The organism is Deinococcus arcticus, assembly GCF_003028415.1.
Taxonomy (GTDB): domain Bacteria; phylum Deinococcota; class Deinococci; order Deinococcales; family Deinococcaceae; genus Deinococcus; species Deinococcus arcticus.
Map to the genome: position 1 here is coordinate 164,561 of NZ_PYSV01000004.1, position 57,671 is coordinate 222,231.

Consider the following 57,671-nt stretch of genomic DNA (forward strand, 5'->3'; position numbering starts at 1 on the left):
ACTGGCAGGACGCCCACCGCACCGGGATTCAGCTGCGCTACGGCGACCTGGACGCCATGGGTCACGTGAACAATGCCCGCTACGCCGAGTTTCTGGAGGTCGCCCGCCTCGCGCTGGCCGCCGAACTGGGCATTGAGCTGGCCGGGCGCTCGGTGCTGGCGCGCCTGGAACTGGACTATGTACGCGACATCCGCCCCGGACAGCAGGTGCTGATCGAGACGCTGGTGGAGCGCACCGGGCGCACCAGCTGGACCAGCGTCTCGCGCATTCTGGCCGACGGCGTGCCCTGCGCCTTTTCCCGCTCCGTGGTGGTGCGCGTGGACGGGCAGGGCCGCCCCGAGCCGCTGCCCGAGGCCCTCAAGGCCCAGGTCTCGCCCTGGCTGGTCCGGGTGTGAGCCCTGCGCCGTCCACCTTTGAGGACTGCGTGCTGTATCAGGGCGACCCCTGGGTGCGCCTGGACACCCTGCCCCGGCTGCTGGCAGAAGGCTGGCGGCGCACCCTCTCGGGCGGCGGCGTGGTCAGCGTGGTGCGCACGCCCTTTCAGTGGTCCATGGGTAGCCCGGTGATTGAAATTGAAACCGGTGGGTATATGGGCGACGTGGGCCTGTATGTGCCCGAAGTGCAGCTGCCCGAGGCCCTGGCCTTGCTGGGGCTGGACGACCCGGACCCCACCGACGCCAACCAGGGCTGACCCTATCCAGAGGAGCCCGGCCTGTCCTGAAAGCGCTTCGGATAGAGTTCGGAGAAGTTTTTCTGCCCCTGCCCCCGCCCTGTGCCGCGCCGCGCGGCGTTGTCCCCCTGTCCGGAGCCCACATGAGTCAACCCTTTTCCCCAGAGCCCATCAGCATTGGTATTGATGTCGGCGGCACCAAGATCGCCAGTGGTGTACTGCGCGGCGACGAGCTGCACGACTCCCACGTGGTCCCCACCCCCGAAACCGGCTGGAAGGCCGTACTGGACGCCATTGCTGGTGAAGTCCGCCGTCTGCAGGAGCGCCACCCGGAAGCCCGCCTGATTGGTGTGGGCATTCCCGGGCCCCTGAACGCCGACCGCACCCGTGTCAAATTCGCGCCGAACATCTACGGCTTTACCGACGTGCCGCTGGTGGACGGCCTGCGCGACCGCCTGGGCCAGCGCGCCGTGCTGGAAAACGACGCCAAGGCGGCGGCCCTGGCCGAAGCGCACCTGGGCGCGGCGCGCGGCGCCGAGAGCAGCATCTATGTGACGGTCAGCACGGGCATCGGCTCGGGCATTGTGCTGAACGGGCGCATCTGGCGCGGGCGGCACGGCATTGCCGGCGAGATTGGCCACGTGACCGCGCTGCCCGGCGGCCCGGTCAGCGGCACGGGGCTGGACGGCGCGCTGGAGGCGGTGGCCAGTGGCACCGCCATTGCCCGGGACGCCAGTTACGCCCTGAACCGCGACGTGACCACCGCCGAGGCGTTTGCCCTGGCCCAGCAGGGGCACCCCGGCGCCCGCCGTGTGGTGACCCAGGCGCTGCGCCACATCGGCATGGCCCTGGCCGACCTGCAGAAGATTCTGGACCCCGAGGTGTTCGTGGTGGGCGGCGGCGTGGCCAGTGTGGGCGACTACTTTTTTCATGGCGTGCAGGCCGCCGCCGACGAGTACGCGCAGGGCTTCGCGCCCGTGACCATCCGCCGCGCGCAGCTGGGCGGAAATGCGGGCGTGATCGGCGCGGCGCTGGCGGCGCGGCACGGGTAAGCGCCTACCAGGAGGCCCCGTGAACCCCGACGCCCTGCTCAGCGCGGCTGAAGCCTACGCCCGGCCTTTTTATGCCGAAGCCCACCGCGCTTACCACAACACCGCCCATGTGCAGGCCATGCTGGATGCGCTGGGTTCGCGGGGCGTGCTCTCCCCTGCCCTGGCGCTGGCCGTATGGGGCCACGACCTGATCTACGACCCGCGCGCCGGAGACAACGAGGCCCGCAGCGCCCAGGTGTTCGGGGCGTGGCTGGCCACGCAGGGCGCAGTGCCCGCCCATATGGCCCAGATTCGCGCGCTGATTCTGGCCACCCAGCACACGGCCGCGCCCGCCACGCGCGAGGAGGCCCTGCTGGTGGACGCCGACCTGGGCATTCTGGGCGCCAGCCCCGCCGACTTTGCCGCCTACGACGCGGCCATTCGCCAGGAATACCGTCATGTGCCGGGGCCGCTGTACCGCATCGGCCGCCGCAAGGTGCTGCAGGGGTTCCTGAAGCGCGGGCGCATCTACACCACGCCAGAGTTTGCGGAGCTGGAAGCGCAGGCGCGGGCAAATCTGGCGGTGGCCCTGAGCAAGCTATAATACGGCTTCCGAAAAATTCCGTAACACATTACGGAATTTTTTCGACCGGAGGGACTCGAAGAGCTGCGCAGCAGAGAAGGAACAAATGCGGATTTCCGGGAATTGGAGGAACATCCGGCTCTTTCCTGGATGTTACGGAAATGGACGGAATCCGTATAACGCTCAAAAAACGCCGCCCCACAGAAGGGGCGGCGTCTGGGTACTGGGCTTTTAATCCGCGGCTGAGCCGTGATTGCCCGCTTGAATATTGGCGCGCTGCTGCTCGGCTTTCGCCTCGATCTTCGCCTTGATCTTCTTCTGGGTGTAGCTGGCCTCGCGTTCACGCTGGTCCAGCACACTGCGAATAAAGCGGATGTCATCCTCGATTCCGGGAATGACCACCTGTTCCAGTGCGTTCACGCGGCGGGAAGTCTTTTTGATTTCCTCGCCAATCCGGCGCAGCTTCGTTTCGGTGGCGGCCACCTTCACGATGGCTTCCATCACGCCGCCAAAGTCCGTGGCGGCCTGAATGGTCCGCGCGCCCACGTTGATGGGGCTGAAGTTGGCGCTCTGCGCGCGCTCGGGCACGCTGATGCGCGGCACCTTCACGCCGTACAGGTTCTCAATCTGCATGCTGACGGCGTAATCGCCGCTGCCGGCCAGACTGAGGCTCTCCACGGCTTCCGGGCTGTCCCAGGCTTTGGCCCCGAACAGGCTGGTGTACGCACCCTTGCTGACACCGCTGAGCTGCTCGCGGGCGGCCAGCGCGTCCTTGACCAGCGCAAAGAACTCACCGATCAGGGCGTCGCGCTTGCGCTTGAGCAGGTCCGCGCCGCCAGAGGCTGTTTTCAGGCTGGCCTTGCTGGCCAGCAGCGCGCTGCGGGTGGGGCTGATCTGTCCTGCCATAATTCACCTCCTTCGTCGGTGAATGGTGATGGTTGATGGTCAAAAGTTGACGGAAGTCTTCCATCAACGCTCAACCATCATCCATCAACGTCCTACATCCGGCTGCCCTTCCACATCTCGTCCATCTTGGTGCCGTAGTACTTGTCAATGGCGTCTTTCGAGATACGGGTCAGCTGGCTCTGGGGCAGCTTGGAGAGAATCCCCCAGGCCACGGTCAGGCTGTCTTCGATGCTGCGGTCCTGGTCGCCCTGGCCGATGAAGTAGGTCTCGAAATCATCGGCAAAACGCAGGTACAGCTTGTCAGTCTCGGTCAGCGCGTCCTCACCGGTGATGGCCACCAGCTTGCGCAGGTCCAGGCCGTTGGCGTAGGCGGCGAACAGCTGATCCGAGATGTTCTTGTGGTCGGCGCGGGTCTTGCCCTTGCCGATGCCGTTGCCCTGCAGGCGCGAGAGGCTGGGCAGCGGGTTGATCGGGGGGAATACACCCTTGGAGTTCAGGGTGCGGTCCACCACGATCTGGCCTTCGGTGATGTAACCGGTCAGGTCAGGGATGGGGTGGGTGATGTCGTCGTCGGGCATCGAGAGGATCGGCACCTGGGTGACCGAGCCGGGCTTGCCGTCCACCACACCGGCGCGCTCGTACAGCGACGCCAGGTCGGTGTACATGTAGCCGGGGAAGCCGCGGCGACCGGGGATCTCTTCACGCGCGCCGCCGATTTCACGCAGCGCCTCGCAGTAGTTCGTCAGGTCGGTCAGGATCACCAGCACGTGGTAGCCGTGCTCGAAGGCCAGGTACTCGGCGGTGGTCAGGGCCATGCGGGGGGTCAGCAGACGCTCCACGGCGGGATCGTCGGCCTTGTTCAGGAACAGCACGCTGCGGGCCAGGGCGCCCGTGCGCTCGAATTCCTGCGTAAAGAAGCTGACCTCGCGCTGGGTCAGACCCATCGCCGCGAACACCACGGCGAAGTCGCCTTCGTGGCCGGGCACCTTGGCCTGACGGGCAATCTGGGCGGCCAGCTCGTTGTGCGGCAGACCTGAGCCCGAGAAGATCGGCAGCTTCTGGCCGCGGATCAGGCTGGTCTGCACGTCAATCGTGCTGATGCCGGTCTGAATGAACTCCTCGGGCTTGGCGCGCGCGGCGGGGTTCATGGCCTGACCGTTGATCGAGAGGCGCTGTTCGGCCACCACGGCGGGCAGGCCGTCAATGGGGCGGCCCAGACCGTCGAAGCGGCGGCCGATCATTTCCTTGCTCACGCCCAGGCGGGCCACGTCTTCCACAAGGCTCACGGAGGCGGTGGCGAGGTCCAGACCACGGGTTTCTTCGAACACCTGAATCACGGCGTTCTGGTCGGTCACGCTGATGACCTGACCGCCGCGCGAGCGCCCGGTGGCGTCTTTGATGTTCACGATGGCGCCGTACGCGAGGTCCGAGGCCGCGTTCACGAACAGCAGCGGACCGGAGATGTACGCGACGTCGTTGTATTCCTTCTGGAGAAGGGTCACGCTTTCACTCCCTTGAAGGTGGTGTGCAGCTCGTCCATCACGCCCTCACCGTAGGCGATGAACTCGCTTTCCGGGGTGTAGCGGGCGCGGGCCAGCTTCTCGATAACCGGGTTCTGGATGATCTCGTCGATGGTCGCGCCACTCTTCAGGGCGGCGTCGGCCTCGTCGTAGAACTTCAGGAACATCTTCATCAGGCCGTAGTTCTTGGGCATGGAGGCGCTGGCGTCAACGGGGTCGAAGCCGTTCTGCTGCAGGAAGTCCTGCCTCAGCATGCGGCCCGTCTCGATGATCAGGCGCTCGTTGTCCTGCAGGGCGTCGGGACCGACGAGCTGCACCACTTCCTGAAGGCTGGCTTCCTGCTGGAGCAGGTTGCCGATGCGCTGGCGCAGTTCGGGGAAGTCGGGGCCCACGTTCTCGCGGTACCACTTGTCCAGGATCGGCGTGAACAGGCTGTAGGAGCCGTTCCAGTTGATCGCCGGGAAGTGGCGGCGGCGCGCCAGGCCGGCGTCCAGACGCCAGAAGGCGCCGGTGATTCGCAGGGTGGCCTGGGTCACGGGCTCGGACATGTCGCCGCCGGCCGGGCTCACAGCGCCGATCACGGACACCGCGCCGCCCTCGCCCGCCAGGGTCGTTACGGCCCCGGCGCGCTCGTAGAAGGCCGCCAGCTTGGCGCCCAGGTAGGGCGGGTAGCCTTCTTCGGCGGGCATTTCTTCCAGGCGGGAAGAAATCTCGCGCAGCGCCTCGGCCCAGCGGCTGGTGGAGTCGGCCATCAGCGACACAGAGTAGCCCTGGTCACGGAAGTACTCGGCCAGCGTGATGCCGGTGTACACCGAGGCTTCACGGGCGGCCACCGGCATATTCGAGGTGTTGGCGATCAGGATGGTGCGGTGCATGAGGGGCCCGCCGGTCTTGGGGTCCACCAGTTCGGGGAATTCCACGAGCACGTCGGTCATCTCGTTGCCGCGCTCGCCGCAGCCCACGTACACCACGATGTCGGCGTTGCCGTACTTGGCGACCGACTGCTGGGTCACGGTCTTGCCCGAGCCGAAGGGCCCGGGAATCGCGGCGGCGCCGCCCATCACCAGGGGAAACAGCACGTCCAGAATGCGCATCCCGGTGAGGAACGGCAGGCTGGGGTCCAGCTTCTTGGTCACGGGACGAGGCGCGCGCACGGGCCAGTAGTGCGCGAGGCGCAGCTTGGTGCCGTCTTCCAGTTCTGCGATGGTGTCGTCAATGGTGTATTCACCGGCGTCCGCCACCCAGCGCAGCGCGCCCGCCTTGTCGGGGGGCGTCAGGATCTTGTGGGTGAAAGAGAACTCCGGCACGGTGCCCAGGATGGTGCCGCCCTGCACGCGGTCGCCGGCCTGCACGCTGGGCGTGAAGGCCCACTTCTGGGTGCGGTTCAGGCTGCTCACTTCAATGCCGCGGGCAATAAAGTCGCCCGAGGCTTCGCGAATCTTGTCCAGCGGACGCTGAATGCCGTCATAGATGCCGTTGAGCATCCCTGGCCCCAGTTCCACGCTCAGGGGCAGCCCCGTGGTTTCCACCGGCTCACCCACGGTCAGGCCCGAGGTGTCTTCATACACCTGCACGAAGGCGGTGTTGCCGTCGAGGCGAATGATCTCGCCCACGAGGCGCTCCTTGCCCACGCGCACGATGTCGTACATCTTGGCACCGTACATGCCGTCCGCGATCACGGCCGGCCCGGCGATGCTCTGCACGACGCCCTTTTGCTGTTGCGTCATTTGAATCTCCTTCGGAGAGGGTCTAAGGGTCGAGGGTCCAAGAGTCTAGGGCGGGGGGCGCACACCGTTTGTGGGTTGGCCCTTCGACTTCCAGACCCTTAGACCCTTTGACCTCTTTTACAGTTTGATATCGAACCCAATCGTGTCGCGCACCAGTTTGCCCATGTAGGCCTTGGCGTCCACCGTGTTTGGGTTAAAAGCGTCTTTGAGGCTGGGAATGGGCAGCAGGATCGGCAGGTCACGGCCGCGCATCACGCGGGCTGTGGCGGTCTGCGGATCGGGAATGAGTCCCGTGTCCACGGCCACCAGACCGTACTGGCCTTCCACGATCAGCCGCTCCAGGGCCGCCACGGCGGTCTCAGGGGTGGCCTCCACGACCTCGGCGCCCGCAAGGCGGTAGCCGGTGGCCGTTTCGGCGTCGCTGAGCACTGCCACACGCTGCGTGGTGCCGGTCATGCCTGCACCTCCTTGCGAATCTGCTCGGGGCTCAGGTCATAGAACTTGCCGCGCCCGATCAGGCGGAGCTTGGCAATTTCAATTTCCTTGCGCCGCAGGAAGTCCAGAATCAGGCCCACGCCCTCGGGGTCGCCGGCCGCAATGTTGCGGGTGGCGCTGTCCAGGGCGCGGCGGGCCGCCACCTCGGCGTCTTCCAGGCTGGGGGCGTCCAGAACGGCCGCCACGTCACCCAGTCCACTCGCGTCGCCGCCCGCCAGACGGGCGTACCCGGCGGCGTCCAGCTTGCCGCCCTGCACGAACAGCGCGGGGTTCATGGGCTGGCCCGCCCCCGCGCGCGCAATCAGGGCGTTGGTGATGTCAATCTCGCGGCTGAGGTAGCGGCGCAGGCTGGTGTTGCGCGCCACGCTCAGGGCGTGGCGGTAGTAGCCCTGATCCAGCGCCACTTCCAGGTCCAGCAGGCGGCCACTGGCCTGGTAGGCGTTGGCGCCGGCGCGCAGCGCGCCCGCCAGCGGGTGGCCGCTCAGGGCAATCGCGGCGGCCGCGCTTTGCAGGTCGGTGCTGGCGGCGGCGGTCTGCAGCGCGCTGGGTTTCAGGGTGCCGCCGGGAATCAGGTTGCTCAGCACCGCGTCGGCGCCGCGTCCGGACACCACGCCGCGCGCCACGGTCTTGAGGTTCACCAGATCCCACTTCATCAGCAGGGCCTGAATCTCGCGCTTGGCGTCGCCGTCGGCAAAGCCCAGCACCTTGCGGGTGGTGTCGAACAGGTTGCGGCTCAGGGCCTGGTCCAGTTCGGCCAGTCCGGCGCTCTCGCCGGTGGTTTCGCGCAGGTTCGCCGCGAGGTTCGTTTCGGTCAGAACCCGCAGGAACTCCTGGTAACTGCCCGCCGCGAGCGCCGAGTCAAGCGAGCGTCCGTCGAGCAGTTTGGTCCGCATGACGCGGACGCGCGTGTTGATGTAAGCGTAGTCGTCGGGCATGGGGAACCTTATTCCGCGAGCAGGCGGCTGATCTGGGGCGCCAGCTCACCGCGCACGCGCTCCAGGCGGCCCAGCAGCGTGTTCTGCACACTGGACTTGCCGTCTGCACCCACGAGGCGCACACCGGTCCGGATCTGCTCGTTGGCGCGCACTTCCAGGCTGCGGCCCAGCTGCGAGAGGGCCTGGTGTACGGCGCCGTGTTCAGCCGTCGCGGCTTCCACCACGCGGGCGCCGGGCAGCACAGTCAGGGCCTCTTCCAGCAAGCGCACCAGGATCATCGGGTACTCGGGCGACTGCGCGGCGCCCTGCAGGTACCCTTCAGAGGTCGCAAACGCCTGGGCCTGCAGCGAGTCCGACGCCGAGAGGCGCTGGGCATTGCTGTCCAGGTCGGCGGCGCTGCGGGCGCGCACCAGTTCGGCCTGCCGGGCACTGTCCAGCTGCCGGGTGCGCGACTCGATCAGCGTGCGGGCCCGTTCCTGGGCCTGGGCGACGATCTCCTCGGCGCGGGCCTGGGCCTGGGCGCGGATCTGCTCGATCTCCTGCTGGGTCTCGTTTTCGAGAAGCTTGTCGAGGGCCATATCAGTTCAGGATGAACAGCGCCAGGAAGCCGAAGATCACCAGGGTTTCGGGCAGCAGGAAGTACAGCAGCAGGCTACCGGCCTTGCTGGGGTCCTCGGCCACGGCGCCGACCAGGCTCGAGCCGATGCGGGCCTGGGCGATGCCGGTGCCGATGGCGCCCAGGCCCAGGGCCAGACCGGCGCCCACGGCGCGCAGACCACGGTACAGTTCGTCGGTGGCGGCGTTGGTGCCTTCCTGGGCGTAGCCGGTGCTGGCGAGGGCGAAGACGAGGGACGCGAGGACGATCTTGTTGTACTTGGTCATGGTGAACACTCCTGTGGTTATTTGACCTGCCCCTGCGCGGGGCTGAGGCGACGAAGGGGGTTATAGCGGGGGCTGGAATCGGCGTTGAAGCCGGTGGGGTTCAGGAACTCGACCATGTGCAGACGCAGCGGCTGCAGCACGTGGCCAATCAGGGTCAGGGCCAGCACCAGGAAGTGCAGCACCAGGCCCAGCACAATGCCAATGATGATGCCCAGGAAGCCGATGTTCTCGGCCAGGCTCCAGCCCAGATCGGTGCAGAGCTTGGCCAGAATGGCCGACACCAGACCCACAGCGAAGATACGGGCGTAGCTCACCACGGCCCCGCCCTGCGACAGCAGTTCGATGGGCAGCAGCGGGAAGTGCTTGATGACGCGCAGCCAGCCAATCACGAAGGCGGCAAAGCCCAGGTACATCAGCAGAATGCGGGGATCAGAGAAGTTGGTAAAGGCGCCGAAGTCCTTGCCGGCGCGGGTGGCGAAGGCCATCATGACCAGGCCAAACACGCCGCCGAACAGGGCGATGCCTTCCCAGGTGTGCAGGGGATCTTTGTGCTTGAGGCCCTGCTGAATCCGGATGCCCCAGCCCCACAGCACCTGCAGGATGCCGAAGAGCAGCGCGAACACCAGCGCCACGTTGCTGAAGTAATCGGTTTCCAGGCGGGGGAAGAGAATCGGGAACACATGGAAGAGGGTCTTGTGGGCCTCGGCTTCTTCGGGGTAGCGAATGCCGGTCCAGCCCCAGAGGTTATTGAGCAGTTCCGGGTTGATGTAGAACACGCCTAAGTGTTCCAGGAACGTGCCGAAGAACTCGCCGGTCAGGAAGCCCCACAGGATGGTCCAGGCAGCCATGACGTTGGTCACGTAGCCCAGGTCGCGCACGGTGGCGGGCGGCACATAGGCGCCGAAGAAGCTGAGGTTCCAGCCCTCGTTTCTCCTGGCCTTGCCCAGCAGCCACATCCCGAAGGCCAGGAACAGCAGCCCGTAGCCGATGTCCGCCATGATGATGCCGAAGAACAGCGGAAAGAACAGCGCCACGACCCAGGTGGGGTCGAAGGTGCCGTACTTGGGCGGGGTCATCAGGCCCATCACGGTCTGGAAGGGTTTGACGTAGCTGTTGTTCTTCAGCTCCACCGGCACGAGGTCGTCGTGGTGGTCGTCTACGGGGTGAACCTCGTAGCTGACCCCGGTGCCAAACGGAGCCAGGGCCCGTTCCAGCGCGCCCAGACGGTCGGCAGGCACGTAGCCCTGCAGCGCGAGGCTGTACTTGCCCCGGGCCGACACGGCGCGCACGTCGTGAACGGCCACGCGGTCTTTCAGGGCGTCGCGCAGGGCGAACAGCACCGGCGCGTGCGCCTGGGCCAGCCGCTCGCGCTCGGCGGTCAGTTCACCCTGACGGCCGGTGCCGGTGCGCGCAATGCGCTCCATCTCGGCCGCCGCGTCGCTCAGCGGCATGCCGTCAAAGCGGCCGGGCAGGCGCAGTTCGCCCAGGCGGGCCCGTGACAGGGCCGCGCGGGCCGCGTCCCGCTCGCTGCGGCGCACGGCCACCAGGCCCACGCCCTTGCGGTCCTCGGCCTCCACGGCCAGGGCGTAGCGGTCACCCAGCTCGGTTTGCAGGGCCGCGTCCAGCTCGGCAAGGTTGTCGGTGGGCTGAAGCATGAAGGGCAGAACGGTCAGGCGGCGGCTGCGGTCCAGGCCACCGGCCAGGCGGGTCAGGATGCGCACGGCGTCGCCGTACACCTGCTCGGCGTCCAGGTCGGCCTGCAGTTCCTGCCGGGCGCGGGCCAGCGTGGCCACCGGCTGCGCCGCCGCCTCAATCAGCTCGGCCCACTGCGCCTGCGCGGGCAGGGGCGCGGGCGCGGGGCGGTAGCTGCCCAGCTCGGCCAGGGTGCTTTCCACTCGTGCCAGCAGGCGCTCGTCTTCACGGCGGCTCTGGGCATCGGCACCCACGAGGTTGCCGGTGCTCAGAGGCCCGCCCGTGATGGGCTTGAGGTGCAGCACTCCCGCGTCTTGCAGCGCCGCAATGACCGCTTCACTGCCGCGCTTGCGGGTGGCGATCACAACCTGCTGCATGGGGATGATCACGGAAGCACCGCCCGCATGATGGTGTCCACGGCCTGCCCCAGCTTGGCCTCGGCGCGCGCGCGAGTGTCCTGCGCCTGCGCCTGGGCAGAGGTGGCGGCCTGCTCGCGGATCTGCTGCACTTCACCGGCCAGCGCCTGCTCGTGCTCGGCCTGCATGGCCTTGACCTGAGCTTCTGCGTCCCGGAGGATGCTCGCCGCCTGCGCCTCGGCAGCGGCCACAGTCTGCTGCGCCTGCACGCGGGCGGCTTCCACCTGCGCGTCCAGCGCGGCCTCGCGGCTCGCCAGCTCACTTAAGACTCGACTTGAGACGTCCAAAACTCACTCCTCCTTTCCCTTCGTGACTCAAGCACCCCGGTCAAGCGCCCCATGAACGTCATGGGGTGTGGCGGGGGTGCGGTGAGTTTTTCGGTGGCCCGACCCTGTTAAGCGTTGTGTCAGACTCGGGGCCCATCGTAACACAGCCCCCGAACTCCCCCGACAGGTCAAGCGTCCCTGAGCGGCCTTCACAGCACAGGGCTGGCCCCCCGGGGATGCGGTCGGGGGGCCAGCGGACGTGGAGGGGCAGAGGGGAGGGAGAAGGAGGCGGGGGAAAAGGCTGGAGCGCCAAGAGCGCCGAGCCGGTGGGGAGTGACGGCGTGGGCGCCTTGAGGGCTGGACCCCTCGCTGTCCTGGCACTCGGCGGGGGAGCGCCCTGGGCGGCTCCCCCGCCCGCCTTCCCTCAGTCGCCGCCCACGAACACGGGGGCGCCCAGGCCGGTTTCGTTGTCGGCGTAGCCCTGCTCGCTGTGGGCGCTGACGTCCATGCCGGCAATTTCCTGGCTGACAGGCACCCGCAGGGGCGTCAAGAGCGACACGAGCTTGAGCAGAACAAAGGAGCCCAGGCCGGTGTAGGCCACGGCCGCCACCACACCGATCAGCTGAATCACCAGTTGCTCGCCGACCGGCTTGCCGCTGCCGGTCGTCCAGGCCAGGGCGCCGGTGAGCAGCGCGCCCACGATGCCGGCCACGCCATGGCAGGCAAAGACGTCCAGGGCGTCGTCGGCTTTCAGGCGGGTCTTGAGCTGCACAGCGCCGAAGCTGGCCGCCGCACCCAGCGCACCCACCACCACCGAGGCTGCGGGGCTGACAAAGGCGCAGGCCGGGGTAATGGCCACCAGGCCCACGACCAGCCCGGTGGCCGCGCCCACGGCGGTGGGTTTACCGGTGCGTACGCTTTCCAGACCCAGCCACGTCAGCATGGCGGCGGCCGGGGCGATCAGGGTGGTGATGAAGGCCAGGGCGGCCGTCTGGTTGGCGGCCAGCGCCGAGCCCGCGTTAAAGCCCATCCAGCCGAACCACAGCAGGCCCGCGCCCAGCAGCACGAAAGGCACGTTGTGCGGCACATGGGCGGTGCGGGGAAAGCCCAGGCGGCTGCCCAGCACGGCGGCGGCCACCAGCCCACTTACCCCGGCCGCAATGTGAATGACGGTGCCGCCCGCAAAGTCCAGGGCGCCCAGCTTGAACAGCCAGCCGTCGGCGCTCCAGACCCAGTGGGCCAGCGGCGCGTAGATCAGCAGGCTCCACAGCGCCCCGAACAGCACGAAGGCGCCAAAGCGCATGCGCTCAATCACGGCCCCGCTGATCAGCGCCACGGCGATGATGGCGAACATGGCCTGAAACGCCGCAAAGACATAGGTGGGGATGGTGCCGGTGAGGCCGCCCGCCAGCCCGTCCAGGCCCAGGTGCACCAGCGAGCCCACCAGGGCGTTGCCGCCCGCCCCAAAGGCCAGCGAGTACCCCACCAGCAGCCACAGCACCGCCACGAGGCCAATCGAGACCACACTCATCATCATGGTGTTCAGCACGCTCTGGGTGCGGCTGAGCCCGCCATAGAAAAAGGCCAGCCCCGGGGTCATGAGCAGCACCAGGGCCGAGGCCACCAGCATCCAGGCGGTGTCGCCGGTGTCCAGCTTGGGGGCCCCGGTCTGGGCCAGGGCCGCGCCGCTCAGCAGCACGGTCAGGGGCAAGAGGGTCTTGAGCATAGGGTTCCTCCGGTGGGGGTCCGCGTCAAACGGGCGTGAGCTTGGTTTCGGTGACCGGCGTCAGGGCGGCGGTGTCGCGCTCGCCGGTGCGGATGCGGTAGACCTGCTCCAGCGGCTGCACGAAGATCTTTCCGTCACCCACCTCGCCGGTGCGCGCGCCCTTGCAGATGGCGTCAATGGCCACCTGCACAAAGGGCTCGCTGAGGGCCATGCGGATTTCCACCTTGTCGCGGAACTCCACCATCACCCGGGTGCCCCGGTAGTGCTCCACGATTTCCTGCTCGCCGCCGTGGCCGCTCACCCGTGAGAGTGTGATGCCGCTGATGCCGGCCTGAAACAGCGCCTCCTTGACCTGCTGCACCCGTTCGGGCCGCACCACTGCCGTGACCAGTTTCATGGCGTCTCCTTTTTTTCTGCCAAAGTGCAGCGTTCGCATCCCTGCATACCGTCAGCTTAGGGATCAATTTGCCAGATGTCAGAATAAGTCTGGACATTTGTCCATAATTTCTATAACAGATTGCAGAGAACAGGCAGAAAAACAGAAGAGCGACTCCTGGCAGGCTCAGGGTGCCGGGCCAATACACGCCAATACATACCGAGGGGAGAAGCCACGCGGACCTCTCCCCTCTTCACCCCTGTGCCCTTCAGATCAGTCGGCGTGTGCGCCAGCGGGTCCAGAAGCGGTAGCCCACCACCGCCAGCGCGGCCAGCAGCAGCGCCGCCAGCAGCGGCACGAACACGGCCAGCGCACTCATGAGCAGGCTGGTGAAGTCCTCGATGCCACTGACCACCGGGTTGCCCAGGCCAGCGGTGGTGGCAGTGGCCACCGGGCGCGCCGCCGTGCGGGTGGCGTGGACCCCGCCCGCCACCAGCACGCCCAGCGCGAGGCTGAGGGCCGGGGGAATGTCGGCCACGCCGGTCTGGGCGGCAAAGAGAATGGCGCCCGCCGCCGTGTTCACCACGCCGCCCAGCAGGTGCAGCGCGTGGTCCACCCCGGGAATCTTGTCACCCACGAAGTCCAGTGCGCCCAGCACCCCGATTCCCAGCAGCACCCAGGGGTTCGAGAGCAGGTCGTAGGGGGAATTCAGATTGAGCACGCCAAAGCGGTCCAGCAGCCCCACCAGCAGCAGCGGAATATAGGCGTTCAGGCCTGCCGCCCCCGACAGGCCCAGCGAGGAGAGCAGCCCTGAGAGCAGTTCCATGCGCCCATTACGCGCGCCGGGCCGGCCCCGTTACCAGAGCCGGCCCGTTGCGGGAACCTTGTGGGTTTTCAGAGCAAGAAACTTATTGCAGGTACGCCAGCAGCAGGCTCAGGCCCGCGCGCAGGTCGTCCACCTGCACAGCCTCCACCACCGTATGGATATACCGCGTGGGCAGGCTGAGGGTCACGCTGGGTACGCCCCCTCTGCTGCGCTGAATAGCCGCGCCGTCGGTGCCGCCCAGGGGCAGCACTTCCAGCTGGGCGGGAATGCCACGCTCCTGCGCCAGATCCCAGAACTCGTCCACCAGGGCGCGGTGGGAAATCATGGTGGAGTCGAAGACCTTGATGCCGATGCCCTCGCCCATGCGGGTCACGGCTTCTTCAGGCGCCACGCCGGGCGTATCCACCGCCAGGGTCACGTCCAGGCCAATGCCCACGGTGGGTTGCACGCCGTAGGCCGCCGTGATAGCCCCGCGCAGGCCCACCTCTTCCTGGGTGCTGAACACGGCGATGACCTCATGGCGGGGCGCCGTGTCCTTCAGCGCGCGCAGGGTTTCGAGCAGCAGGAACACGCTGGCGCGGTCGTCCATGGCCTTGCCGCAGATCAGGTTGCCAACCCGGCGGGCGGTCTGGTCCAGGGTGACCATGTCGCCCACCCGCACCTGCGCCCTCACATCCTCGGCGCCCAGGCCCAGGTCAATGAAGAATTCGCGGACCTCGGGAATCTTCTTGCGCTCCTCTGGGCTGGCGATGTGCACCGGCTTGCCGCCCGGGGTCAGCAGGCCGGGCAGGGTGCCGCTCCGGGTATGCACTGTGACGTTACGGGCGAAGAGGTTGCGGGTGTCAAACCCCCCCAGCGCCTGCACGCGCACAAAGCCCCGGTCGTCAATGAAGCGCACCAGAAAGCCGATCTCGTCCATGTGGGCCGCGATCATCACGCGCTCCACCCGGTCATCCTTCTTCGCCTTTCGGGCGGCGCGGCGGGCAATCACGTTGCCCAGGGCGTCCACCCGCACCTCGTCGGCCAGGCCCTGCAGTTCACGCAGCACGAAGTCACGCACGGCGTCTTCCTGGCCGGGAACACCGGGCAGATCGGACAAGTGCAGCAGCAGGTCCAGCCGCAGCTCCGGGGGGGTGGCCTGGGGTGCGGGCAGGGCGGGAAGCTCAGCCTTCTTCTTGGTTTTCGGCACGGCCCTCAGTATGCGCCGCTGGAGCGGGGGCCAGGGCTGCTGCGGGGGGTGCCGGGGGCCGGGGGCGCAGGTCCGTGCTGTTGAACTGTCCCTGTGCTTCGGACAGCCCGGCCACGGCCCAGACCCCCACGGCGTCCGCGCCCAGGCGCACGAGTTCGGCCACGGTCGCCGCTTCCTCATCCCGCCACTTGCTCAGCACCCAGTCGCTCACCGCCCAGCCGCCCGGCGGGCGGTTGATGCCGATTTTCAGGCGGGGGAAAGCCTCTTGGCCCAGCAGGCGGATGATGTCGCGCACCCCGTTCTGGCCCCCGTGGCGCCCGCCCATGCGGAATTTCAGCAGGCCAAAGGGGCTGTCGAGGTCGTCCTGCACCACCAGCAGGTCCTCGCCCTCCAGCTTGTAAAACGACAGCAGCGGCACCACCGCCTTGCCCGAGGCGTTCATGAAGGTCTGCGGCTTGAGCAGCAGCACCTTTTCGCCCGGGGCCGCGCCCAGCCGGACCTCGGCCACCTCGGCGTCTTTGCCCTCTTTGCGCCACGTCGCCCCGGCGCGGCGGGCCAGTTCGTCCACCACCAGCCAGCCCACGTTGTGCCGGGTCTGGGCATACCCGGCGCCTGGGTTGCCCAGGCCCACCACCAGCTTCAAGACAGCCCCCTCAAGCCTCGTGGCCGGAGAGCAGTTCGCGCCACTTGCTTTCGGTCTCGCGCACGCGGGCGTCTCCCCGGGCGCGGGCATAGCCGGCCCGGAACTCGGCAAAGCGGGTGTCGGTGTCGGCAAACAGCAGGCCCAGGGCCTGGCGCACGTCCTGCAGGTTGCGCCCGGTGAGGGGGCGGTCCTTGGCGTCCAGCACCTCGTCCAGCGTGGCCATCAGGCCAGACAGGGGCCGCAGCCACTGAAACTGCGGGTGGTTCATGACCAGGGAATACAGCTCGAAGGGGCCCCCCACCGGGCCGTGGATAAATTCATATTCGCCCTTGGCCACGTCCAGCAGGGCCGAGTGAAAGTGCCGCAGCGCCGGAGCCAGGGCCGAAAGTTTCGCGCGAACCGCAGCGTCTGTCATGGGGCCAGGGTAGCAAGGGCGCCAGAGGTTCAGGGGGAGCGCCGCACGTCACGACCGGCCTCCCTACCAGCCCCAGGTGCCCGGGCCGCCCTTGAAGGGCCCCACCACGTCGGGTGTGATCCAGCCGCCGTAGAAGTCGCCCGGCTGGGGCAGGGCGCGCACACCGTCCACGCGGCACTCGTCCATGCGCCCGGCATAGACCGCCACCGCGCCGGCCAGGGCGGCAAAGGCGGGGGTGGGGGTTTCGTAACTCCAGCCGGCGGCGGCCTCCGTGCGGGCCCCGGCGCGCAGGGTCCAGTACGACGCCTCGCCCTTCCACTCGCACACGCTGCGGCCCGGCGCGGGCGAGAGCACTCCGGGCACAAACGCCGCGCGCGGCAGGTAATAGGTGGGCGGGTGGCTGGTTTCCAGCACGCGAAAACCCTGCGTGGTGTCGGCCACCAGCACGCCGCCCAGCCAGATTTGCACTCGGCGCGGCGTGCGTTCCAGCCGGGGCGGGCGCGGGTAGGCCCAGACACTTTCCTGGCCAGGGCCAGCGGGCAGGGGGCGCGGCGGCATGAGGAGAGGGTGGCGCAAAAGAAGCGGGTCTGCCGTCAGAGGGACTACGGTCACTGGGCAAGGGGCCGGGCGGCCCAGCGCCCAGCGCTCAGCCCGCGCGGTCGTTCATGCCCTCCCGTGCCTGCTGCTGGCCCCCGGCGTACAGCGCGCCAGTCAACGGCTCTACCGCCCTGCCCTGCTGCTCCAGCTCAGGGCGGACCTTGACCCACCGCAACAGCAGCCAGACGGGGGCGCCAATCAGAACGACCAGGATGAGGAAGGTGGACATGGGCCAGCGTAACACTGAAACCCCTGGCGGCGTGGCCCCGCCGAAAAAGCCCACGCGCTACGCTGAGCCATGAACCGCGCCGACGCACCCCTGAGCCTGGACACCGCGATCAATCTGGCCGACCTGGAAACGCTGGGCCGTGCGGCGCTGGACCAGAACGCGCTGGAATATTACGCCAGCGGCGCCAACGACGAGCACACCCTGCGCGGGAACCGCGCGGCCTACGCCCGGCTGCGGCTGCGCCCGCGCGTGCTGGTGGATGTGGACACGGTGGACCCCTCAACCCAGGTGCTGGGGCTGGGGCTGCGCAGCCCGATTGGCATTGCGCCCAGCGCCTTTCACGGCCTGGCCCACCCGGACGCCGAAACCGCCACGGCGCGCGCGGCGGCCCACGCGGGCAGCGTGATGACCCTCAGCACCTTTTCCAACACGCCGCTGGAAGAGGTGGGGGCGGCGGCGGGCGGGCGGCTGTGGTTTCAGCTGTATCTGTGCCGCGACCGGGCGCTTAGTCAAAGCATGATCCAGCGGGCCGAGGCCAGCGGCGCGCGGGCGCTGGTGTTTACCGCCGACGCGCCGTATCTGGGCCGCCGCGAGGCCAACGAGCGCCACCGCTTTGCCCTGCCGCCGCACCTGCACGCGCCCAACGTGGGCCCCCGCGAATGGCTGGCCGGGGTGGAAACCGACACCGGCTCGCAGCTGGCGAACTACTTTGCCCATCTGGTGGACAAGACCTTTACCTGGGCCGACCTGGCGTGGCTGCGCGACCAGACCCGGCTGCCCATTGTGCTCAAAGGCATTCTGACCGCCGAGGACGCCGCCCTGGCCGCTGAACACGGCGCGCACGTGTGGGTCAGCAACCACGGCGGGCGCCAGCTGGACACCGCCGTGAGCAGCCTGGAGGTTCTGCCCGAAATCGTGGACGCGGTGGCCGGGCGCACCGAGATCTATCTGGACGGCGGCGTGACCCGGGGCACCGATGTCCTGAAGGCGGTGGCCCTGGGGGCCCGTGCGGTCTTTCTGGGCCGCGCGGCGCTGTGGGGACTGGCTGCCGGGGGCGAGGCGGGGGTGAGGCGCACCCTGGACCTGCTGCACGAGGAATTCCGGCTGGCGCTGGCCCTGTGCGGCAAACCCAGTGTGGCGGCCCTGGGCCCAGAGGTGGTGCGCGGATTGCCGGCCGCTTGACCAAAGTCATGGCCGGGCGCGCCTCTGCCCGGCAGGCTGTGGGCCATGAGCTACGTGATCACTTCACTCTGTGCAGGCGTTCGGGACGGGGCGTGCCTGCAGGTGTGCCCCTGCGACTGCATTCATGATGCCGGCGAGCAGTTCGTGATTGACCCGGACGAATGCATTGACTGCGGGGCCTGCGCCGCGGCGTGCCCGGCTGGCGCCATCTTCCATGAGCTGGACCTGCCCGAAGCCCACCGGGACGCGGCTGGGCTGAACCGGGCGTTTTTCCGCTGATACGGGTTCCGTCTCTTCCGCCGACAAATCGGAACAGAGCCGATGTGCCGACTCCACGCCCGGAACCTGTTTTGCTCCTGCTCGCTCTGCTCGGATTGAATCGCTTTTGTCAGCGATTCAATCCGAGTTCGTATGACCCCCCGCTGTGCCAGCATGGAGTGGTGTCCGACGCCCTGAGCCTGCTGCGCCGCACCCCACCGTTTTCGGAGGCGGCCCCGGGCACCCTGGCCGCCCTGGCGGGACAGGCCACCCCGTTGACCCTGGCGCGGGGCCAGCACCTGTTTCGCGTGGGCGATCCTGTGGACACCGTGTTTATCGTGGCCCAGGGCAGTGTGCGGGTGTATGTGGTGGGTGGGGGCGGGCGCGAACTGACGCTGCGGCTGGACGGCGCGCACCAGCCGGTGGAGCTGGCAGCGGCGCTGGGGGGCCAGGAACAGACCACACATGCACAGGCGCTGGCACCCACGACCCTGTTGACCCTGCCCGTATGGGCCCTGACGCGTGAGGTGCAGCGTGACCCTGTGCTGGCGGCCTCGGCCCTTCGCCATCTCGCCCGGCGCGCGGCCGATAGCCAGCGCCGCCTGGAAGCCCTGGTGCTGAGCGGGGTGGGCGAGCGGCTCTGCGCCTACCTGCTGGCGTGCGCCCTGCCCCACCCGCTGCCCACGAACAGCGAACTGGCCGCGCTGCTGGGCACCGTGCCGGAACTTGTCAGCCGCAAGCTGGGCGAGCTGTACCGCCTGGGCCTGATTGAGTGGCATGGCCGCACCGTGACCGGCCTGGACCGGGCGGGGCTGACAGAGCGCACCTGAGTTCCGCCTCCGGTGCGCCCAAGGCGAGAGGTCAGCAGCCTCGGGGAGCCGCGCCGGAGAGCGAACACGAGAACAGACGGGCCTCCGGTGATGAAAAAGCGCTCATGCGCCGCTCCACGGATGAGCCGGACCCCAGGGAGCCGGCCGCCTATCATGCGGCCCATGCGCCTGCCTTTTCTCCTTCCTGCGCTGCTGGGGCTGACCCTCTGGGCCCCGGTGCCTGCCCGCGCCCAAAGCGTGCCCGTGCCCCGCATGGGCTGGCATGACCATTATCAGCGCGTGGTGTATGACCTGCCCGGCCGCGTGGGCTGGACCATCCACCGCCAGCCGGGGGAGGTCCGGGTTCAGCTGAGCGGGGCCACGCTGCCCGCCTCCTCCTTCGCCTTTGAGGTCCCCGGAGACACGGTGCAGGCTGTGGTGGGCGCCCAGAGCGCGACCTTTACCAGTGCCCAGGGCAAGCCGCTGCGCCTGAATGTGACCCTGCTGCCCCCCGCGCCGGGCAGCAGCGGGCGGCGGCTGGTGCTGGACCTGTACCCGGCCGACACCTGGACCGACTACGAGCCGCCTCTGGCGGGCCCCTGCGCGCTGGGCCAGGGCGGGCAGGCCGTGCCCTACGTGCCCCCGGCCTTTGCCACCGGGCAGGTGGGCTTTTACATGGCGCAGCTGGACCCGAAAACGCTGGCGCCGCTGAAGGTGGTGACGCACCAGCCAGACCGTCTGTTTCCGCTGGCCAGCACCTTCAAGCAGCTGACCCTGTGGGCCGCGCTGCGCGACGTGGACGCCGGGCGCCTGAACCTGAACACCCGCTTTGCGGTCACGAGCAGCAACCGCTCGATCGAGTTCTACCGCCCCGGAAACCGCACCCTGCTGGACCTGGCCCGGCAGATGGTGGTGAGCAGTGAGAACACGGCCTCGGACATCGTGCAGCTGGCGGTGGGCCCCGAGCGGCTGCAGGCGGCGGCGCGCGGTTTTGGCACCTGCGCCACCCGCGTGCAGACCACCACCAAGGCCATGTGGGCCGCCCAGGCGGGCCTGATCCCCGAGGTGTACGGCCCGGACACGCTGTCCTGGGCCCAGACCCTGCTGAGCCTGCCCGAGACCGTGCAGGCCCAAACGGCGGCCGGGGCGGTGCAGGCCAGCCTGCGCCTGAGCCCGGAACGGGTGCTGACCGACCTGGAAGCCTATTTCCGCAGCCCGGCCTACAGCCCGCAGCTGGACGTGGCCCTGCAAAACCGCAGCACGCCGCGCGAATGGGCCTCGCTGGTCGCGCAGCTGCACCTGCGCGGCGGCCTGACGCCCCAGAGCGCCAACACCTTTCGCCGTTTCCTGGCCGAGGGCTGCTGCGCGCCCAAAGGGGTGACGTCCAGGTACTGGGGCAGCAAGGCGGGCAGCGGCTGGCGGCTGGTCACCCTCAGCGGCCTGCTGCAGCTTCAGGGCGGCGAAACCTTTGCCTACGCCTATTTCAACCACGGCTCGGATGTGCTGGACAGTCCAGAGATTGAGCGGCAACTGCCGCAGATCGCCCGCTATGTCTGGGACACGGCGCAGCGGCTGCGGCGCTGAGGGGCTGGCCCGGGGCTGGAGGCTGCGCGGGGGCAGAGGACCTCCGCGGCCCTAACGCTCCTCGCTCATCACCGCCTGGATCTGCCGCTGGGAAATGCGCGCCAGTTCGGGGTTGGTGTGCCGGTAGTACGGCCACGCCAGCAGGCCCACACTCAGGGCCCAGCCGCGCCCCCGGGCCCAGGTGGCGTCATCGGGGGCCAGGGCGGCGCGGAAGGTGGCGCGCGTGGCCGGGTCCAGCAGGTTCCAGGCGGGCAGCAGATCCGCTGCCGGGTCACCCAGGGTCAGGGCGCTCCAGTCAATCACGGCGCTCAGGCGACCACCCTGAGCCAGCAGATTGCCCGGTTTCAGGTCGCCGTGCAGCCAGGTGGGCGGGCCGGCCCAGACTGGGGCAGCCAGCGCGCCCTCCCAGGCGGCGGTGACCGGGTCCGGGTCCAGCAGGCCCAGCGCGGCGCACCCGGCGATGGCGTGCCGGGTGGCGTCGTCTCTGGTGCGCAGGGGCACCCCGCGCGAACCCAGCGGCGCCTCGCCATGGGGCGCCGGGAGGCGGCGCAGGGCCAGAATGAAACGGGCGAGGTCACGGGCAAACTCGTGGCCGTCGCGCACGGTCTCCAGCGTGGCCTCTGGACCCGGCAGCCAGCGGTACACCGCCCAGGGAAAGGGGTAGCCCTCGCCCGGCCCGCCAGCAAACAGCGGCGGCGGCACCGCCACAGGCAGGTGGGGCGCAAGGCGGGGCAGCCACGTCTGTTCCTTGGCCACATCCTCGGCGGCCCAGTCCACGCGCGGCAGGCGCACCAACAGCGCCTCGCCCAGGCGGTACACGGCATTGTCGGTGCCGGCCGAGGCCACGCGCCGCAGCGGCAGCCCGGCCCACTGGGGGCACTGGGTGGCCACCAGACGCGCCACCAGCGCGGCAGACACCTCGATTTCGTGGTCGTGCATGCGCGGCGGCCCGCTCATGGGCAGGCCCGGGTCAGAACCACATTCCACCGCATCATACGGATTCCGAAAAATTCCGTAACGTGTTCCGGAATTTTTCGACCGGAGGGACTCGAAGAGCTGCGGAGCAGAGAGGGAACAAATGCGGATTTCCGGGCATTGGGGTGGAACAGCGACGAAGGCGGGGAACATCCCCCTTCTTCCCGGATGGTACGGAAATGGACGGCAGTCCGTCTCACGCCCGGAATCCGCTTTGTTCCTGCTTCCCCGGCAGCGCAGCGGTCCCGGTCCAGCGCCGGGCCAGCTACGGCCGCTTTGCACCCGTCTTTGGCCACGCCCCAGTGGACCACAGCGCCCACAGCACCAGCAGCGGCTGAAAGAACAGGCGGGTCAGCCGCGCCTGATCCGTGTTCAGCCCAAACGCGTCGGTGCGGGTCAGGTACTGCGAGATGTTGCCGGGCAAAACGGCCACGAAGAAAGCCGCGACCACCCAGCCCACGGTGACGCGCTGGCGGGGCAGCGCCAGCAGGGCGGCGCCCAGCCCGATTTCCACCACGCCGGAAGCCAGCACCACCACGTCCTTGTCCAGCGGCACCCAGCCCGGCACCTGGGCCTGAAAATCCTGGCGCAGCGTGGTGAGGTGGCTGACGCCCGCACCGATCAGCGCCAGCCCCAGCAGCGTGCGGGCGAGGTGGCGGGGCAGGGACAGGCGATTCACGCCGCCTCTTCTGTCTTGCGGCGCCCTCGCCGCACCCGCAGCATCTTTTCGCTTTCCAGGAGCCGCTTCAGGGCCGCTTCACTGCGGGTCAGGCCCTCCAGTTCGGGTTCGCCCCGGGCCGCACGCGGTTCGTAGTCGTCCAGCACCTTGCCGTCCAGATAGCGGTCAAAGATAACCGGGCAGATGTAGCTGCTTCTCGTCACGGCGGGGGTGTTGCCCAGGTCGCCCGCCACGTACTTCACGCACTCCACCAGGGTTCTGCGGGCCTGGCGCTCCGTGTCGGCCACCCCGGCCTCGGCCAGGAATTCGGCGGCCAGCAGGGTGCCGCCCCAGGTGCGGAAATCCTTGGCGGTGAAGGGGCCAATCACTTCACGCAGGTAGGCGTTCAGTTCCCCGGAGCGGACGCGGCGCCGCGCGCCCTCGGCGTCCACCGTCTGAAACAGCCACGGGCCGGGCAAGTCCAGCAGCCGCGAGATGTTGGCCGCCAGCGTGCGGTCGGTGGTGGCCTTGTGCTGGGTAATGCCGTGCTTGCCCTTGAAGTGAAAGGTGACGGTATTGCCCTGCACCTGCACGTGGCGCTGGCGCAGGGTGCTCAGGCCATAGGTTTTGTGCTTGCGCGCGTAGTCGTCGCTGCCCACCCGGAAGCGGGCCACGTGCAGCAGACGGGTCATCAGGGCCGCCACCTTGCGCGGGGGCAGGCCCTGGGCGCGCAGGTCGGCGCCCGTCACGGCCTTCAGGGTCCCCAGGGCGCCGGCAAAGCGGGTGAGGCGCTGCCACTTTTTCAGCGCGCCCGCCTGCACGAAGTCCGGGTGGTACCGGTATTGCAGCCGCCCGGCGGCGTCGCGGCCAAACGCCTGCAACTCGGCGCCGGGGTCGGGCGAGACGAACACGCCCTCGTAGGCGGGCGGCACGGCCAGTTTGGCGATGCGGGCAAGGCCACCCTCGTCCTCGTAGGGGGTGCCGTCGGGCCAGAAGTAGCGAAACGCCCTGGGGTCGGTGCCCTCGCGGCGCAGGTATTCCTCCTGCAACAGGTCGGTGCGGCTCATCGGCGCTCCGGGGTCATTCTTCGGCCTTCATGGGCAGCTGCCAATCAATGGGGCCGCGCCCGGCCTGCTCCAGGGCCGCGTTCACCTGCGAAAAGGGCCGCGAGCCGAAGAACTTGGCCTCGCTGAGGGGACTGGGGTGCGCAGACTCGATCACCACGTGCTGCGGCCCCGTGATCAGCTTCTTCTTCTTGCGGGCGTAGGCGCCCCACAGCACGAACACCACCCGCTCCTCCTTGGCGTTCACGGCCCGGATGACCGCGTCGGTAAAGTGCTCCCAGCCCTTGTTGGCGTGGCTGTTGGCCTGCCCCTCGCGCACCGTCAGCACGGCGTTCAGCAGCAAGATGCCCTGGTCGGCCCAGTGCTTCAGGTGGCCGTGGCGGGGCGGGGTAAAGCTGGGAATGTCTTCTTTGAGTTCCTTGTAGATGTTGCGCAGGGAAGGCGGAATGGTCACGCCGGGGCGCACCGAGAAACTCAGGCCGTGCGCCTGCCCAGGGCGGTGATAGGGGTCCTGGCCCAGAATCAGCACCTTCACGTTCTCCAGCGGGGTCAGGCGCAGGGCATTCAGAACATCGGGCGCAGGGGGAAAGATGGTGTGCTCGCGGCGCTCCTGCACCAGAAAGTCTTTGAGCTCGTGAAAGTAAGGCGCGGCAAATTCGGCGCCCAGCGCCTGCTGCCACGATTCGGGCAGGCCGGCGGGCATGATGGCTCTGGGGGCTTCGGGGGCAGGCTGCAGGCCAAACAGGTCAGGTTGATCGGACATGGGGCGGCTCCTTTGCTGGGCAGTCTGGCGCGTTTTGCGCGGGGATTTTTCGGGCAGACCCTGCGCTTTTCTTTCGGCTCGCACGTCCGCCTTCTTGCGGCTGCCGTGCCGGTCATAGATGCGCCGGGCTTCCACTTCAAAGGCGGGCGAGGTGCGCGCGGCGTAAATCCGCGCCCGGGCGCGGCGGCCGGCTGCGTGTTCATCCACGGTGGGCGGCGGGTAGGCCAGCCGCGTGGCCCCGGTCCACTCCCAGGGCGCGTGCAGAAAATCGCCGGGCACGTCCGCCAGTTCCGGCACCCAGCGGCGAATGAACTGCCCCTGCGGGTCCTGCTCGCGCGCCTGCCGGGTGGGCGAATAGATGCGCACGCGGTTGATCCCCACCGTGCTGCCCTGCATCTGCATCTGGGACCAGTGAATGCCGGGTTCGTTGTCCATCCACTGCCGCGCCAGGAACAGCCCCGGGCGGCGCCAGTGCAGCCACAGGTGCTGGGTGGCGAACGACACCAGCAGGGCGCGCATGCGGAAGTTCAGCCAGCCGGTGGCGCGCAGCATGCGCATGCAGGCGTCCACCAGCGGAAAGCCGGTCTGGCCCGCGCACCAGCGCTCAAAGTGTTCCTCGTTCCAGTCGTTCTCGCGCAGGCCGTCCAGCGCGCGGTTAAGGTTGCGAAACTCCATCTCCGGCTCGGATTCCAGGCGCTGCATGAAGTGGCAGTGCCAGTGCAGCCGCGACTCGTAGGACCGCAGCGAGCGCACCCAGCGTGGGTCGGCACCCGGGTCGCCCTTCACGTCCGCCAGCCGCTGCCGGGTGGCCTGCAGCACCTCGCGCAGCGAAACCGTGCCTAAGGCCAGCGGCGCACTCAGGCGTGAACAGCTCGTCTCGGCCGTGAGGGGGCTGCTCATCTCGCGCATGTAGTTCACGCCGCGCACGGTCAGAAACGACTGCAGCGTCTCGTGGGCGTACGCCTGCCCGGCGGGGGGAATGGCCTTGGGGCTCTCCGGCACCCCCAGGTCAGCGTGGCCGCGCAGACTGCCGGGGTCGGCATCCGTGCCGCGCAGCCCGGCCGGCACCGGCACCTGCGGCGCCGCCATGCGCTCTTCCCAGGTGGCGGCCCAGCCGTCGCGGTTGTTCAGGCGCCGGACCACCCCGTTCTGCGGCAGCTCGTGCAGGGGCAGCCCCCGGGCCCGCGCCCAGGCGCGCACGCGGCGGTCCCGGGCAAAGCTCACGCCGTTGCCGGTTTCCTCGTGGGCCCAAACGGCCCCCACCCCGTGCGCCTCGCGCAGTTCGTCCAGCACTGCCACCGCCTCACCCACGCGCACCACCAGCGGCGTGCCCAGGGCGCGCAGGCGCAGGTCCAGCTCCTCCAGGCAGCCGTTCAGGTAGCTCAGGTGGTGGCCGTCAAATTCCTCGTGGCCCACCTGCTCGGGCTCGTAGATGTACACCGGCAGCACCGGGCCGCGCGCCGCCGCCTGAGAGAGTGGCGCGTGGTCGCGCACCCGCAGATCTTTCTTGAACCACACCAGTTGCACCGGCCCGAACACAGCCGCCAGTGTGGCCCAGCCGCGCCGGGCAGACGGTGGGGCTTCGCCCGGACTTCAGAACAGATAAATCCGGGCCGCCCAGGGTGCAGGCGGCCCGGATCTGTGAGGGGCTGGAGTTACTGAATGGTGGCCCGGAAGCAGAAGGTGACGGTCTGGGTGGGGGCCAGCACGAAGCTGCCACCGTTCACGCTCACCTTGCCGCCGCTGAGCAGGCCGGGGTCACCGTCGGCGGCGGCCGTGTAGAACGCAGTGCCGGCGGGGCTGCTCACCCGGATGTCCTGCCCGGCGCCGTAGGCCCCCACCCGGAAGGCGGTGTTGGCCGGCACGCTGTCGGAAAACACGATGTTCGTGGCGTTCAGGTTGCCGTCGTTGCGGGTGGCGATGCAGTATTCCAGCACGTCACCGGGGTTGCCGCTGGAGCTGGTGCCCACCGGGCCGCCCCGGGTGATGTTCTGCACGGTCTTGGTCACGCTCAGGCGCACCTGATACACGGGCGTGACCACCTCGTTGGAGGGCACGCCGCCCTGCGGCCCCTCTGCGTAGCGCACCAGTGCGATGTTCCGCACCTCGGCCGGGTTCAGGGGAAAGGGCCGGTTCACGGTCACGCGGAAGGTCACGACCGCCTCGTTGTCCAGGGTATTCGGGGTGGCGTCAATCTTCAGCACCTGGGTGGTGCAGGCGCTGCCACTCTGGCTGCAGATGCCCACGGGCTGCGCGAAGGGGTAGGCCGCCCCGCCCAGATTGGTGGGCGCGCCGCCGGTCACGGTGGTGGCAAAGCCGTTCACCCGGGCGCTGCCGGCCACGTAGGTCGTGCCCGCGGGCAGGGCGTCACTGAAGGTCACGCCACCGGCCGGGAGGTTGCCGCTGTTGCGCACCGTCACCGTGTATTCCAGGGTGTCGCCGGGCTGCACCTTGTCACCGCTGCTGCCCGAGACCTTGCGCACGCTCTTGAGCACGTCCAGTTTGGGCGCAAAGGCGGGGAAGAAGCAGCTGGCGAGGTCGGTGGAGCCGGGCGTGCTGGTGCCCACGCTGGTGTAGGTCACGTTCACGAGGTCAATCTTCACCAGCCGGCCCAGGTTGTCGCGGGCGTAGATGCCGCTGGGACTGGCGGCAATGCCGTTGAACTGCGAGCCTTCCGAAGGGTTGCTCAGGCGGCCCAGGTACTCGGCGCTCACCGGGGCGCCCGGGGTAATCAGCCACAGGTCAATAGAGCCCGAGCCGGTGGCCGCACTCACCATGTACAGCTTGCCGGTGTTGTCGGCAAAGAAGTCGCCGTTGTCCAGGAAGCTGGGCGCGCCGCTGCTGCTGGAGGTGACCTGACCCAGCGGGGTGACCGCGTAGGCGCCGCTGGTCTCGAAGCGCCAGAAGTTGGCGCCCGAATCCATGGCGTAGCCGATGCCGGTGCTGGTCACGGCCATGCGCACCAGACGCCCGGAAATGCCGCTGAACACGCCGCCGCTGAACCACGTTCTGGTCACGGTGTCGTACACGCGCAGGCGTCCGTCATCGGTGGCGGTAAAGAAGCGCTTGGCATCCGCCGAGATCGCCAGCGTGGCCGAGGTGCCGCCGCTGGGCAGGGTAGCAATCAGGGTGCCCACCGTGTTGGTGGTCACGTCCAGCAGCCGGATTTCGGTGCCGTCGGTGCTGCTGCCGGGGGCAGCCAGGGCGTAGACCTGCTGGCAAGTGGGCTGCGCCGTGGGCGGGGTGACCGTGGTGGTGGAGACCGCGCACTGGCCGCCGGTGGCCGTGCACGTGCCCGGGTCAGGGGTGGGGTCGGGGTCGCCGCCGCCGCCCACGCTGGCTTTATTGGTAATAGAGCCGGACAGGGTGCCGGCCAGGGTCACCGGGAAGGGCAGGCTGACGCTGGCGCCCGCCGCCAGGACAGCGGTGCTCGTGCAGGTCACGTTCTGACCACTGGTCGTGCAGGTCCAGCCGCTGGCCGGAGTAAAGGAGGCAGGCGTGCTCACGCCCGTGGGCAGCAGGTCCCGCACGGTCACGGCGCCACTGGTGGGGGCATTGCCGGTGTTCTGCACGGTCAGGGTGTAGCTCGCGCCGCTCTGGCCCGCCACCCAGGGGCCGTTGTTGCTCTTGGTGATCGTCAGGGCCGGGCGGGCGGGCACCGGGCAGGTCAGCTTCAGATCGTCCAGCTTCAGCACGTTGGTGTCCGCACTCGTGCCGTCTTTCAGGGTGTAGATCTGCAGGGTGACCTGGGTGCCGGGGCTGGTGAAGGTGGGCACCGTCTGCAGGGTGTAGCCGGTGGTCACCAGGGCGCCGCCAGTCTGCTGCAGCACCGCGCCGCTGCTGTCCCGGAACACGTAGCGCAGCTGGGTGGCGGTGTTGGAGTGGCTGCGCACCCAGTTTTCGTAGCTGAGGCTGGCGCCCGCCGGCACATTGATGCGCTGCTCGTACAGCAGGCCCGGGGTGCTCAGGGTGCCGCCGTTCTTGCCCTCAAAGTTGGCAATGTTCATGTACAGCGCAAAGCCCGTGCCTGAGCGGTTGATGTCGTCCCAGAGGGTATAGGTACCGTCGGTGTTGGTCACGGTGCCGGCGTCGTCGCTGTCGTCGGTGTCGCCGTCATTGATATAGCGGTGGTTTTTCACCTCGGCCAGCGCGGCGCGGGTGTTAAAACTCTGCACGAAGGGCGCGCTGGCGGTGCAGGTGCCGGGGGCAGGGGTGGTGGTCGTGGTCGCTGTGACCTGGGCCAGGGCGGCGCTGCTGCCCAGCAGGCCCAGGGCCAGAACGCCCCGCAGGGCGCGAGTCCAGGTGTGCAGGGGCATCAGCGGCCCTCCTCGGTGGTGGGCGCGGCCTCGGCCGGGGGGGCGAGATTCACGCCACTTTGCTGGTTGTCGTCCAGCATCAGATCCAGGCGCAGGTACAGGCCCTGGCGGGTGTAGATATTCGTGCCGATGCCGCTGAAGCCCACCGGGTTGTAGCCCAGCGTGACCCAGGTGCCCGGCAGGGCGCGGTAACTGGCTTCCAGGCCCACGCTGGTCAGGGTGGAATTCGTGGCCGGCTGGAACAAGGCGCGCCCCGCCAGCCCCAGACCCAGGCGGTCGGTGACGTAGTAGGTACCGCTCAGCGACGCCTGGTAGGTGGCGCTGCCGGTCTGGGCCAGCAGGCTGCGCCCGGCCAGGCCGCCGCGCAGGGCGAACTGCGGGGTGTGGTACTCGGCGTTCACCTCACCAATGACCTCGGGGGTGCCGCCCGAGAGCGCACCGTCCTTGTAGCGCAGGTACGCCAGCCCCTGCCAGGGCCCTGCGCGCAGCGCCGCCGAGGCCGCGTAGTGGCTGCCGGCGCCTGCCCCAAAAATCTGGTGGGCGTCGGCGGCCAGGGTCAGCTGGTCGTTCACGCTGTAGCTGGCCCCGGCCTTCAGGCCCACGCTGAAGTTGCCGGCGGTATTGGCGGCGTCGGCAGCCAGGGCAGCGCTCAGGCGCTCGGTCTTGTAGCGCAGGGCCACGCCCGCGTTCCAGCCACCCTCGTTCTGGGCGTCGCCGTCCAGATCCAGGATGTAGCTGCCGCTGACGCCCACAGACGTGGTGTCGTTCAGGGGCAGCTGGGTGTCCACGCCAAAGCGGGCGCGGTTGCCCCAGCCGTCGGCGCCGGGCAGGTCGTAGTTCACGGCCACGTTGGTCAGGCCCATCTTGGCCTGCAGGCCCAGGCTAGCGCGGTGGCCATCTTCCCAGTTGATCTCGTCGCGCGCCGTCAGGGTAAGGTTCTCGCCCAGGGGTACGCTGGCCTTGAGGGTGGTGGTGGGGTCCACATTTCCACTGAACGGCTGCACGTGCTCGGCGGTCACATTCAGGGCGCCCTGGGTATAGCCCGCACTCAGAATGCCGGCCACGCCCTGCTCGGCGCCCAGGCCCACGCGCACGCCCGCGCCCACGGTGAAGGGCGAGAACGAGTACAGCCCGCGCAGATCGGCGTGACCGGTGGCCGTCTCGGGCGCGCTGCCGGTGCCCGGGGTGCGGGTGTAGGCCGCGCGGGCGTTCACAGCAAAGCGGTCGGTGAGTTCATAGGTGGCGTCCGCACTCACGCCCAGGCCGGGCGCGACCGCGTTGGGGCCCCGGTAACTGCTGTCCTGGTAGTGCGCCGAGGCGCTCACGCTGAAGCGCTCGCCACTCAGGCTGGCGCTGCCGTTCACCAGCACGCCCCCGCCCGAGTAGGCCGCCAGCAGATCTGCGCGGGCGCTGTCGGTGGCGTAGCGCGCCCGCACGCCGACGCTGGTGACGCCGTCCACGCTCACGGCGGCGGCGCCAATGCGGGCGTTCTCGCCCACGCGGGCGCCCACCTGCACGCCCCAGGCCAGCTTGCGCGCGCCCAGGGGATCGTTCAGGCGGTAGCTCAGGCGCACGCGCAGTTCGCGGCCCTCTGCGTCCACCAGGTCCAGCGGGCGCTGGAAGTACAGCACGCCCGCCGCCGCGTCCAGGGTGTAGTCCTGCAGGCGCACCAGGGGCCGCACGAGTTCCTCGGCCCCGGTGAGCGGGTTGATGCTGACGAGTTCCACGCTCTCGCTGTCGCGCTGCAAGTTGCTCTGGCCCAGCGGCAGGGTGCGCAGGCCGTTGGGGGCCAGGGTCCGGCGCACCAGGTCGCCCGGCAGCGCCGCCACAAAGCCCGAGACCTGCGGGTTGCTGCGGGTAAAGCCGCTGAGGGTGGTGGCGTTGATGCCCAGGTTAAACACGTCCACCGGTACCGGGGCCTGGCGGTAACTCACGCTGAAGGCGGGGTGCTCGTAGCGGGCGGCCACCGGGTCAATACCCTGCAGCGGCATGGTTTCGGTGCTGCTGTCGCCGTAGTTGGGGTAGCGCTCCAGGGTGCTGGTGGTGGGCAGGGCGTGGGCTGGGTCCTGGCGCACGGTGGTTTGCCCGGCCGCGGTGCGGTCGGCCACCACGGCGCCGTTGGCGGCCACATACAGCTTGCCCTCGCCAATCGGGGTTTCCAGGTACGCGGCGCCGCGCGCCTCGCCGGCCGCCACACCGCCGCCCCCCAACAGCACGCCGGCGCTCACCATGCCGATGCCCACGCGGGTGGTGCTGGGCAGGGCTTCAAAGGCCTTGGTGATCACCCGGTCGCCCAGGCGCACGCTCACGTCAAAGCGGCCGGGCACGCTCTGGGGTTCGAGTTCCAGCACGCCCTCGCCGTCCACCAGTTTCACCTGATAGCTGGCGGTGCGGGGCTGCGCGTCCCCCTGGGCGGGCTCCAGGCTGGTCTGCACCGTCACATTGCTGCTGGCGGTGGTCAGGCCCGAAGCGTCCAGCAGGCGAATGCCAATGCGCAGCGGGGTCACGCCGTCGGCCACCAGCTGCTCGGCCTTCAGTTCGGCGTTCACCGGGGTGCCGGCCAGGAACACGCGCACCGTCTGGTCCCCGAAGGTGATGGTGTTTTCGCCGGTGCGCAGCCCTATGCCGTAGAACTCCTGGCGCTGGGTGCCGCGCTCGGCGTCCACGCTCTTGCGGCCCAGGGTAGCGGGGTCCACCGGCACGCCGTTCACCAGCGGCAGGGCCGTGCTGTCGGCGGGGCTTTCCAGCGCCACGGTGATGCGGTCGCGCTCGCGGAACACCGTGCCGTCCAGCGGCAGTTTCAGGGCGCCGTCGTTCTCGGTGGCGGCGGCCTGGGTGTCCACGGCGGGGCGCAGGCCCCCCAGATCGTCGAGGTTGCCGTCGCCCACCAGCACGGTCAGACGGTCGCCCGCGGCCTTGCCCACCAGGGTGGGGCTCTCCAGCGCGGGCAGGGCGCCCTCGTGGGTGACGGTGTAGGTCAGCACGCCGCGCGGCGCGCCGGGGGTGGTCCAGTAGAACTTGCCGCTGGGGCCCACCTGCGGGTCGGCCAGGGGGCGGCCACTGAGCTGGCTGCTGCCGGGGACATAGCTGCTGCCCGCCGGCGGCTGGTGCGCCACGATCACCTGGGTGGCGCCGCGCGTGCTGGGCACGTCGAAGGGAATGCGCACCGTGCTCTGGCGGGTCTGGGTGACCACCGGGGTGGGGGCCGGGGCAGGCGGGGTCTGCACCCGCAGCACGCCGCCCACCACCTGCTGGCTCTCGCAGCTGCTGCTCAGGGTGGCTTTCAGCTGGCCTTCGCTGCCGCCGTCCCCCTTCACGCGGGCGCGGTAGGTCAGGACCTTTTCCTCACCGGGGGCCAGTTCGCCGCTGAAGGTGGTGGGGTCCAGGGCCTCCAGAGCAGCGCCGGGGTCGTCGTTCAGGGTGTAGGGGGCAGGCACCGAAGAGGTGTTTTTCAGGCTCAGCGTGACTGTCACCGTTTCACCGGCCAGGGTGGGGCTCAGCTCGGCGCGGCGCAGCTCAATCTGGGTGGCGGTGGGCAGCACGCGCACGCCCAGGGTCTGCGTCTGGTTCCAGGGCGCCAGGGTGGCGCGGGCCTCGCCGCCGCCGGCCGCCTCGGCCTTGGCCTCAAAGGTCAGGACGCCGGGGTTGGCCGCGTCCACCCGCGCAGTGGCGGTGGTCTCGCCGCCAGCGGTAAAGCCGGCCGGCAGAGTCACGCGCAGGTTCGCGGGCAGGGGCTGGCGCTCAAAGGCCGTCTGGGCCCGGGCCGTGAAGGTCACCACGTCGCCCACGCACACTTCGGGCTTGTCGGCGGTGAAGCTCAGGTCCACGCTGGGCCTGACCTGCACGGCCACGCGCGCCGTCTGGCCCTTGACCACCGTGGCGCTGGGGGCGCTCACCGTCACCTCGGCGCCGGTGATCGGCTCGGCGCTGACGGGGTATTCCCTGGCGGGGAGGGTGAAGGGGCCAGCGGCGCCGTTCACGTTGTAGGCCTGCTCGCCCACGGTCACGGTGGCCTGGGTGGGCAGCGTCTCGTCCGGCAGCACCAGTTCGGCCTGAATTTCCAGGCGGCCCGTGGTATCGGCCGTGACGATCTTGATGGGCCCGGTGCTCAGCTCAAAGCCCACCGAGTTCGACCACTGGTAGGTCTTCTGGGGCTGGCGCAGGTACAGGGTGTAGTTGCCGGGCGTTTCAGGCACAGCCACATCGGTCCACTGCAGCTCGCCGCTGATTTTCACCGGGTAGGCGTTGCCCTGGGCGTCACGCAGCTCGCCCTGCAGCTCGCCCTCGCCGTCGCCGTCGTACAGGCGGATGCCCATGGCGCCGCCGGGGTTGTACACGTTCAGGGCCGGCACCCAGTCGTTGCTGCGGATGGTGACATTCAGGTGGTCGGCCTCCACCGCCGCGCTCACCGAGGTGAGGCGGAAGGCGAAGGTGTTCTTGCCGTTGCCCTGGGTGCGCACCTTCAGGGTGTAGGTGCCGGCCGGCAGGTCACTGTTCAGGAAGGTCTGCCAGTCCTGGGCGCCCACGCCGAAGTCCTGCTGCTTGACGACCACGCCGTCGGCGTTCACCAGGGTAAAGGTGGAGCTGACCGGGGCCTTGGGGGCAGCGGTGTCGTAATTCTCGTCGCCGTACTGGTCGGGGGTGCGGTAGTCGGTGGGGTCGAACTGGGCGCCGTAGACGTCCAGCTGCACGCGGGAGCTGACCCCCACGATCAGGCGCAGGTCCTGGTCGCCCACCGTCCACATGAGCTTGTTGCCCACCGAGGTCAGGGGAAGAGAAGTGGCAATTTCCTGCGCTGCGGCCGAGCCGAGGAGGGCCGCCGTCAGGGTGGTGATGGCGCGTTTCACTCAGTACCTCCAGCTCGCCGTCGGGTCGGTCACGGCGCCTTTGGGGTCGCCGGTCCAGCGGAAGCGGTAGGTCACCGCTCGCTCGCCCCCCGGCAGGGTGTCGTAGGTCAGGACGTTCTGGCCGTCAATCAGCTCGGCGCCGGCTGGCAGCGGGTCATCCACGCGCACCGCGCTCAGGTCGGCGCTGCTGCTCAGAATCAGCTGCACGCGGTACTCGCCGGCCACCTCGCCCGCAAACACCTGCTTGCGGATGGTCAGGGTCTGGGGGGTCTGCAGCGGCAGGCCAGCAGCCACGCGCAGGGTGGTGTCGCGGATCACGGCAATCTCGCCGTAGTCCGGGGCCAGCGGGAAATCCACACTGGTGAGGCTGCGCACGTACACCAGGCGGCTGCCAGGGCGGCCCGCATCCTGCGGCACCGAGAGGTTCTGCGCCCACACCGAGTTGGGGTCCAGGCGCAGGGCGTGGGTGCCCTCCACGAGGTTGCGGAAGTGGTAGCGGCCCTGGGCGTCGGTCAGTGCAATCCGCCCGCCGGCCAGGATCACCCGGGCGTTCTGGTAGGGAATGTCGGTGCCCCGGTCGTAGATGCCGTTGCGGTTGGTGTCCAGGAACACGTAGCCCACCACGTCGGCGGTGGTGCGCCCGAAGATCAGGGGGTCAATGGTGTTCACGGCGCTGCTCACCGGCGTCTGGGTCTGGCCGTTGTTGCTGATGGCCGTGGCGATGGCGCTGTTGCGGATCTGGGTGCCGGCCTCCGGCGTCACCTCGGCGTCGAAAGTGATCACGGCGCTGGCACCGGGGGCCAGGCCCGGAATCTCCCAGACATAGGTGCGGCCCGTGACCGTGGGCACAATCGGCGTGCCGTTCAGGCGGCTGCTGCCCTCGATGTACACCAGGCCCGCCGGCAGGGTGTCCTGCACGCGGATGGTCTGCAGGGCGGCTGTTGCGCTGCGGTTGGTCACCGTGAAGGTGTAGGTGATGGTCTGTCCGTAGGCCACGCGGTCGGGGCTGCTGGTCTTGACCATGCTCAGGTTGGCCTGGTTGAACACACCGTTTTGCACGGGGTTGGACTCGGTGGGCTCGGGTACCTCGGCGCTGACCACCGTGAAGGTGTTCACGGCCAGGGCGCCGTCGGGCGTGCTCTGGGGCACGCGGGCACGCAGGGTCAGGGTCACGGCCTCGCCGGGGTTCAGGCGGGTAAAGCGCCACACCACGGTGTCGCCTTCAAGCACCCCGCCCTGGTCCGCGCTGATGAATTCCAGCGCGTCGGTGCGGATGAGGTTGCCGCCCGCATCCAGAATGCGCAGGTTGCGCAGGTTGTCGCGGATCACCACACCCGTCAGCGCAAAGCTCTGGGCGTTGGTAAAGCTCAGGGTGTAGGTGATCTCCTGGCCCGGGGCCACCAGACCGCTGCCCGCGCTGCCGGTCTTGACCGGGCTCAGCAGGTTCTGGGCCACGCTCAGCACCACGTCAACCGTCAGGTTGTCGGGCGCGCCCCGGCTGCTCTGGGCGCGCAGCTCAATGCGCAGTTCTTCCAGCGCAGAGCTGACACTGCCGCTGCGAATCAGGTAACAGGCGTTGAAATCCTTGGTGGCCTGCGGGGCCAGCTCGGGCACCCGGAAGGGCTCAGTGATCGGCGTGCCGTCGCGCTCGGTAAAGCGGATGGTGGCCTGTCCGCGCGCGGCGCGCCCGGTGACCGTGATGGTATCGGGGCGGTCACCCAGGTTCTGCACAGTGTGGGGGAAGCACACCTCCTGGCCAATCAGGGCCACCTGCTTGGTCTGCTTGTCGTCCTCGCTCAGCTCGCCGCCCGGCAGGGCCTGCGGGTTGCTGATGGGGCCCAGAGCAATGGCCGGGGTGTAGCGCAGGACCACGTCGGCCGGGGCGTCCACGGCAATGTCACCGCTGCGCAGCAGGCCCACGTTGCGCCGGGTGCCGGTGGCGTCGGCCGGAGCGCGCAGGCGGAAGCTCAGGGTGAGGGTCGCGCCGGGGGCCAGACTCTCGGTGCGCACGCGAATGGCGGCCACCGGGCTGGTTTCCGTGCCGGTCCAGGCTGTGCCGTCGGCGCTGTATTCCAGCACCCCGCTGCCCTGCACACGCGCGCTGCCGCTGATGAACACGAAGTCGCGCATATCGGGCGTGTTCAGGAAGTCCGTGATCGTGACCGGGCGCGAGGCGCCGGCGCCGGTGTTGCGCGCGGTCAGAATCACGTCGGTTTCCTGGCCAGGGCGCAGTTCGGGCAGGGTCCCCACGGCCTGGGGCTTCAGGCTCTGGGTGAAAATGGGGTTCACCGGGCTGAAGGTCTTGGTCAGCGTCAGCTCGGGCGGCTCGCCCACGCGGATACGGCCCACGTTGTCGTCATCGGTCTCGCCGGGGCGCCCGGAGGCGTTCGTGGCGCAACTGGCGATCAGGTTCACAAAGGCGTCGCCCCGGTTGCTGGCCGCCGTGGTGGCGGGCACAAACAGCGTGGCGCTGGCGTCAGCGGCCAGGGTCACGCTCTGCACCGCCGCGTCGCTGTCGTCCAGCACGCCGTTGCCGTTGCTGTCGGCACGGATGGCCAGGCCGCCGGGCGTGAACTGCGAGGCGGCCTCCACGGCGGCGCGCAGGTTCACCGTGTTGGCGGCGTTGCCCGCATTCGTCAGGGTGTAACGCAGGGTCGCGCTCTCGCCGGGTAACAGGCTAAAGCTCTGCCCCGGCTGGGCCACGGTGCCGCTGGGCACCACACTGACCGCGCAGATCGGCTGCACCACGGTGGTGACCGGCGGGGTGGGAATCGAGGTGGGGGGGCCGCCTTCCGGGGTGAATTCCAGGGTGGCCTGGTTTTCAATCACCGTTCCGGCGGGCGTGCCGGCCGCGAACGCCGGGCTGAGCAGGGTCAGCGCCAGCGCCGCGAGCGTCTTGAGCACCGAAGGGTTTTTGCGCACGTTGCCTCCCAGAGCAAAAAGGGGTGGGGAAAGAAAACAATCTCGTGTTGGGGGTCTCAGGGGGAGCGGAAAAAGAAAGCGGTCGGGGCTCCCCCAGGGGGAGGGGGCGCACGCAGGCCTTGCTCCCGCGTGCGCCCGGATTCAGGCTTACTTCACTTCGACAACGAAGGTGCCGGTGATGGTCTGGCCGGGGGCCAGGATGTCGCCGGTGTCAATGGTGCCGTTGCCGTTGGTGTCCACGCCCGCGTACACCGTCACGCCGTCGTTCTGGGGCGCCGTGATGGCGGCGGCGCTCCAGCTCGTGCCGTTGGTGGAGTACAGCACCGTGCCAGCGGCCGTGCTGGTGGCGGTGAAGCTCACGAACTTGGTGTTCGCAGGCAGCGTGTCGCGGATAAATGCCTTGGTCACGTTGGCGTTGGAGGTGTTCTTGCCGATGATCGTGTAGGTCAGGCGCTCGCCGGGCCTGGCTTCGGCCTTGTCCACGCTCTTGGTGGGGGCGCCCACCGGGGTCTTGCCCACCACGACCGTGTCGTTGGTGTCGGGCACCGACACACCGGTGGAGGGCGAGGTGGCGCGCTGGGTCAGGGTGATGACCTGGGCGCTGGCGGCGCAGGGCACGTCCACCACGGCCACCAGCTTCAGTTCGGCGCCGGGGGCCAGCGGACCGGTGTCGGCCACGCCGTTGCCGTTGGTATCGGTCAGGGCGGCGTCACCCGCGTCGAACACCTTGTTGCCGTTGTTGTCGCGGAAGTACGCCACATTCACCGTCACGGTGCTGCCGTCCACCAGACGGATGGGCGCGGTGCCGCTCACGTCGAAGGTGTCGGTGGCGCTGCCCAGGTTGGCAATTTCCATGGCAATGCTGGTGCGGGTGGGCGCCGTGGTGCTGGTGCACACGCTGGGCGGAATCACCGGCGAACCGGGGTTGCCGGGCTGGCCCGTTTCGGGGGTGCCGGGGGTGCCGGGGTTGCCGCCCGGGGTGGGCGTGGGGTTGCCGAAGGACAGGCCCGGCAGGTTCACGATGTCGCGGGTGGTGTCGCTCTTGCTGGGGTCGTTGCTGGAGGTGGTGATCACCGTGACCGTGGGCGCCGTGGTGGGCGCGGTGGGAGCGCCGCCGGCCGGGAAGGTCACGCGCACCAGCAGGTCGGCGGTGGCGCCGGGGGCCACGCTGCCCACGTCGGGGGTGCCGTCGCTGTCGGTGTCGGGCAGCGGGGTGCCGTCGGGCCTCAGCAGCGTCACGGTCGCGCCCGCCGGGAAGCCCGCGAGGCTGGTGGTGATGTCCAGCACGTCGGGGCGGTTGCCGGTGTTCTGCACGGTGTTCGTGAAGGTGATGGCCGTGGTGGTGGCAATCGCCTGCGCGGTCTGTGTGTCGTTGGCGCTGGGCGTAATGGTCAGCCCTTCGGGGCTGGTGTAGGGTGGGGTCACGGGGTTGCCGTTGCCGTCCGGGTCGTTGCGCGGCCCGATGAGCGCCGAGTCGTTGCGGGCCACGGCGGTAACGTTCGAGTTGTTGGCGTCACGCGGCACGCTGGGGTCGTTGTTGAACGCCGGGTTGTCGCGGCGGTTGCCGGTGGGGTCGGCGCCGTAGCGGTCGGTGTTGGCGGCGGCCGTGGGCACCGTGTACACCTGGAAGAACTTCACGCTCTGGTCCATCGCCACGCCCGAGATGGAGGTGATGGCGGTGGCGGCGGCGATTTCGGCGTCGCTCAGCGTGTTGTCGCTGTTGGTGTCGGCGCTGGCAGCGTAGAAGCGGATGTTATCCGGGGTCTTCACCGTGCCGGCGGGGTCGGGGGTGTTGGTCAGGTCGTAGGCTTCGTTCGGCACGTTGCCGGTGTTGGTCAGCGTGTAGGCAAAGCTCACGGTGTCGCCGGGCCGCGCCGTGGCGGTCTGGCCGGGACGGGTGTAGTCCGGCACCGTGCGGTCGGGGCTGCCGTCGTTGGGGGTGATGGTAAAGCTGGGCACCGGCAGCACGGTCGTGGTGACCGGGTTGGAGGGAATGGGGGGGTTGGGCGTCGTGCCGCCTTCAGGCGTGAACACGATCTCGGCCGTGTTGGTGATCACAGTGCCCGCAGGCGTGCCGGCGGCGGAGGCGGTGCCGGCGGCCAGTGCGGCCAGCAGGGTGCAGATGGTCCAGGATCTCTTCATGTGGGTCTCCTCCGGGGGGCAGGGGGCGAAGCTAGTTGACTTTCACGCGGAAGCCCGGCTTCCGCGTTTCGTCCGGGGCGAGGGTCTGCACAGTCCAGTTCACGTTGGTGGTGCTGGTGGGCGAGGCGGCGCTCAAGGTCTTGCCACCCACGCTGGCCTGCACGGGCGCGCGGGTGCTGTCGGTGGTGCCCCTGGGTTCTGGCGCGTTGGCCAGCACGCCCCGCAGGGGGCGGCCCAGAACGTGGCGCAGGGTGACCCGCCCGCTCAGCACGTCACCGGGCTGCACGGTTTTGGGGCTCTGCACCAGGGTGCCAGTGGTCTTGCCGCTGGCCGTCACGCTGCGCCGCACCAGGTTCTGGGTCAGGCTGAACGACACGCCTGTGCCGGCGCTGCGCTGGGCGGCGGCGGCCAGAAGAAGTCTGAGCGGCAGAATGCGGATAACACACCTCCGAAAGCAAAAAGTTGACCGACAGCCTACGGATCACTCCGCGTTCTGTCGGTCGCGCCACTTGCTCCTCACCTGGCATAAGCGCCCGTCTGCGCCAGGTAAATCATCGCTTCAGAAATTAGGTTGTTGGTCGGCGGGCAGGTCCCGGTGGACGGCTGCGCAAGAGAGGCTTCAAATGACTGACAACTTCATCACTGACTCAGGTGTCACTATGAAGTTTCTCACTCCGCAGGTCCACCCGTATCATCCCGGGCTGCCCTGGGGTTGTCAAACCCCAAGTCGGCCAGGAAGCGCTTTGGCAATGGGGGTACCAGTGCCCCCATCAAAGGCGTCAATCTCTTCAATGAAACGGTCAAACAGGTAGCGGCTGTCGTGCGGACCCGGGCTGGCCTCGGGGTGGTACTGCACCGAAAACACCGGGTAGCGCGCGTGCGCCATGCCTTCCAGCGTGCCGTCGTTCAGGTTGATATGGGTGGCCACAAAGGCCCCGTTGGGAATCGAATCCAGGTCCACCGCGTAGCCGTGGTTCTGCGAGGTGATCTCCACATTTCCTGTTAATAGATTCTTCACGGGCTGGTTGCCGCCCCGGTGCCCGAACTTCATCTTGAAGGTCTGACCTCCTGCGGCCAACCCCAGAATCTGGTGGCCCAGGCAGATGCCGAAGGTGGGCAGCAGGCCCATGAGTTCCCAGGCGGTCTTGTGGGCATATTCCAGCGGGGCTGGGTCACCGGGGCCATTGCTCAGAAACAGGCCGTGCGGCTGCAGCGCCATGATCTGCGCCGGTGTGGTGTGGGCCGGCACCACGATGGGCTCAATGCCCACCTCGGCCAGCCGCTCGATGATGGTGTGCTTGATCCCGAAGTCCATCAGGACCACGCGCTTGCCGTGCCGCAGGGTGGGAAAGGCGTAGGGCAGGGCGGTGGTCACTTCACGGGTCATGTCGTGCCCGTCAATGTCCTGGTGGTCGCGGGCGCGCTGCACGTACACCTGTTCCTCGGCGGGCGTGAACTCGCCGTACGCATCTTCCGGGTGGGTGTAGGAGCGGTGGGCAATCACACCCTTGACCACCCCACCCGTGCGCAGCCGCCGCACCAGCGCGCGGGTGTCAATGCCCTGAATGGACACGACCCCGTACTGCTGCATAAAGGCTTCGAGCGACTGCTGGGCGCGGTGGTTGGAGTACTCGCCACTGAATTCGCGCGAGATAAAGCCGCGCACGTAGGGCTTGTTGCTCTCCATGTCGTAGATCGCCACGCCGTAATTGCCCACATGCGGGTAGGTGATGGTCACGATCTGCCCGTTGTACGAGGGATCGGTCATGATCTCCTGGTAGCCGGTCATGGAGGTGTTGAACACCACCTCGCCCACGGTTTCGCCCCGGTGCCCGAAGGCGTAGCCCCGGTATACGGTGCCGTCTTCCAGGGCCAGGATGGCCCGCTCTTTTCTGATCATGTGTGTCCCTCCATTCGCGCCTCGCTGGACGCGTTTCATGGCCGGGCGCCGCGCGGTCCCTCCTGGCCCCTGCCCCGCATGCGGGGTTTACCAGCGGTAGCGCACGCTCGCCTTGCCGATGATGACATTCCCGGTCACGCTGCGCTGTGAGCTCATGCCGTCAAAGCGGTTGATAAGGTCGGCCGCCGCGTTCATGGCCGGGGCCATGAGTTCGGCCAGTTCCTCGTCCTGCATCTCGGCCGGCAGGCTGGCCAGCAGGTCCTGGCCGCTCAGGGCCGGCAGGTCGGGGGTGAAATTGAAGCCGGCGTTGCCGCTGAGGTTGGCCGCCCGGAAGCCTGCACTCTGGGCCAGGGTCGCGCCGCCGCTCCCCTCGGCCAGCGCCGCGCGCAGGGCCTCGTCGCTCCAGGCGGTCACCAGGTAGCCGTCCCGGAAGCCGTAGACCATCTTCATGCCGGCCAGCAGCCGGTCCACCTGTTCCAGGCTCTCGTCGACCGCCATCATGCTGGCCATGCCGGCGGCCCCCAGCTCTGCCATGTCCTCGGGCGACACCATGCCCTTCATGGCGCGGTCCACGCTGCCCTTCAGGGTGGCGCGCACGCCCTGAATCGCCTCGTTCACGCTGCGGGCATATTCAGGCAGATGGGCCTCGGCCGCCGCCTGATCCGTCACCCGCTGGTAACCCACCCCGTAGCGCAGGCTGGCCAGGGGGTCATTCTGGTTCAGGCTGGCCTTGGTGCCGCCCGCCAGGGTCACCTGGGCGCACTCGGTGCCCAGGTACGCGCCCGAACGCTCCAGGTGGCTGGCCAGCTGGCTGTCGGTGAGGAAGCCAAAGGGTTCAAATAGGTCGATGCGGGTGAGCCAGCGGCCCAGGTACGCGCCGGATTCGGGGGCGCAGGCGCTGGCCTGCACGGCCTCCACATTTGCCGGCAGGATGTCCTGCACGCCGAAGTCGGTGGTGGCGGTCAGAATGCGGCGCAGCGGGGCGTCCTTGCCCTCGGGGTTCACCACCTGGGCCGAGGAAGTGGTCAGGCCGCTGGCGGTGGTCGTGAAGCCGCCTGCCAGTTGCCCTAGGGTGTCAATGGCGTCCACCACAGGCGACAGCAGCCGGGGCAGGAACACCTGCGACAGCTGCGAGCGAATGACCTTGGCCGTGGCCGAGAAGTTGGCATACAGCCCGAATTCGTTGGTGCCAGCTGCGCGCGTGGCCGCCGCGTACGGCGCCGAGGCCGCCAGGGTGGGCGCCGCCTTGCCGCTCAGGCGCCCCAGGTACGACATGAGCAGGTTCTTGTCTGTGGAGACGTACAGCAGCCCCCCGCCCTGACCCATGAACACGTCCCCGTCGCGCGAGAAGGTGAAGTTGCCCACCCGGGCGCCGGGCTTCTTGCCGCTGGACAGCATCTCACGCGAGAGTTCGCCCGCGCGGGCCACCGCCAGCAGTTCCGGGGTAAAGGTGCCGCCCGGCTTCTGCACGGCGAACACACCCGCCACACCCTCACGGCCCAGCAGGTCGGCGGCGATGGCCTGCAGGCCACCCGCCATCTCACCCGGGCCGTCCTCGCCCAGTTCAGCGGCTTCCAGCACGCGGCCCATCACCCCGCCCAGGCGCTGCAGGGCCGGGGCGGCGTTCTTTGTTTCCAGGGTCAGCAGGGCGCCGGCGGGCAGCGAGGTGCTCAGCGGCTTCTGGGCCGTCTGGTTCTGGGCGCTGGCGGCGCCGGCCAGTGCCAGGGTCAGGGTGGTCAGGGCCAGGGGGGTCAGGGTTCGGTTCACACTGCTCATGGTAGCTGGCCTGCGGTCAGCGACAGGCCGCAGATGCTGCCTCACGACAGCGCCCTGAACATGGCGATCTCGTTGCAGTTCTCGAAAAAGGCGCAGCGCTGGCACTCGGACCAGACCTTGGGATGCAGGTTCGTCTTGTCAATTCGGACAAAACCGCACTTCTCGAAAAAGCCCTGCTGGTAGGTCCAGGCAAACAGCGCCGGCAGATCCATGGCGCGCGCTTCGGCCTCGCAGGCTTCCACCAGTTGCTTGCCCAGGCCACGGCCCTGCATATGGGGGTGAATGGCCAGGCCACGCACCTCGGCCAGATCGGGGGCCAGCAGGTGCAGGCCGCACACCCCGGCCAGCCCGCCGGGTTTGTCCCCGCAGGGCTCTGCCATGACCAGATGAAAGTCCCGGATGGTCTCGGCCAGCAGGGCGCGCGAGCGCACCAGCATCAGCCCCCGCGCCGCCCAGTACCCGATGAGTTCGTGAATGGCCTCTATGTCCGAGAGCTTCGCCTTGCGCGGATGCAGCGGGGCGTCCGGGTGCAGGTCGGGAACGGCGATGGAATCGAGGGCGAGGGTCATAGGGGCCCCTGCGGGGCCGGAAGTGGGGTGTGGGGTGTGGGCTGTGGAAAAACCCCTACAACCCACACCCTACGTTCCGCAGCCCCTCTTACCCCAGCGTACGCATCCAGGTCGTGCCGCCCGGCCGATCGCCCCGGGCGCGGTAGGCCTGAATCTGGGGTGCGTCGGGGATGTCGCCCATCACGACGGCCAGGGGCACCTGCTGAAAGCCGAAGTGGGTCCAGTCGCCGCCCTTGGAAAACAGGTACAGGGTGCGGTCGCCCCGGCCCTGGGCATATTCCAGGGCGCTCATGATCAGGCGCCGCCCCAGGCCGCCGCCCCGGGCTTCGGGCAACACGGCCGCGCCGCGCAGCAGCGAGGCCCCCTGGCCGTGTTCCAGCCCAATGGCCCCCACGGCCTGCCCACCACGCTCCATCACCCAGTAGGTGGTGCCTTCGGCCAGCGCGGCGTCGGTGTCCAGGCCTGCCTCGCGAAACACGCGGCAGACGGTGTCCTTGTCGGTGGGGCTGGCCAGGCGAATCTGAACACTGGAATCGGTCATGAAAGACTCCTTGGGAAAGAGACGGGGCCGGGGTCACAGAAACCGCCGGATGACACAGGTTGTGCGTGGCGGCAGCATAGCGCAAAGCCCTGTGGAAGCGGTGCCGGGTGTGCGTCACGCGCCCTCCTCTCCTGCGCCGGCCTGGACGTCCAGCCGCCACGCCTGTTCGTCATGAATCCAGCCCCGGGTCAGGCCGCTTTGCACCTGCGGGGCCCCGGGCAGCGCCGCGCTGATTTCATCGGCCGTGACCGGTCTGAAGCCAAAGCGGCGCCAGTAGTCCCCCGCTTCCTCGCTGAACAGGTACACGCGGCGATCACCGCGCAGGGTGGCCTGTGTCAGGGCACTGCGCACCAGCGCGCGGCCCAGTCCCTGCGCGCGGGCCCCAGGCAGCACGGCGGTGGACCGGATCAGCGACACCCCCTCGCCGTGTTCCAGGCCAATGCAGCCGCCGGGTTCGCCGTTCAGGTCGGCAATCCAGTAGGTGCTGCCCTGCGGGGTCACGCTGGAGGTGTGCAGGCCGCAGCGGCCCAGCAGATCGAGAATGGTGGGAAAATCTTCAGGCTGCGCCTGGCGCAGTTTGACGTGCATATCGGTCAGGGTCATGACAGGGCTCCGGGGGCAGACGGGGGGCGGGTGGGAACGGGCGGCAGGCACCGTCATCGTCGTCGCGCCTGATCGGCCTTCGCTGCGGCTTTCAGGAAGTAGCGCACCCCGGCCCCCGCGGCGGCGTCGGTGGCCCAGCGCGGAATGACGTGCAGGTGAACGTGGGGGATGTGCTGCCCACCCGCCGGGTAGACGTTCCAGCCCACGGTGTAGCCGTCGGGCTTCACGGTGGCGTCCAGATGCGCCCGGACCTCGGCCAGCAGGGCGTGCACGGCGCTGGCTTCTTCGGGGGTGAGGTCAAAGACGGTCTCGCAGGGGCGCCTCGTCACGATGATGCCGGAGTAAGGCAAGCCCTCGGCATATTCGGGTTTCAGCTGACTGTAGACACAGAGCTCGTTCTGCAGGGTGAAGCCGTTGCCGTTCAGTTGCCCAGCCTCGTTGGGCAGCAGCGGATTCTCGTGCGGCGCGGCCAGATGCTCGGCCCACTCTTTCTGCCGGGCCGCCAGCAGCGTGCCGTTCAGGGCGATGGTGACGTCCACCGCGTTACCTCCTCTCCCCTTCCAGGGCCCGGCGCGCGTTCTCGATTGCCTCGCGCACCCGCTCTGGGGCGGTGCCGCCGTAACTGGCACGGCCTTTCACACTCTGCTCGACCGTCAGCGCCTGGGCCACTTCCGCGCCCAGCAGCGGGTGGGCGGCGCGCAGTTCCTCTTCGGTCAGCTCCCACAGCTGGCGGCCCGAACGGCTGGCCAGCCCCACCAGCCCACCCACGACCTCGTGCGCCTCGCGGAAGGGCACATCCTGCCGGGCCAGAAAGTCGGCCACATCGGTGGCGGTGGAATACCCGCGCGCCGCCGCCGCCCTGGTCACGTCGGCGTGCCACACCGTTTTGGGCAGCATGTCGGCGTACAGGCGCAGCACGATGCTGAGAGTGTCGTAGGAGTCGAACACGCCCTCCTTGTCCTCCTGCAAATCCTTGTTGTAGGCCAGCGGCGTACCCTTGACCACGGTCAGCAGGCCCATCAGGTTGCCAAAAAGGCGCCCTGCCTTGCCCCGCGCCAGTTCGGAGACATCCGGGTTTTTCTTCTGCGGCATGATGCTGGAGCCGGTGGTGTGGCTGTCCGGCAGCGTGAGAAAGCCGAATTCAAAGGTGGAGTACAGAATCAGTTCTTCACTGAGGCGCGAGAGGTGCGCGCCCAGAATCGCGCCGGCGCTCAGGAATTCCAGCGCAAAGTCGCGGCTGCCCACGCCGTCCAGACTGTTGGCGGTGGGCCGGGCAAACCCCAGTGCGGCGGCCGTGGCGTGGCGGTCAATGGGCCAGGGCGTGCCCGCCAGCGCCGAGGACCCCAGCGGCGACTCGTCCATGCGCGCGGCGGCGTCACGAAAACGCCCTTCATCGCGTTCCAGCATCGCCACATAGGCCATGAACCAGTGCGACAGCAAGATGGGCTGCGCCACTTGCAGGTGGGTGTAGCCGGGCAGAATCACCTCGCCGGGCAGGTGTTTTTCGGCTTCCGAGAGCATCACGGCCCGCAGGGCGCGGATTTTCTCAGCCAGATCGAGGGCGGCCTGCTTGGTAAACAGGCGGAAATCCACCGCCACCTGATCGTTGCGGCTGCGCGCGGTGTGCAGCTTGCCCGCCACCGGCCCAATGCGGTCGCGCAGGGCGGCTTCCACGTTCATGTGCACGTCTTCGCGGTCCAGGCGCCACTCGAAGGTGCCGGCGCGGATGTCGGTCAGGACAGCGTGAAGCCCATCCGTAATCTGCTCCACTTCCCCGGCACTCAGAATGCCCACCTGCCCCAGCATCGCCACATGCGCCAGCGAGCCCTGAATGTCCTGCTCGGCAAGGCGCTGGTCGAAGCCGACAGAAGCGTTGAACAGTTCCACCAGCCCGTCGGTGGCCTCGGCAAAACGGCCGCCCCAGAGTTTTTTATCGTGTTGGGTCACGCTCTTCCCCTTAAATCTTTGAGTATTTGCTCTATAGCGTGCTCGTAATACGAAGAGAATTCAGCTATGGCACCTTGAAACATAGTGGGTACGATGCCGCAATCAGCTGCTGGAAGGTTTTCCCAGAGTTGATTGCGTCCTGATCCCGAAACAATGAGCTGGCGGTAGTAGCCGCATCCCATGTCTTCTATCGTCAAAGAACCGCAAAGATGAGCATCATCGAAATACCAATCCATCCATTGAGCCACGTTCTCTCGTTCCGGCTCTCCTGGGCGCAGTTGATCTGAGACACTTTCAACATCAGGGGTCCATACAGCAGTGTGAGGGAAGTCAGTTCTCATATCCCAGCAGATAGAACGAGTAGCCTCTTGTAAAGACAGCACGCCACTTATGAAGTATCCAGAAGAGGAAAATCCGTTGCCAAATTCAGTGAGAAACTGCGCGTAACTGTCCGGGAGTTCCACTCCGATTTCCTCTTGCATCTGACTCAATGCTTGCTCAGACAGGCGTGGTTCGACCTGTAAGAAGCTGCCCGCTCCTTTTAATCTTTGATGGGGCTCGCAACCACGTAAAGCGGCAACCGCTTCCAGCTCTGTTCGAAGGAGGCGCCACACATCTTTCCTACGACTCATGGTGTCTGCTCCCCGCGCACCTCTTTCACCAGCACCACGGGCGGCGGGCTGGCGGGGTGGGCGTGGGCATACGGCTCATCGCAGCGCACGTAGCCCAGTCGCCTGTAAAACGGCAGCACGTCCAGGTTGTACTGGCTGACGGCCAGCAAAATTCGTTCATACCCACCCATCCGCGCCACATGCTCCACCTCGCGCACGAGCAAGCGGCCCACACCCTGCCCCCGGGCCCCCGGGCGGGTAGCCAGCTTGTTCAGGGTCAGGGTCGCCTCGCCGTCCGGGCGGTAGCCCACGCAGCCCAGGGCCTCTCCCCCAGCCCCCACGGCCAGAAATCCGCCCGCACCGGGCAAGAACAGTGACCGTTCCAGGTCGGCCGGGGTCGTGCGGCTCCAGCTGCTGCGGGGGTCCATGCCGGCAGCCATCATCAGGCCGTGAAAGGTGCCGATGTCCTCGGGGTTGACGGGGCGTACGGTCACGCCCTGGTCTCCGTGGCAGGGTTTCCCAGAATCAGGCGCAGTTCGGGGTGGGGGGCCTCGGTAAAGCCCAGCCGTTCATAGATAGAGCGGCCCTGGGCCGAGGCGTGCAGCGTGACTGTCCGCAGCCCCCGCGTCTCCACCTCGGTCAGCACGGCGCGCATCAGCGCCTCTGCCAGGCCCTGGCGGCGGCCTTCGGGAGCCACATAGACGTTCAGCACGTAGGCCCGCAGGGTGGCCGGGTCCTCGGTGGTGGGCGGCTTGGGGTGAAACATCAGCCCCGCACTGCCCAGCGGCTGCCCCGACTGCTCGGCCACGAAGCCCACGTACTCGCCCTTTTCAATTGCCCCAGCCAACCAGTCTGCCCACAGGCCCAGCTGCGCCTGAGCGGCTTCTCGCGTCAGGTCCCCCATATCGGTGAACATCTGGGCGCGGTGGGCGGCAATCCCGGGGGCGTCACCGGGAACGGCGCGGCGGATGGGCCAACCCGCCCCAGTCATGGTCCCACCCGCCCTGGAATCTGCGCGAGGTGGTGCAGCTGGTGCGCCACATAGTCCTCGGTCAGACAACGCAGGGTGACGGGTTCACCGCCACCAATCCGGACGGTGTGCGACAGACTGGCCGGTGGCAGCGCCTCGATCAGGTGCGCCAGCTGTTCCTGATACGCCGCCCACAGCGCCACGAGTTCGGCCCAGGGCCGGGCGGTATACCCGCCGCGCTGCACCCACAGGGTCTGGTCATACCCCGGCAGGCTCAGGCCGTCCTCGGCACTGACCCGCACAAAGCGGGCGTGGTTGTTCACCCCAGAGTCCAGTAGGTGGCCCAGAATCTCCCTGGCACTCCAGACCCCAGGGGCAGGCATGTGGGCAGCCTGCGCCTCGGTCAGGGCCGACAGCAGCGGCAGGTGCTGGGCCACGGCAGCAGACAGGCTGGGCATCCTCAGACCTGCGCGGGCTCTTGGTCGGGCTGTTCTGCCCTGGCAGCCACACGCGCCTGCACCCGCATGCGCAGGGCACTCAGCTTGATAAACGCGCCCGCATCGTGCTGGTTGTAGTCGCCGCCTGCCTCAAACGAGACGAGGTCCTTGTCGTACAGGCTCTGCGGCGCCTTGCGGCCCACTACCACGCAGTTGCCCTTGTACAGCTTCAGGCGCGCGGTGCCCGTCACACTGGCGGCGATGTGGTCAAAGTATACCTGCAGCGCCTCGCGCTCCGGGGCGAACCAGAAGCCGTTGTAGACCAGTTCGGCGTATTTGGGGCTCAGCTGGTCGCGCTGGTGCAGCACCTCGCGGTCCAGGGTCAGGCTTTCCACAGCGCGGCGGGCGTGATACAGCAGCGTGCCGCCGGGCGTTTCGTACACGCCTCTACTCTTCATGCCCACAAAGCGGTTTTCCACGAGATCCAGGCGGCCCACGCCGTGCTTGCCCCCCAGTTCGTTGGCCCTGGCCAGCAGCGCGGCGGGGGACAGCGCTTCACCATTGATGGCGACCGGGTTCCCGGCCTCAAACTCGACTTCCACATATTCCGGCTCGTCGGGGGCCTGCTGGGGGTCGGCGGTCAGCTTGAACATGTGCGCGGGCGGTTCGGCCCAGGGGTCTTCCAGAATGCCGCCCTCATAGGAAATATGCAGGAGGTTGGCGTCGGTGCTCCAGGGGTCTTTTTTTGTGGTGGGAACCGGAATGCCGTGCTCGTGGGCAAAGGCTTCCAGATCGGCGCGGCCCTGAAAGGTCCAGTCGCGCCAGGGCGCCACCGTCACGATGTCGGGCTTGAGGGCGTAGGCGGTCATCTCAAAGCGCACCTGATCGTTGCCCTTGCCGGTGGCCCCGTGGCTGACGGCCACCGCGCCTTCTTTCCCGGCAATTTCGACCATCTTCTTGGCAATCAGCGGGCGGGCAATAGAGGTGCCCAGCAGGTAAAACCCCTCGTACAGCGCGGAGGTACGGAACATGGGAAACACGTAGTCGCGCACGAATTCCTCGCGCAGGTCCAGCGCGTAGGCGGCCACGGCGCCCGTGTTCAGGGCCTTGACGCGCGCTTCCTCCACCTCGTCCCCCTGGCCCAGATCGGCGGTAAAGGCCACCACATCGTAATTCTGTTCGGTCTGCAGCCACTTCAGAATGATGGAGGTGTCCAGGCCGCCGCTGTAGGCCAGCACGATTTTCTGCCGCGTCCCTGCTGAGTGCTCCTTGGTCATGGTTCATTCTCTCCTGTCTGTGTGAAGGCCGCATCGTCAGGCCATACGGGACCCGACCCGGCGTCAGCAACGCGCTGCCCGAACACGCCCAGCGAGGGGGCGGTTCAGGCAGGGTTAACGTCGGGCGGTCAGGGTGGGCATGGTGTTTCTGTATGGATATGCGCTACAGACGCATAGCTATGCAATCAGGGTAGCAAGGGGGGCCAGAGGGGTCAAGCGTGGTGTCCAGCGGCGGACCCTCTGGCGGGGGCCACAAAAAGACCCAGCGCGGCGGCTGGGTCTCGGTGGGGGCTCCGCCCTGGGTTCAGGGCAGGCGGTAGTTCAGGCCAATGCGGGCGTTGCCAGCGGGGGCCACGCCGCCGCCCGCGCCCACCGTCACCTTCACGCCCAGGCTGCCTTCCACGAAGATGCTCAGGGGCGGGGTGACGTTGTAGCGCAGGCCCAGGGTGCCCTGGGGCGTCAGGCTGATGCTGGACCCGGCGCCCAGGCCCACCTCAGCGCCCAGCCCGATGCCGTAGTAGGGGTTCAGGCCGCCCAGCGCCGCGTCGTTGGCATTGAAATCGGCCAGGTAGTCCACGCTGCCGCCCACTGACAGGCGATTAAAATTAAAGTTCGTGGCGTTCAGATTCAGGCTGTAGCGCATGGCCGAGGACGAGGTCAGGTCGTTTTGCAGGTGCAGGCTGACGCCAGAGCCCACCGAGGCCCCCACCGAGGTGGCGGCGGCGGCCGTGGACAGCGCACTCAGGGCAAGCAGGCCAAACAGGGTCTTCTTCATGCTCCGCAGCATAGAGGCGAGGCTCACAGTTTCAGGTGGCCTGACTCTGGGCAATTCTGCCGGGAGGCTTGGCCAATTCTTAAGGAAGTGCCCGTTCCACCGTGAACATTTACACGGCCCCGGGTGAGGGCTCTGTCAGGGCCGCCACGCTAGAGTGCGCCCATGTGCCCCTGCCCCCCTGTGGTGGGTCGGTGGCGGTCTGGTGCGTGCTTCTGCTTCTGCGTTGCCCTGTGCGGGTGCCTTTCCGCCTCGCCCCTGAACGTCCCGTGAAGACCCTGGCCCGGCGCTGGCGGCGCGCCCTGCGTCCCCCGGCCCCCGATACTGCCGAATTCGCCTACCGGCGCGGCGGGCTGCTGGCCCTGCTGGCCTGCGGCGTGTTTGTGAGTGCCTTTACCCTGCTGGCGCAGGTGGGCAATGATTTCAGCGACGCCGACCGGCTGGCCCTGAGCGTGATTATCCTGAAGAATGTGGCCTTCATGGTGTGGCTGTGGCGCTGGCCCCGCCACTTTCTGGCCATCGGGCTGACCGAGCTGCTGCTGGAAATCGGGGCGGCCATCTTCCGGCTGTACGTGACGCTGCACAGCCCGCCCAGCATGAACGGGCTGGGGGGGTACGCCCCCTGGATGATCGTGACGTATCTGGCGGCGTTTCTGGTGCTGCCCACCCGCGCGGCGCTGGGGGTCAGCCTGACCCAGTTTGGGGGCCTGCTGCTGGTGGGCGTGGGGTTCAGCCTCAGCCCGGGCAGTCATCCGGCGCTGCGCGCGGCACTGGGCAACACCCTGCTGCAGACCTACCTGGTTCATGCCACCTTTATCGCCTTTCTGGCCCTGCAGCAGCGCCTGCTGCAGCATTACGTCCACGCGCTGGTCACCGCCCGGCACGAGGCCAGCCTGGCCCACCAGGACGCCCTGACCGGGCTGCCCAACCGCCGCCAGCTGACCACGTGGCTGCAGGGCGCCCTGCCGCAGGTGAGCCACCAGCCACTGAGCGTGGTGCTGTTTGACCTGGACCACTTCAAGCGCGTGAACGACACCTATGGGCACGAGGTGGGCGACCAGACCCTGCAGCGCGTGGCGCAGGTGCTGCGCCGCTGCCTGCGCCAGCGTGACCGCGCCGGGCGCTGGGGCGGCGAGGAATTTCTGATTCTGGTGGACGGCGACGCAGACGCCGCCCTGACCGTGGCCGAGCGGCTGCGCGACGCCCTGAGCCGCGAACGCCACCCGCAGGTGGGCCCCGTGACCATCAGCTGCGGGGTGGCGCCGGCCTCGCTTCACGACTCGCCGGACCTGCTGCTGCGCCGCGCCGACGAGGCCCTGTACCGTGCCAAGCACGCCGGGCGCAACACCGTGACCATCGCGGCCTGAGGGGAACGGGGCCAGAGGCGCCCGCCTATCCTGTGCCCCGTGCCTTCCTTCCTGCGCGGCCTGACCCTGGGCCTGTCCCTGATCGTGGCCATTGGCCCGCAAAACGCCTTTGTGCTGCGCCAGGGCCTGACGCAGCAGTACGCCCTGCTGGCTGCCCTGGCCTGCGCCCTGTGCGACAGCATGCTGATTGCGCTGGGCGTGCTGGGGCTGGGGAGCTGGCTGTCGCGCGTGCCCGTGCTGGTTACGGCCGGCACGCTGTTTGGGACGGCTTTTCTGACGTGGTATGGCCTGCGCGCCCTGCGCTCGGCCTGGGCGGGCGGCGCGGCGGGGCTGGAGGCAGGCGGGCCAGCCTCGGCCACGCCCCGGCAGATCGTGGGCACGGCCCTGGGCTTTAGCCTGCTCAACCCCCATGCCCTGCTGGACACGGTGGTTCTGATTGGCGGGGCCAGCGCGGGCCTGAACAGTGCGGGGCGGCTGGCCTTCTTGGGCGGCACCATTCTGGCGTCGTGGGCGTGGTTTTTCACGCTGGCGCTGGCCGGGCGGACCCTGGCTCCGGCGATGGCCCGGCCGCAGGCGTGGCGGGTACTGGACGCCCTGATTGGGGTGACGCTGCTGGTGACAGCTGCCGGTTTGTTGTGGGGACTCCAGGGGTAGGCGTGGCCGCCGCCCGGAGTGGCCCTCCGCCAGGCCTCACCGCAATTCCCCCTTTCCCGCACGGCTCAGCAGGGCCAGGGTCGGCAGGCGCACCAGCGCGGCCAGGGCCAGCGCCGCCCGCACGCCCCACAGGTTGCCCGCCAGCCCGAACAGCGGCCCGCAGCTCACCTGCCCCAGCGCGTCGGCCTGTGAGGCAAAGGAGTTGATGGTGGCGCGCGAACCGCTGGGCAGGCCCTGGTTCAGCCACGCCGAATACAGCGGGCTGTACAGGCCCCGCAGCACACCGTGAACCAGCAACGCGCCCGCCGCCCACCCAAACCCAGGGGCCAGCGCAAACGCCAGCAGCGCCACCACGCTGAGGCCCAGCACCACGCGCAGGGTACGCGCCACCTGCCGGGGCTGGCTCAGGTCCAGGCGGCGGCGCAGCGGTTCCAGCACCGCCCACCCCAGCACCGAGCCCGTCAGCGCCAGGGCAATAAACCAGCCTTCGGCACTCAGGCCCCCCGGCAGCCCCGTTTCGCGCAGCAACAGAAACTCGTTCAGGCGGTCCAGGGCCTCGGTGCTGGCGCCGTACAGCGCCGCTGCGGCAATCAGCAGGATCAGGACCGGGCGGCCCCGTACCTCGCGCACGCCCTGCCTCAGCGGGGCGGTCAGGCCAGCCCAGGTGGGTCGCTCGCTGGGGGCGGCGCGGGTGAAGCCCTGCTCCGGCATCTTCAGCGCCAGAAAGGCGGCCAGCGCCAGCAGCGTACCCCCGCCCACCACGATGCACAGCGCGGGGCCGCCCAGCGCGGCCAGTGCGGCGGCCCCCAGGATGCCCCCCACCCCGGCCACGCGGGCGTACTGCCCGCCCAGCAGCAGGGCCCCGCCCAAGCGGTCCTCGCCCAGTTCGTCGGCCAGCCACGCTTCATGCGCGCCGCTGAGGCAGGTGTAGCCCACGGCACTGACCACCTGCGCGGCCAGAATGACCCCAAAGACGGGAAACGAGCCCACCAGCAGCATCGCCGCGCCCAGCGCCGCGCACCCCAGCACCACCGACCATTTGCGCGAAAAGGCGTCGGCCAGGACGCCCGTGGGCACCTCCAGCACGAACGCCGAGAGTTCCAGCGCCGCCCCCACCAGCAGCAGCTGAAAGGGCGCCAGGCCCACGGTTTGAACGAAATACAGCCCTTGCAGCGTATACGCCAGGGCAAACGCAGCGGCCATGACGGCCTCGGTGACCAGATAAACCCGCAGCGCGCGGGAAGAATGGAGCATGTCAAAACCTCGGGGAGTGAATGTTCAGCGCGTCAACGTGAAGCGGCGCGTGGCCCGGCAGGGGCCCGCAGTGGCTTCTGAAATGGAGGGGGTCAGTTCAGGGTTGACATGGTGAATCACGCCCATGGGTCCGGGATGGAGGCAGCATAGGGGCTCCGCCAGAGCAGGTGCGATAGGCCAGGTGGCGCAGCCGGGCCTCACCTGTCCCGCATGCCTGCATAAGTTTGCATGCTGCCTCACCCCGCCCCGCCGCAAACCGTGTTACGCTCGTTCTCTGGAATGCCTAAGCGTACTGACCTCCAGACCATCCTGATTCTCGGCAGCGGGCCCATCCAGATTGGGCAGGCGGCCGAGTTCGACTATTCGGGCACGCAGGCCTTGAAGGCGCTGAAGGGCGAGGGCTACCGGGTGGTGCTGGTCAACAGCAACCCGGCGACCATCATGACCGACCCCGACCTGGCCGACGCGACCTACCTGGAACCGCTGACGCCCGAGTTCGTGCGCAAGGTCATTGAAAAGGAGCGCCCCGACGCCCTGCTGCCTACCCTGGGCGGTCAGACGGCGCTGAACCTGGCGATGGACCTGTTTCACAACGGCACCCTGGAAGAATTTGGCGTGGAATTGATCGGCGCCAACGCCGCCGCCATCAAAAAGGGTGAGGACCGCGAGGAATTTCAGGCCGCCATGAAGAAAATCGGCGTGGCCACCGCCAAGGGCCAGATGGTCCATTCGATGGAAGAAGCGGTCGAGTACCAGAAGGAAATCGGCCTGCCCATCGTGATCCGGCCTTCCTTCACCCTGGGCGGGACGGGCGGCGGGATTGCGCACAGCTACGAAGAGTTTCTGGCGATCACGGAAGGCGGCCTGCGCGACAGCCCCGTGACCAGCGTGCTGCTGGAGGAATCCATCCTGGGCTGGAAGGAATACGAGCTGGAAGTGATGCGCGATACCGCCGACACGGTGGTGATCATCACGTCCATCGAGAACTTTGACCCAATGGGTGTGCACACCGGCGACTCCATCACCGTGGCCCCGGCGCAGACCCTCAGCGACGTGGAATACCAGCGCCTGCGCGACCAGTCTCTGGCCATTATCCGCGAGATTGGCGTGGACACGGGCGGCAGCAACATTCAGTTTGCAGTGGACCCCAAAGACGGCCGCGTGATCGTCATCGAGATGAACCCCCGCGTGAGCCGCTCCAGTGCGCTCGCCAGCAAGGCCACCGGCTTTCCTATTGCCAAGATTGCCGCGCTGCTGGCGGTGGGCTACCACCTTGACGAGCTGAAAAATGACATCACGCGGTCCACGCCCGCCTCGTTTGAGCCCAGCATTGACTACGTGGTGACCAAGATTCCGCGCTTTGCCTTCGAGAAGTTTCCGGGCAGCAGCGACGCCCTGGGCACCCAGATGCGCAGCGTGGGCGAGGTCATGGCGATTGGCCGCACCTTCAAGGAATCGCTGCAAAAGGCGCTGCGGAGCGTGGAATCTGACGTGCGCGGCGCATTTGCCGCCATGAGCGACGAGGGCCTGCGCGGCCTGCTGTACGGCAACCCCCGCCGTCTGGAGGCCGTGCTGGAACTGCTGCGCCGGGGCGAGAGCACAGAGGCCCTGTTTGACGCCACCAAGATTGACCCATGGTTCCTGTCGCAGCTGAAGGAAATCACCGACGCGGAGAAGGAACTGAGCGACCTGGGCCCCATTGCCGAGTGGAAGTACGAACTCTGGCGCGAGGTGAAGCGCCTGGGCTTTTCGGACGCGCGTATTGGCGAGATCGTGGGTCTGAGCGAGTTGCAGGTACGCGAGCTGCGCAAGGCCGCCAAGGCCCTGCCGGTGTACAAGACCGTGGACACCTGCGCCGCCGAGTTCGAGGCCTTTACGCCCTACCACTACTCTACCTACGAGTGGGAGGACGAGGTGCGGGCCACCGACAAGCCCAAGGTCGTGATTCTGGGCAGCGGGCCCAACCGCATTGGGCAGGGCGTGGAGTTCGACTACGCCACCGTCCATGCTGTGTGGGCGCTGCAGGAAGCCGGGTTTGAAACCATCATGATCAACTCCAACCCCGAGACGGTCAGCACCGACTACGACACCGCCGACCGCCTGTACTTCGAGCCGCTGACCTTTGAAGATGTGATGAACATCGTGGAACACGAGCAGCCCGTGGGCGTGATCGTGCAGCTGGGCGGGCAGACGCCGCTGAAACTGGCGAAAAAACTGGCCGACGCGGGCGCCCCCATCATTGGCACCAGCCCCGAAACGATTCACGAGGCCGAGGACCGCGCCAGCTTTAACGCCCTGTGCGAACGCCTGGGCCTGCCGCAGCCCAGGGGCAAGGTGGCCGAAACGCCCGAGCAGGCCGCTGCTCTGGCCGCCGAACTGGGCTTCCCGCTGATGGCCCGCCCCTCCTATGTACTGGGGGGCCGCGCCATGCGCACCGTGCGCAGCATGGAAGAACTGACCACCTACCTCAGCGAGGTCTACGCCGCCGTGGAAGGCCAGCCTAGCATCCTGCTGGACCAGTTCTTGGAAGGCGCGCTGGAGCTGGATGTGGATACGTTGTGTGACGGGCAGAAGGCCGTGGTCGCGGGCATCATGGAACATGTAGAGGCCGCCGGGGTGCATTCCGGGGACAGCGCGTGCATCCTGCCGCCCGTGAACCTCTCGCCGGAGCTGCTGGCCCGCGTGAAGGCCGACACCGAGCGCCTAGCACTGGAACTGGGCGTGAAGGGCCTGATGAACGTGCAGTGGGCAGTCAAGGACGGGGTAGCCTACATTCTGGAAGCCAACCCACGCGCCAGCCGCACGGTGCCGTTTGTCTCCAAGGCCGTGAACCACCCGCTGGCCAAGAGTGCCGCGCGGATTGCCGTGGGGCACACGCTGGAGCAGATTGGCCTGACCGAGACGCCCACGCCGGGCATGTACTCGGTGAAGGAAGTGCACCTGCCGTTCCTGAAGTTTGCGGGTGTGGTGCCGGTGCTGGGGCCAGAGATGAAAAGCACGGGCGAGAGCATGGGCATAGACGCCGACCCCTACCGCGCCTTTTACCGCGCGCAGATTGGCGCGAAGAACTACCTGCCCACCCAGGGCACGGCACTGGTGATGGGCGACGGGCTGGATGACGTGGCGAAGGCGCTGGCAGAGGCCGGCCTGAACGTGATTCGGGAACAGAACGGCCAGGAACTGCCTGCCCTGCTGATAGACACCACCGGCAGCCCACTGCTGAGAACTGCTCTGGAACGCGGTGTGCCGATTGTCAGCACGAGAGAAGGCGCGGAGTGGACGGCGAAGGCGATTGGGGCCGTGAAGAGTGAGGTGCTGGGCGTGCAGAGCTTGCAGGAGTGGGTCAACATCTGAGATGCCTCTAGAAGCCTGCCTCCGATGTGAAGTTCAGGGAGGGGAGGAGAGCACCTGGCTGCCCGTGTCCTTTTCCAGCATGCCCGTCGATTCCGTGTGGCTTGAGAAAGCCGTGGAATGGGCTGGCTCCGCTGAACGAGGCCTTCCCGCAGATTTAGGCGCATGCTTGACGCAGGAATACGCAGGTGATCTAGAATACGCTAAGCTTCAACCCGCTAAAAAACTAATTGGGGAAACATGGTTTTTGGACGATGAGTTGGATACTCTTCTTGAAACGCCAGACGAGAGCGAGCAAAATCACTTGTCTGTTCGATGGTGGAAGCGATTTGCGGAAGGACAAACAGGTATTGGACGTAAAGTTCGTTGGGTAGTCTGGTTCTTTGCTGAGGCCAGCTAATAGGGTGGAAATCTAGCTTTTCTGCACTCTTCCTCTAACTCGGCCATTACGCACTTCACAGCCCCTCCCCTACCCTCCGCCCGTGACTGATAAAGGGAACGAAGCCGAGCAGATGTAGGACGCCCACGCCCAGCGTCAGGAACACGAGCGCCAGACGGGGAAAAGCCCGTGCCGCCTGCACTGATGGCGCGGGCAGCATGAGTACACCGGGCAACGGTGAAATTGGCGGAGAAGCATAACTTCCTTGCCTCCGCTTTTTTGCTGCGGCCTGAACAAGCGCGCGTAGCCCTTTCTGGTAGTCCTACAACCCCAGATGTAGCCTCATCTTCCCGTCCAGTTCCGTCATCAAATCGGCGGGCACTTGCCCAAGCCGTTTCCTCACGCGGCTCAGGGCCACGCTCCGAATCTGCTCAACCTGCGCCTTGCTGTCGTGGTCTAAACCTGTTCGCTGATTCGGCAGCAGCAACTGAAAGTGATACACGCGCTCAACATTGGTGGTCAGCGGAATGACAGTCACAACAACGTTCTGCGCGTTGGCGGCGTTGTTCGTGACAATCACGGCTGGTCTCAGGCTATCCGCCTCGTTCTCCCTCGCTGG

The 57,671-nt window shown here is 68.1% G+C and carries 53 protein-coding genes (2 of these 53 running past the window's edge); 12 read left to right on the forward strand and 41 right to left on the reverse strand.

The annotated features are described in order from the left end of the window. From C8263_RS05905 to C8263_RS05920, 4 genes are all read left to right on the forward strand, one after another. A protein-coding gene (locus C8263_RS05905) for an acyl-CoA thioesterase (RefSeq protein WP_107137190.1) crosses the window boundary here: on the forward strand, positions 1-395 show its 3' portion. 52 nt of this gene lie to the left of the window's left edge; 395 of the gene's 447 nt are visible here — the last part of the coding sequence; its start codon lies off the left edge, out of view; the stop codon is at positions 393-395. After that, positions 392-691: a hypothetical protein gene (locus C8263_RS05910; protein ID WP_107137191.1), complete on the forward strand. Its 300-nt coding sequence runs from the start codon at positions 392-394 to the stop codon at positions 689-691. Before C8263_RS05905 ends, C8263_RS05910 begins: the two co-directional genes overlap by 4 nt. A 122-nt stretch (positions 692-813) precedes the next feature. Beyond that, a complete protein-coding gene (locus C8263_RS05915; RefSeq protein WP_107137192.1) occupies positions 814-1,722 on the forward strand; it encodes an ROK family protein in 909 nt (302 codons plus the stop codon). Positions 1,723-1,741: 19 nt separating this feature from the next. Next, on the forward strand, positions 1,742-2,305 hold the full coding sequence (locus C8263_RS05920) for an HD domain-containing protein (RefSeq protein ID WP_199188322.1): 564 nt from the start codon (positions 1,742-1,744) through the stop codon (positions 2,303-2,305). Positions 2,306-2,515: 210 nt separating this feature from the next. Here the strand turns inward: C8263_RS05920 and C8263_RS05925 are convergent, their stop codons facing one another. The 17 genes from C8263_RS05925 to C8263_RS06005 all read right to left on the reverse strand — a co-directional run bounded on the left by C8263_RS05925 (position 2,516) and on the right by C8263_RS06005 (position 17,124). Then, positions 2,516-3,190: a V-type ATP synthase subunit D gene (locus C8263_RS05925; RefSeq protein ID WP_107137193.1), complete on the reverse strand. Its 675-nt coding sequence runs from the start codon at positions 3,188-3,190 to the stop codon at positions 2,516-2,518. A gap of 92 nt (positions 3,191-3,282) precedes the next feature. Beyond that, positions 3,283-4,692, reverse strand: a complete 1,410-nt coding sequence (locus C8263_RS05930) for a V-type ATP synthase subunit B (RefSeq protein WP_107137194.1) — start codon at positions 4,690-4,692, stop codon at positions 3,283-3,285. After that, entirely contained in the window at positions 4,689-6,437 is a 1,749-nt protein-coding gene (locus tag C8263_RS05935) for a V-type ATP synthase subunit A (protein WP_107137195.1), read from the reverse strand. The genes C8263_RS05930 and C8263_RS05935 overlap by 4 nt, the downstream gene beginning before the upstream one ends. Positions 6,438-6,554: 117 nt before the next feature. Then, a complete protein-coding gene (locus C8263_RS05940) occupies positions 6,555-6,893 on the reverse strand; it encodes a V-type ATP synthase subunit F (protein ID WP_107137196.1) in 339 nt (112 codons plus the stop codon). Then, positions 6,890-7,867 (reverse strand): V0D/AC39 family V-type ATPase subunit, encoded by a 978-nt coding sequence (locus C8263_RS05945; RefSeq protein ID WP_107137197.1) that lies wholly within the window; start codon positions 7,865-7,867, stop codon positions 6,890-6,892. Before C8263_RS05945 ends, C8263_RS05940 begins: the two co-directional genes overlap by 4 nt. A gap of 8 nt (positions 7,868-7,875) precedes the next feature. After that, positions 7,876-8,445 (reverse strand): V-type ATP synthase subunit E, encoded by a 570-nt coding sequence (locus C8263_RS05950; protein WP_107137198.1) that lies wholly within the window; start codon positions 8,443-8,445, stop codon positions 7,876-7,878. A 1-nt stretch (position 8,446) separates the two neighbouring features. Beyond that, positions 8,447-8,749 (reverse strand): ATP synthase subunit C-like protein, encoded by a 303-nt coding sequence (locus C8263_RS05955; protein WP_107137199.1) that lies wholly within the window; start codon positions 8,747-8,749, stop codon positions 8,447-8,449. A gap of 17 nt (positions 8,750-8,766) precedes the next feature. Continuing rightward, positions 8,767-10,830 carry a V-type ATP synthase subunit I gene (locus C8263_RS05960; RefSeq protein WP_107137200.1) on the reverse strand — a complete coding sequence of 688 codons (2,064 nt, stop codon included), beginning with the start codon at positions 10,828-10,830 and terminating at the stop codon, positions 8,767-8,769. Further along, a complete protein-coding gene (locus C8263_RS05965) occupies positions 10,827-11,144 on the reverse strand; it encodes a V-type ATPase subunit subunit G family protein (RefSeq protein WP_107137201.1) in 318 nt (105 codons plus the stop codon). Before C8263_RS05965 ends, C8263_RS05960 begins: the two co-directional genes overlap by 4 nt. A 403-nt stretch (positions 11,145-11,547) precedes the next feature. Continuing rightward, positions 11,548-12,849 (reverse strand): ammonium transporter, encoded by a 1,302-nt coding sequence (locus tag C8263_RS05970; RefSeq protein WP_107137202.1) that lies wholly within the window; start codon positions 12,847-12,849, stop codon positions 11,548-11,550. Positions 12,850-12,874: 25 nt separating this feature from the next. Continuing rightward, complete coding sequence (locus tag C8263_RS05975) at positions 12,875-13,246, reverse strand: P-II family nitrogen regulator (protein ID WP_199188323.1); 372 nt, start codon at positions 13,244-13,246, stop codon at positions 12,875-12,877. A 247-nt stretch (positions 13,247-13,493) separates the two neighbouring features. Next, positions 13,494-14,051 carry a DUF4126 domain-containing protein gene (locus C8263_RS05980; protein ID WP_107137203.1) on the reverse strand — a complete coding sequence of 186 codons (558 nt, stop codon included), beginning with the start codon at positions 14,049-14,051 and terminating at the stop codon, positions 13,494-13,496. An 82-nt stretch (positions 14,052-14,133) separates the two neighbouring features. Next, complete coding sequence (locus tag C8263_RS05985) at positions 14,134-15,240, reverse strand: M42 family metallopeptidase (RefSeq protein ID WP_233218669.1); 1,107 nt, start codon at positions 15,238-15,240, stop codon at positions 14,134-14,136. Further along, positions 15,215-15,883 carry an aminoacyl-tRNA hydrolase gene (gene pth, locus C8263_RS05990; protein WP_107137204.1) on the reverse strand — a complete coding sequence of 223 codons (669 nt, stop codon included), beginning with the start codon at positions 15,881-15,883 and terminating at the stop codon, positions 15,215-15,217. The genes C8263_RS05985 and pth overlap by 26 nt, the downstream gene beginning before the upstream one ends. Before the next feature lie 10 nt (positions 15,884-15,893). Then, a complete protein-coding gene (locus tag C8263_RS05995; protein ID WP_107137205.1) occupies positions 15,894-16,298 on the reverse strand; it encodes a hypothetical protein in 405 nt (134 codons plus the stop codon). Between the two features lie 63 nt (positions 16,299-16,361). Further along, the gene (locus C8263_RS06000) at positions 16,362-16,856 is read right to left on the reverse strand and encodes a DUF427 domain-containing protein (RefSeq protein WP_107137206.1); all 495 of its coding nucleotides are present in this window, start codon (positions 16,854-16,856) and stop codon (positions 16,362-16,364) included. Positions 16,857-16,944: 88 nt separating this feature from the next. Continuing rightward, on the reverse strand, positions 16,945-17,124 hold the full coding sequence (locus tag C8263_RS06005; protein ID WP_107137207.1) for a hypothetical protein: 180 nt from the start codon (positions 17,122-17,124) through the stop codon (positions 16,945-16,947). 69 nt (positions 17,125-17,193) lie between these two features. On the opposite strand from C8263_RS06005, the gene C8263_RS06010 reads away from it, so the two are divergent. From C8263_RS06010 to C8263_RS06025, 4 genes are all read left to right on the forward strand, one after another. Next, the gene (locus C8263_RS06010) at positions 17,194-18,306 is read left to right on the forward strand and encodes an alpha-hydroxy acid oxidase (RefSeq protein WP_107137208.1); all 1,113 of its coding nucleotides are present in this window, start codon (positions 17,194-17,196) and stop codon (positions 18,304-18,306) included. Positions 18,307-18,351: 45 nt separating this feature from the next. Continuing rightward, positions 18,352-18,585 carry a 4Fe-4S binding protein gene (locus C8263_RS06015; RefSeq protein WP_107137209.1) on the forward strand — a complete coding sequence of 78 codons (234 nt, stop codon included), beginning with the start codon at positions 18,352-18,354 and terminating at the stop codon, positions 18,583-18,585. A 161-nt stretch (positions 18,586-18,746) separates the two neighbouring features. Further along, positions 18,747-19,394: a Crp/Fnr family transcriptional regulator gene (locus C8263_RS06020; RefSeq protein ID WP_146160605.1), complete on the forward strand. Its 648-nt coding sequence runs from the start codon at positions 18,747-18,749 to the stop codon at positions 19,392-19,394. A gap of 162 nt (positions 19,395-19,556) precedes the next feature. Beyond that, a complete protein-coding gene (locus tag C8263_RS06025) occupies positions 19,557-20,957 on the forward strand; it encodes a serine hydrolase (protein ID WP_158263752.1) in 1,401 nt (466 codons plus the stop codon). Between the two features lie 51 nt (positions 20,958-21,008). On the opposite strand, the gene C8263_RS06030 is transcribed toward C8263_RS06025, so the two are convergent. The 22 genes from C8263_RS06030 to C8263_RS06130 form a co-directional block, all read right to left on the reverse strand. Beyond that, positions 21,009-21,914 carry an aminoglycoside phosphotransferase family protein gene (locus C8263_RS06030; RefSeq protein WP_199188324.1) on the reverse strand — a complete coding sequence of 302 codons (906 nt, stop codon included), beginning with the start codon at positions 21,912-21,914 and terminating at the stop codon, positions 21,009-21,011. Between the two features lie 283 nt (positions 21,915-22,197). Next, a complete protein-coding gene (locus C8263_RS06035) occupies positions 22,198-22,611 on the reverse strand; it encodes a DoxX family protein (RefSeq protein WP_107137212.1) in 414 nt (137 codons plus the stop codon). After that, a complete protein-coding gene (locus tag C8263_RS06040; RefSeq protein ID WP_107137213.1) occupies positions 22,608-23,657 on the reverse strand; it encodes a DNA topoisomerase IB in 1,050 nt (349 codons plus the stop codon). The genes C8263_RS06035 and C8263_RS06040 overlap by 4 nt, the downstream gene beginning before the upstream one ends. Positions 23,658-23,670: 13 nt before the next feature. Continuing rightward, positions 23,671-25,956, reverse strand: coding sequence for a uracil-DNA glycosylase (gene ung / locus C8263_RS06045; protein ID WP_233218670.1), 2,286 nt, complete (start codon positions 25,954-25,956; stop codon positions 23,671-23,673). Between the two features lie 116 nt (positions 25,957-26,072). Next, positions 26,073-28,733 carry a DUF11 domain-containing protein gene (locus C8263_RS06050; RefSeq protein ID WP_107137214.1) on the reverse strand — a complete coding sequence of 887 codons (2,661 nt, stop codon included), beginning with the start codon at positions 28,731-28,733 and terminating at the stop codon, positions 26,073-26,075. Further along, a complete protein-coding gene (locus C8263_RS06055; RefSeq protein WP_107137215.1) occupies positions 28,733-33,580 on the reverse strand; it encodes an autotransporter outer membrane beta-barrel domain-containing protein in 4,848 nt (1,615 codons plus the stop codon). The genes C8263_RS06050 and C8263_RS06055 overlap by 1 nt, the downstream gene beginning before the upstream one ends. Next, positions 33,581-36,502, reverse strand: coding sequence for a DUF7933 domain-containing protein (locus C8263_RS06060; protein WP_199188325.1), 2,922 nt, complete (start codon positions 36,500-36,502; stop codon positions 33,581-33,583). Positions 36,503-36,649: 147 nt separating this feature from the next. Further along, a complete protein-coding gene (locus C8263_RS06065; RefSeq protein WP_107137217.1) occupies positions 36,650-38,644 on the reverse strand; it encodes a DUF11 domain-containing protein in 1,995 nt (664 codons plus the stop codon). Positions 38,645-38,675: 31 nt separating this feature from the next. After that, entirely contained in the window at positions 38,676-39,020 is a 345-nt protein-coding gene (locus C8263_RS06070; protein ID WP_107137218.1) for a hypothetical protein, read from the reverse strand. 339 nt (positions 39,021-39,359) lie between these two features. After that, positions 39,360-40,544, reverse strand: coding sequence for a glutamine-hydrolyzing carbamoyl-phosphate synthase small subunit (gene carA, locus C8263_RS06075; protein WP_107137219.1), 1,185 nt, complete (start codon positions 40,542-40,544; stop codon positions 39,360-39,362). Positions 40,545-40,631: 87 nt separating this feature from the next. Continuing rightward, entirely contained in the window at positions 40,632-42,311 is a 1,680-nt protein-coding gene (locus C8263_RS06080) for a hypothetical protein (RefSeq protein WP_233218671.1), read from the reverse strand. 50 nt (positions 42,312-42,361) lie between these two features. Beyond that, on the reverse strand, positions 42,362-42,889 hold the full coding sequence (locus C8263_RS06085; protein ID WP_107137220.1) for an N-acetyltransferase: 528 nt from the start codon (positions 42,887-42,889) through the stop codon (positions 42,362-42,364). Positions 42,890-42,977: 88 nt separating this feature from the next. Beyond that, positions 42,978-43,430, reverse strand: coding sequence for a GNAT family N-acetyltransferase (locus C8263_RS06090; protein WP_107137221.1), 453 nt, complete (start codon positions 43,428-43,430; stop codon positions 42,978-42,980). 114 nt (positions 43,431-43,544) lie between these two features. After that, on the reverse strand, positions 43,545-44,033 hold the full coding sequence (locus C8263_RS06095; protein WP_107137222.1) for a GNAT family N-acetyltransferase: 489 nt from the start codon (positions 44,031-44,033) through the stop codon (positions 43,545-43,547). Between the two features lie 53 nt (positions 44,034-44,086). After that, positions 44,087-44,572, reverse strand: a complete 486-nt coding sequence (locus C8263_RS06100) for an HIT family protein (protein ID WP_107137223.1) — start codon at positions 44,570-44,572, stop codon at positions 44,087-44,089. A 4-nt stretch (positions 44,573-44,576) separates the two neighbouring features. Further along, positions 44,577-45,980 carry an argininosuccinate lyase gene (gene argH, locus C8263_RS06105; protein ID WP_199188326.1) on the reverse strand — a complete coding sequence of 468 codons (1,404 nt, stop codon included), beginning with the start codon at positions 45,978-45,980 and terminating at the stop codon, positions 44,577-44,579. Next, the gene (locus tag C8263_RS18855; RefSeq protein ID WP_146160606.1) at positions 45,977-46,612 is read right to left on the reverse strand and encodes an SMI1/KNR4 family protein; all 636 of its coding nucleotides are present in this window, start codon (positions 46,610-46,612) and stop codon (positions 45,977-45,979) included. The genes argH and C8263_RS18855 overlap by 4 nt, the downstream gene beginning before the upstream one ends. Then, complete coding sequence (locus C8263_RS06110; RefSeq protein WP_233218672.1) at positions 46,609-47,085, reverse strand: GNAT family N-acetyltransferase; 477 nt, start codon at positions 47,083-47,085, stop codon at positions 46,609-46,611. Before C8263_RS06110 ends, C8263_RS18855 begins: the two co-directional genes overlap by 4 nt. Further along, on the reverse strand, positions 47,082-47,582 hold the full coding sequence (locus C8263_RS06115; protein ID WP_107137225.1) for a GNAT family N-acetyltransferase: 501 nt from the start codon (positions 47,580-47,582) through the stop codon (positions 47,082-47,084). The genes C8263_RS06110 and C8263_RS06115 overlap by 4 nt, the downstream gene beginning before the upstream one ends. After that, a complete protein-coding gene (locus C8263_RS06120) occupies positions 47,579-48,019 on the reverse strand; it encodes a DinB family protein (protein WP_107137226.1) in 441 nt (146 codons plus the stop codon). Before C8263_RS06120 ends, C8263_RS06115 begins: the two co-directional genes overlap by 4 nt. A 2-nt stretch (positions 48,020-48,021) precedes the next feature. Continuing rightward, entirely contained in the window at positions 48,022-49,275 is a 1,254-nt protein-coding gene (locus tag C8263_RS06125) for an argininosuccinate synthase (RefSeq protein WP_107137227.1), read from the reverse strand. Positions 49,276-49,579: 304 nt separating this feature from the next. Continuing rightward, entirely contained in the window at positions 49,580-50,050 is a 471-nt protein-coding gene (locus C8263_RS06130) for a hypothetical protein (RefSeq protein ID WP_107137312.1), read from the reverse strand. Positions 50,051-50,316: 266 nt separating this feature from the next. Between C8263_RS06130 and C8263_RS06135 the strand changes: the two genes are divergently transcribed. Together C8263_RS06135 and C8263_RS06140 are read left to right on the forward strand one after the other, a co-directional pair. After that, entirely contained in the window at positions 50,317-51,414 is a 1,098-nt protein-coding gene (locus C8263_RS06135) for a GGDEF domain-containing protein (protein ID WP_107137228.1), read from the forward strand. Between the two features lie 39 nt (positions 51,415-51,453). After that, complete coding sequence (locus C8263_RS06140; protein WP_107137229.1) at positions 51,454-52,068, forward strand: LysE/ArgO family amino acid transporter; 615 nt, start codon at positions 51,454-51,456, stop codon at positions 52,066-52,068. A 36-nt stretch (positions 52,069-52,104) separates the two neighbouring features. On the opposite strand, the gene C8263_RS06145 is transcribed toward C8263_RS06140, so the two are convergent. Next, positions 52,105-53,322, reverse strand: a complete 1,218-nt coding sequence (locus C8263_RS06145; protein ID WP_107137230.1) for an MFS transporter — start codon at positions 53,320-53,322, stop codon at positions 52,105-52,107. Positions 53,323-53,601: 279 nt separating this feature from the next. On the opposite strand from C8263_RS06145, the gene carB reads away from it, so the two are divergent. Then, positions 53,602-56,676, forward strand: coding sequence for a carbamoyl-phosphate synthase large subunit (carB, locus tag C8263_RS06150; RefSeq protein ID WP_107137231.1), 3,075 nt, complete (start codon positions 53,602-53,604; stop codon positions 56,674-56,676). A gap of 79 nt (positions 56,677-56,755) precedes the next feature. Further along, positions 56,756-57,073: a hypothetical protein gene (locus C8263_RS18860; RefSeq protein WP_146160607.1), complete on the forward strand. Its 318-nt coding sequence runs from the start codon at positions 56,756-56,758 to the stop codon at positions 57,071-57,073. A 301-nt stretch (positions 57,074-57,374) separates the two neighbouring features. Here the strand turns inward: C8263_RS18860 and C8263_RS06155 are convergent, their stop codons facing one another. Beyond that, on the reverse strand, positions 57,375-57,671 hold the 3' portion of the coding sequence (locus tag C8263_RS06155) for a type II toxin-antitoxin system PemK/MazF family toxin (RefSeq protein WP_107137232.1). It continues 51 nt past the right edge of the window; 297 of the gene's 348 nt are visible here — the last part of the coding sequence; its start codon lies off the right edge, out of view — the gene reads right to left on this strand; its stop codon occupies positions 57,375-57,377.

Bases quoted from the DNA above. Each gene is read 5' to 3' on its own strand.
- C8263_RS05915 (WP_107137192.1), top strand. From the start codon at position 814: ATGAGTCAACCCTTTTCCCCAGAGCCCATCAGCATTGGTATTGATGTC.
- C8263_RS05925 (WP_107137193.1), bottom strand. From the start codon at position 3,190: ATGGCAGGACAGATCAGCCCCACCCGCAGCGCGCTGCTGGCCAGCAAG.
- C8263_RS05935 (WP_107137195.1), bottom strand. From the start codon at position 6,437: ATGACGCAACAGCAAAAGGGCGTCGTGCAGAGCATCGCCGGGCCGGCC.
- C8263_RS05940 (WP_107137196.1), bottom strand. From the start codon at position 6,893: ATGACCGGCACCACGCAGCGTGTGGCAGTGCTCAGCGACGCCGAAACG.
- C8263_RS05945 (WP_107137197.1), bottom strand. From the start codon at position 7,867: ATGCCCGACGACTACGCTTACATCAACACGCGCGTCCGCGTCATGCGG.
- C8263_RS05950 (WP_107137198.1), bottom strand. From the start codon at position 8,445: ATGGCCCTCGACAAGCTTCTCGAAAACGAGACCCAGCAGGAGATCGAG.
- C8263_RS05955 (WP_107137199.1), bottom strand. From the start codon at position 8,749: ATGACCAAGTACAACAAGATCGTCCTCGCGTCCCTCGTCTTCGCCCTC.
- C8263_RS05970 (WP_107137202.1), bottom strand. From the start codon at position 12,849: ATGCTCAAGACCCTCTTGCCCCTGACCGTGCTGCTGAGCGGCGCGGCC.
- C8263_RS05975 (WP_199188323.1), bottom strand. From the start codon at position 13,246: ATGAAACTGGTCACGGCAGTGGTGCGGCCCGAACGGGTGCAGCAGGTC.
- C8263_RS05980 (WP_107137203.1), bottom strand. From the start codon at position 14,051: ATGGAACTGCTCTCAGGGCTGCTCTCCTCGCTGGGCCTGTCGGGGGCG.
- C8263_RS05995 (WP_107137205.1), bottom strand. From the start codon at position 16,298: ATGACAGACGCTGCGGTTCGCGCGAAACTTTCGGCCCTGGCTCCGGCG.
- C8263_RS06000 (WP_107137206.1), bottom strand. From the start codon at position 16,856: ATGCCGCCGCGCCCCCTGCCCGCTGGCCCTGGCCAGGAAAGTGTCTGG.
- C8263_RS06005 (WP_107137207.1), bottom strand. From the start codon at position 17,124: ATGTCCACCTTCCTCATCCTGGTCGTTCTGATTGGCGCCCCCGTCTGG.
- C8263_RS06010 (WP_107137208.1), top strand. From the start codon at position 17,194: ATGAACCGCGCCGACGCACCCCTGAGCCTGGACACCGCGATCAATCTG.
- C8263_RS06015 (WP_107137209.1), top strand. From the start codon at position 18,352: ATGAGCTACGTGATCACTTCACTCTGTGCAGGCGTTCGGGACGGGGCG.
- C8263_RS06025 (WP_158263752.1), top strand. From the start codon at position 19,557: ATGCGCCTGCCTTTTCTCCTTCCTGCGCTGCTGGGGCTGACCCTCTGG.
- C8263_RS06030 (WP_199188324.1), bottom strand. From the start codon at position 21,914: ATGAGCGGGCCGCCGCGCATGCACGACCACGAAATCGAGGTGTCTGCC.
- C8263_RS06040 (WP_107137213.1), bottom strand. From the start codon at position 23,657: ATGAGCCGCACCGACCTGTTGCAGGAGGAATACCTGCGCCGCGAGGGC.
- C8263_RS06050 (WP_107137214.1), bottom strand. From the start codon at position 28,733: ATGCCCCTGCACACCTGGACTCGCGCCCTGCGGGGCGTTCTGGCCCTG.
- C8263_RS06065 (WP_107137217.1), bottom strand. From the start codon at position 38,644: ATGAAGAGATCCTGGACCATCTGCACCCTGCTGGCCGCACTGGCCGCC.
- carA (WP_107137219.1), bottom strand. From the start codon at position 40,544: ATGATCAGAAAAGAGCGGGCCATCCTGGCCCTGGAAGACGGCACCGTA.
- C8263_RS06085 (WP_107137220.1), bottom strand. From the start codon at position 42,889: ATGACCCTCGCCCTCGATTCCATCGCCGTTCCCGACCTGCACCCGGAC.
- C8263_RS06090 (WP_107137221.1), bottom strand. From the start codon at position 43,430: ATGACCGATTCCAGTGTTCAGATTCGCCTGGCCAGCCCCACCGACAAG.
- C8263_RS06095 (WP_107137222.1), bottom strand. From the start codon at position 44,033: ATGACCCTGACCGATATGCACGTCAAACTGCGCCAGGCGCAGCCTGAA.
- C8263_RS18855 (WP_146160606.1), bottom strand. From the start codon at position 46,612: ATGAGTCGTAGGAAAGATGTGTGGCGCCTCCTTCGAACAGAGCTGGAA.
- C8263_RS06115 (WP_107137225.1), bottom strand. From the start codon at position 47,582: ATGACTGGGGCGGGTTGGCCCATCCGCCGCGCCGTTCCCGGTGACGCC.
- C8263_RS06120 (WP_107137226.1), bottom strand. From the start codon at position 48,019: ATGCCCAGCCTGTCTGCTGCCGTGGCCCAGCACCTGCCGCTGCTGTCG.
- C8263_RS06125 (WP_107137227.1), bottom strand. From the start codon at position 49,275: ATGACCAAGGAGCACTCAGCAGGGACGCGGCAGAAAATCGTGCTGGCC.
- C8263_RS06130 (WP_107137312.1), bottom strand. From the start codon at position 50,050: ATGAAGAAGACCCTGTTTGGCCTGCTTGCCCTGAGTGCGCTGTCCACG.
- C8263_RS06145 (WP_107137230.1), bottom strand. From the start codon at position 53,322: ATGCTCCATTCTTCCCGCGCGCTGCGGGTTTATCTGGTCACCGAGGCC.
- carB (WP_107137231.1), top strand. From the start codon at position 53,602: ATGCCTAAGCGTACTGACCTCCAGACCATCCTGATTCTCGGCAGCGGG.
- C8263_RS18860 (WP_146160607.1), top strand. From the start codon at position 56,756: ATGCCCGTCGATTCCGTGTGGCTTGAGAAAGCCGTGGAATGGGCTGGC.